This window comes from Pseudomonas kilonensis (genome assembly GCF_001269885.1).
Taxonomy (GTDB): domain Bacteria; phylum Pseudomonadota; class Gammaproteobacteria; order Pseudomonadales; family Pseudomonadaceae; genus Aquipseudomonas; species Aquipseudomonas kilonensis.
Window position 1 is genome coordinate 57,672 of record NZ_LHVH01000022.1, and the last position, 57,671, is coordinate 115,342.

Annotated in this window: 40 protein-coding genes (2 of these 40 cut by a window edge); 31 read left to right on the forward strand and 9 right to left on the reverse strand. The window is 62.4% G+C overall.

Annotation, left to right across the window (positions count from 1 at the left end; all coding sequences use genetic code 11):
- The 4 genes in view from AD662_RS14635 to ligD are tightly spaced (at most 10 nt apart) and all read left to right on the forward strand, a layout consistent with a single transcriptional unit that may run on beyond the window.
- Window positions 1-813: the 3' portion of an iron-containing redox enzyme family protein gene (locus AD662_RS14635; RefSeq protein WP_053188265.1), read on the forward strand. Its footprint begins 573 nt before the window's first position; 813 of the gene's 1,386 nt are visible here — the last part of the coding sequence; its start codon lies beyond the left edge, outside the window; it ends in the stop codon at window positions 811-813.
- A gap of 10 nt (window positions 814-823) precedes the next feature.
- Complete coding sequence (locus tag AD662_RS14640; protein WP_053188270.1) at window positions 824-1,837, forward strand: methyltransferase; 1,014 nt, start codon at window positions 824-826, stop codon at window positions 1,835-1,837.
- On the forward strand, window positions 1,809-2,972 hold the full coding sequence (locus AD662_RS14645; RefSeq protein WP_053188274.1) for a carboxylate-amine ligase: 1,164 nt from the start codon (window positions 1,809-1,811) through the stop codon (window positions 2,970-2,972). The genes AD662_RS14640 and AD662_RS14645 overlap by 29 nt, the downstream gene beginning before the upstream one ends.
- Window positions 2,969-5,563, forward strand: coding sequence for a DNA ligase D (gene ligD, locus AD662_RS14650; protein ID WP_053188276.1), 2,595 nt, complete (start codon window positions 2,969-2,971; stop codon window positions 5,561-5,563). Before AD662_RS14645 ends, ligD begins: the two co-directional genes overlap by 4 nt.
- A gap of 67 nt (window positions 5,564-5,630) precedes the next feature.
- Here the strand turns inward: ligD and AD662_RS14655 are convergent, their stop codons facing one another.
- Window positions 5,631-6,875 carry an acyl-CoA dehydrogenase family protein gene (locus tag AD662_RS14655; RefSeq protein ID WP_053188278.1) on the reverse strand — a complete coding sequence of 415 codons (1,245 nt, stop codon included), beginning with the start codon at window positions 6,873-6,875 and terminating at the stop codon, window positions 5,631-5,633.
- A 377-nt stretch (window positions 6,876-7,252) separates the two neighbouring features.
- Between AD662_RS14655 and msuE the strand changes: the two genes are divergently transcribed.
- The 8 genes from msuE to AD662_RS14695 all read left to right on the forward strand — a co-directional run bounded on the left by msuE (window position 7,253) and on the right by AD662_RS14695 (window position 15,325).
- A complete protein-coding gene (gene msuE / locus AD662_RS14660; RefSeq protein WP_053188281.1) occupies window positions 7,253-7,816 on the forward strand; it encodes an FMN reductase in 564 nt (187 codons plus the stop codon).
- A 39-nt stretch (window positions 7,817-7,855) separates the two neighbouring features.
- Window positions 7,856-8,953 carry a dimethylsulfone monooxygenase SfnG gene (gene sfnG / locus AD662_RS14665; protein ID WP_018601937.1) on the forward strand — a complete coding sequence of 366 codons (1,098 nt, stop codon included), beginning with the start codon at window positions 7,856-7,858 and terminating at the stop codon, window positions 8,951-8,953.
- A 14-nt stretch (window positions 8,954-8,967) separates the two neighbouring features.
- Window positions 8,968-10,128: an AMP-binding protein gene (locus AD662_RS14670; protein ID WP_053188284.1), complete on the forward strand. Its 1,161-nt coding sequence runs from the start codon at window positions 8,968-8,970 to the stop codon at window positions 10,126-10,128.
- Window positions 10,129-10,141: 13 nt separating this feature from the next.
- Window positions 10,142-10,924 (forward strand): ABC transporter ATP-binding protein, encoded by a 783-nt coding sequence (locus AD662_RS14675; protein WP_053188287.1) that lies wholly within the window; start codon window positions 10,142-10,144, stop codon window positions 10,922-10,924.
- A 217-nt stretch (window positions 10,925-11,141) separates the two neighbouring features.
- Window positions 11,142-12,023, forward strand: coding sequence for a branched-chain amino acid ABC transporter permease (locus tag AD662_RS14680; RefSeq protein WP_053188290.1), 882 nt, complete (start codon window positions 11,142-11,144; stop codon window positions 12,021-12,023).
- Between the two features lie 11 nt (window positions 12,024-12,034).
- Window positions 12,035-13,102 carry a branched-chain amino acid ABC transporter permease gene (locus AD662_RS14685; protein WP_053188293.1) on the forward strand — a complete coding sequence of 356 codons (1,068 nt, stop codon included), beginning with the start codon at window positions 12,035-12,037 and terminating at the stop codon, window positions 13,100-13,102.
- Window positions 13,103-13,174: 72 nt separating this feature from the next.
- Complete coding sequence (locus AD662_RS14690) at window positions 13,175-14,500, forward strand: ABC transporter substrate-binding protein (RefSeq protein WP_053179702.1); 1,326 nt, start codon at window positions 13,175-13,177, stop codon at window positions 14,498-14,500.
- Between the two features lie 57 nt (window positions 14,501-14,557).
- Complete coding sequence (locus AD662_RS14695; protein WP_053188296.1) at window positions 14,558-15,325, forward strand: ABC transporter ATP-binding protein; 768 nt, start codon at window positions 14,558-14,560, stop codon at window positions 15,323-15,325.
- A gap of 145 nt (window positions 15,326-15,470) precedes the next feature.
- Here AD662_RS14695 and AD662_RS14700 read toward each other — a convergent pair whose 3' ends face one another.
- Complete coding sequence (locus AD662_RS14700) at window positions 15,471-16,574, reverse strand: sigma-54 interaction domain-containing protein (protein WP_053188298.1); 1,104 nt, start codon at window positions 16,572-16,574, stop codon at window positions 15,471-15,473.
- A gap of 305 nt (window positions 16,575-16,879) precedes the next feature.
- On the opposite strand from AD662_RS14700, the gene AD662_RS14705 reads away from it, so the two are divergent.
- The 3 genes from AD662_RS14705 (at window position 16,880) to AD662_RS14715 (ending at window position 20,739) form a co-directional block, all read left to right on the forward strand.
- Window positions 16,880-18,142, forward strand: a complete 1,263-nt coding sequence (locus tag AD662_RS14705) for a serine hydrolase domain-containing protein (RefSeq protein ID WP_053188308.1) — start codon at window positions 16,880-16,882, stop codon at window positions 18,140-18,142.
- Between the two features lie 116 nt (window positions 18,143-18,258).
- Window positions 18,259-19,596: an alginate export family protein gene (locus tag AD662_RS14710; protein ID WP_053188310.1), complete on the forward strand. Its 1,338-nt coding sequence runs from the start codon at window positions 18,259-18,261 to the stop codon at window positions 19,594-19,596.
- 39 nt (window positions 19,597-19,635) lie between these two features.
- Window positions 19,636-20,739: a polyamine ABC transporter substrate-binding protein gene (locus AD662_RS14715; protein WP_024619228.1), complete on the forward strand. Its 1,104-nt coding sequence runs from the start codon at window positions 19,636-19,638 to the stop codon at window positions 20,737-20,739.
- Between the two features lie 51 nt (window positions 20,740-20,790).
- Here AD662_RS14715 and AD662_RS14720 read toward each other — a convergent pair whose 3' ends face one another.
- Window positions 20,791-21,402: a TetR/AcrR family transcriptional regulator gene (locus tag AD662_RS14720; RefSeq protein ID WP_018601902.1), complete on the reverse strand. Its 612-nt coding sequence runs from the start codon at window positions 21,400-21,402 to the stop codon at window positions 20,791-20,793.
- A gap of 609 nt (window positions 21,403-22,011) precedes the next feature.
- Between AD662_RS14720 and gabP the strand changes: the two genes are divergently transcribed.
- From gabP to AD662_RS14740, 4 genes are all read left to right on the forward strand, one after another.
- Window positions 22,012-23,412 carry a GABA permease gene (gabP, locus tag AD662_RS14725; RefSeq protein WP_053188312.1) on the forward strand — a complete coding sequence of 467 codons (1,401 nt, stop codon included), beginning with the start codon at window positions 22,012-22,014 and terminating at the stop codon, window positions 23,410-23,412.
- 307 nt (window positions 23,413-23,719) lie between these two features.
- Window positions 23,720-25,441, forward strand: coding sequence for a type I secretion system permease/ATPase (locus AD662_RS14730; protein WP_053188315.1), 1,722 nt, complete (start codon window positions 23,720-23,722; stop codon window positions 25,439-25,441).
- Window positions 25,434-26,804: an HlyD family type I secretion periplasmic adaptor subunit gene (locus AD662_RS14735; RefSeq protein WP_053188318.1), complete on the forward strand. Its 1,371-nt coding sequence runs from the start codon at window positions 25,434-25,436 to the stop codon at window positions 26,802-26,804. The genes AD662_RS14730 and AD662_RS14735 overlap by 8 nt, the downstream gene beginning before the upstream one ends.
- 2 nt (window positions 26,805-26,806) lie before the next feature.
- Entirely contained in the window at window positions 26,807-28,156 is a 1,350-nt protein-coding gene (locus AD662_RS14740) for a TolC family outer membrane protein (RefSeq protein WP_018601895.1), read from the forward strand.
- 738 nt (window positions 28,157-28,894) lie between these two features.
- On the opposite strand, the gene AD662_RS14745 is transcribed toward AD662_RS14740, so the two are convergent.
- A complete protein-coding gene (locus AD662_RS14745; protein WP_053188321.1) occupies window positions 28,895-34,507 on the reverse strand; it encodes a putative Ig domain-containing protein in 5,613 nt (1,870 codons plus the stop codon).
- A 406-nt stretch (window positions 34,508-34,913) separates the two neighbouring features.
- On the opposite strand from AD662_RS14745, the gene AD662_RS14750 reads away from it, so the two are divergent.
- The 3 genes from AD662_RS14750 (at window position 34,914) to hemN (ending at window position 38,212) form a co-directional block, all read left to right on the forward strand.
- Window positions 34,914-35,357, forward strand: a complete 444-nt coding sequence (locus AD662_RS14750) for a CopD family copper resistance protein (protein WP_018604032.1) — start codon at window positions 34,914-34,916, stop codon at window positions 35,355-35,357.
- Window positions 35,358-35,453: 96 nt separating this feature from the next.
- Entirely contained in the window at window positions 35,454-36,827 is a 1,374-nt protein-coding gene (locus AD662_RS14755; protein ID WP_053188325.1) for an oxygen-independent coproporphyrinogen III oxidase, read from the forward strand.
- Window positions 36,824-38,212 (forward strand): oxygen-independent coproporphyrinogen III oxidase, encoded by a 1,389-nt coding sequence (gene hemN, locus AD662_RS14760; protein WP_053188328.1) that lies wholly within the window; start codon window positions 36,824-36,826, stop codon window positions 38,210-38,212. Before AD662_RS14755 ends, hemN begins: the two co-directional genes overlap by 4 nt.
- 200 nt (window positions 38,213-38,412) lie before the next feature.
- Here the strand turns inward: hemN and AD662_RS14765 are convergent, their stop codons facing one another.
- Window positions 38,413-41,070 (reverse strand): excinuclease ABC subunit UvrA, encoded by a 2,658-nt coding sequence (locus tag AD662_RS14765; RefSeq protein WP_053188331.1) that lies wholly within the window; start codon window positions 41,068-41,070, stop codon window positions 38,413-38,415.
- Window positions 41,071-41,265: 195 nt separating this feature from the next.
- Between AD662_RS14765 and AD662_RS14770 the strand changes: the two genes are divergently transcribed.
- The 9 genes from AD662_RS14770 (at window position 41,266) to nahK (ending at window position 54,784) form a co-directional block, all read left to right on the forward strand.
- On the forward strand, window positions 41,266-42,744 hold the full coding sequence (locus AD662_RS14770) for a hypothetical protein (protein WP_053188334.1): 1,479 nt from the start codon (window positions 41,266-41,268) through the stop codon (window positions 42,742-42,744).
- Window positions 42,745-43,045: 301 nt separating this feature from the next.
- Entirely contained in the window at window positions 43,046-45,196 is a 2,151-nt protein-coding gene (gene nosR, locus AD662_RS14775; RefSeq protein WP_053188337.1) for a transcriptional regulator NosR, read from the forward strand.
- 53 nt (window positions 45,197-45,249) lie between these two features.
- Entirely contained in the window at window positions 45,250-47,169 is a 1,920-nt protein-coding gene (nosZ, locus tag AD662_RS14780; protein ID WP_024617190.1) for a TAT-dependent nitrous-oxide reductase, read from the forward strand.
- A 25-nt stretch (window positions 47,170-47,194) separates the two neighbouring features.
- On the forward strand, window positions 47,195-48,508 hold the full coding sequence (locus tag AD662_RS14785; protein ID WP_053188340.1) for a nitrous oxide reductase family maturation protein NosD: 1,314 nt from the start codon (window positions 47,195-47,197) through the stop codon (window positions 48,506-48,508).
- A complete protein-coding gene (locus AD662_RS14790) occupies window positions 48,505-49,422 on the forward strand; it encodes an ABC transporter ATP-binding protein (protein WP_053188343.1) in 918 nt (305 codons plus the stop codon). The genes AD662_RS14785 and AD662_RS14790 overlap by 4 nt, the downstream gene beginning before the upstream one ends.
- Window positions 49,419-50,249 carry an ABC transporter permease gene (locus AD662_RS14795; RefSeq protein ID WP_046062341.1) on the forward strand — a complete coding sequence of 277 codons (831 nt, stop codon included), beginning with the start codon at window positions 49,419-49,421 and terminating at the stop codon, window positions 50,247-50,249. The genes AD662_RS14790 and AD662_RS14795 overlap by 4 nt, the downstream gene beginning before the upstream one ends.
- 30 nt (window positions 50,250-50,279) lie before the next feature.
- Window positions 50,280-50,807: a nitrous oxide reductase accessory protein NosL gene (locus AD662_RS14800; RefSeq protein ID WP_053188346.1), complete on the forward strand. Its 528-nt coding sequence runs from the start codon at window positions 50,280-50,282 to the stop codon at window positions 50,805-50,807.
- A 241-nt stretch (window positions 50,808-51,048) separates the two neighbouring features.
- Entirely contained in the window at window positions 51,049-52,212 is a 1,164-nt protein-coding gene (nosP, locus tag AD662_RS14805) for a nitric oxide-sensing protein NosP (RefSeq protein WP_053188349.1), read from the forward strand.
- Window positions 52,142-54,784 (forward strand): hybrid sensor histidine kinase/response regulator NahK/ErcS', encoded by a 2,643-nt coding sequence (gene nahK, locus AD662_RS14810; protein ID WP_082308752.1) that lies wholly within the window; start codon window positions 52,142-52,144, stop codon window positions 54,782-54,784. The genes nosP and nahK overlap by 71 nt, the downstream gene beginning before the upstream one ends.
- A 151-nt stretch (window positions 54,785-54,935) precedes the next feature.
- Here nahK and AD662_RS14815 read toward each other — a convergent pair whose 3' ends face one another.
- The 4 genes from AD662_RS14815 to AD662_RS14830 all read right to left on the reverse strand — a co-directional run.
- Complete coding sequence (locus tag AD662_RS14815; RefSeq protein ID WP_053188635.1) at window positions 54,936-55,601, reverse strand: response regulator transcription factor; 666 nt, start codon at window positions 55,599-55,601, stop codon at window positions 54,936-54,938.
- A 59-nt stretch (window positions 55,602-55,660) separates the two neighbouring features.
- Window positions 55,661-56,194: a PQQ-dependent catabolism-associated CXXCW motif protein gene (locus AD662_RS14820; protein WP_053188355.1), complete on the reverse strand. Its 534-nt coding sequence runs from the start codon at window positions 56,192-56,194 to the stop codon at window positions 55,661-55,663.
- A 254-nt stretch (window positions 56,195-56,448) separates the two neighbouring features.
- A complete protein-coding gene (locus tag AD662_RS14825; protein WP_053188358.1) occupies window positions 56,449-57,243 on the reverse strand; it encodes an ABC transporter permease in 795 nt (264 codons plus the stop codon).
- A protein-coding gene (locus AD662_RS14830) for an ABC transporter ATP-binding protein (RefSeq protein WP_018604047.1) crosses the window boundary here: on the reverse strand, window positions 57,240-57,671 show its 3' portion. It continues 300 nt past the right edge of the window; the window shows 432 of its 732 coding nt (coding positions 301-732); its start codon lies off the right edge, out of view; it ends in the stop codon at window positions 57,240-57,242. Before AD662_RS14830 ends, AD662_RS14825 begins: the two co-directional genes overlap by 4 nt.

Consider the following 57,671-nt stretch of genomic DNA (forward strand, 5'->3'; position numbering starts at 1 on the left):
GGTGACGAATACCTGCCGGAGGTCATCGGCTACAACCTGGGCTATGAACAATTGCCCTTGCATCTGTTGATCAGCGCCTATGAGCTGAGCGAACTGGACATCGATCCCTACTATTTCACCCTTCACGTCACCATCGACAACGCCAGCACTGGCCACGCCCATAAGGCCGTGCAGGCATTGCTGCAATTGATACCGATGGAAGCGGACCGTGAAGCTTTCTGGCACCGGGTCACATTGGGCTATCGCCTCAAGGACCTGGGGCAGGGCAGCCGGGATATCATCGCCTCGTTCGACCTGGAGCGCGAAGTGCTGGACATGCTCGAACGCAAACGCCCGTTCGGCCAGCACATGCATTCCGATTACTGCAAGTTCGAAGGCAAGACCGTCAACCAGTGGCTTGCGGTGCCAGGCCAGTTGGAAGGGTTCTTGGCGGCAATGCAGAACAAAGGTTGGATCAAACGCCATGAAGACCCGCAGAGCAGCCGCTTCTGGGCGCTGATCGACGGGGCCGGTGCGGCCATGTTCGGCGTGTTCAGCCCCTACGAAAAGCAGCTGCTGCACGATTGGATTGCCGGTGACTGGCTGGACCAGGGCACGAAGTCCGGCGCCCGGCGTGGTCCGGGTGCGGCGTGCGAGCCCACAACGCCGATGGATGATCCCGATGTGCAAAGCCTGCAACAGGCACTGCAAGGCCGCACGCCCGACGCGCAGATGCAGGTTCTGATGCCCTGGCTCTGTGCCCGTTGCCATAGCCATCCGGCCGGGCTGTTGGCGACTCGCCGCTTCATCGAACTCAAATCCGTACTTCGCTAGGGAGCCCTGCATGAATGAGGAAGAACGCCTGTGCGAGACGGACCTTGCGCTGTTGCAACTGGGCCGGCGCCTGCAAGCCGACGGCTACCGTTTCATTACCCCGACGCCGTTGACCCACGAGCGGGTCAACCAGCGGCCCGACAATGAACGCTCCAAGACCTTGCGGGACGTGTTTGGCTGGTCGCGGCCGTTTGCGCCGGGACTGATCAGCGCCGATGAACAGCGGCAACTGCAAGAAGCCCAAGTGCTGGAAGCACACGACGGCCTGCTGCGCAGCCGGGTGCGCTGGTCGAGCCTGGATGGCTTGTTGTTCGCGCATTCGCAGTTCCCCACCCAGGCCTCCGATGCGGTGTTTTTCGGCCCTGACAGCTACCGCTTCGCCCAACTGATCCATACTCATCTGCAACAGAACTTCACGGCGGTGCATCGCGCCGTGGACATCGGTTGTGGCGCCGGCGTCGGTGCGATCGTGATTGCCCGCGCCCGGCGTGAAGCGCAAGTGCTGGCGGTGGACATCAACCCGCAAGCCTTGCGCCTGAGTGCTGTGAACGCCGCGCTGGCCGAGGTGGGCAATGTCGAGGTCGCTCGTAGCGACGTGCTGCAGGACGTGCCAGGCAACTTTGACCTGATCGTCGCCAACCCGCCGTACATGGCTGATCCATCCGAGCGCGCCTATCGCCATGGCGGCGGCGCGCTGGGCGCGGGGCTGTCGTTGCGCATCGTCGAACAGGCCTTGCCCCGGCTCACACCGGGCGGCTCGCTGGTGCTCTACACCGGCGTGGCGATGGTGGATGGGCGCGACCCGTTCCTGGAAGCGCTGGGCCGATGGCGTGACTCGGCGGATTTCGGCTGGACCTACAAGGAATTGGACCCGGACGTGTTTGGTGAGGAATTGCTGACGCCGGGTTATCAGGACGTGGAAAGGATCGCCGTGGTGGCGTTGGTTGTAACCCGCATTGGCGCAGGTATCGGCGGGGCTATCGGAGGGATTATCGATGAACAGGCGCATGAAATTCGGCATTGAAGAGGAGTATTTCATCACCGATCTGCAAACCCGTTGCATGCCGGGTGAGCCACCCGCGGAGGCTGTCGCCGCGTGCCAGGCCGAGCTGGGCAAGCATTTCGCCCATGAAATGTTCCTGTGCCAGGTCGAGATGGCATCGCCCATCTTTCGCAGCCTGTCCGAGGCCGCCGACTACCTGAGCCAGGTGCGTACGGGCTTGAACCAGCGGTTGGCACCGTATGGCCTGGGTCTGCTCAGCGCCGGTTCACACCCGATGACGACCCAAGTGCTGCAGCCAACCGACGAGCTGCATTTCCAGCAACTGTTCGATGATTACCAGCGGGTGGCGCGGCGCAGCGTGCTGTCGGGCCTGCATGTCCATGTGGAAGTTCCGGCCACCCAGGATCGGGTGCGGGTCATGAATGAGATCCTGCCCTGGTTGCCGATGTTCCTGGCCCTGAGCGCTTCATCGCCGTTCTGGAACGGCGGCTACAGTGGCTTCAGCAGCTACCGACAAGTGGCCTGCGATGAATGGCCGCGCATGGGTGTGCCGGAATTTTTCGAAGACGAGTCGGCGTTCGCCCGCTACGTCGACATGCTCATGCGCACCGGGTCCATTCGCCAGCCCAGCGATTGCTGGTGGGTGATACGGCCTTCCTCACGTTACCCCACGCTGGAACTGCGCATTTGTGACGCCTGTCCTCGGGTCGACGACGTTCTCTGTCTGGTCTCGCTGTTTCGCCTGATGGTGGCCCATGCCGTGGCGCAGCGCCGGCCTGGCGCCCACTACAACCAGATGTCCCAGTGGGTCCTCAAGGAAAATCGCTGGCGGGCCAAGCGTCACGGGATTCTCGCGGAGTTTATCGTCGAGGGGCAGGAGCAGCCGATGCTGATCGGTGAATGGCTGACCCTGGCCGAGCAAACCTTCGGTGAGACCGCAGCAGAGCTGGGTGTCCAGGACGTGTTCAAGCAGGTGCGCCGCATGGTGCAGGAAGGCACCAGCGCCGACCGGCAAATCGTCCTCTTCGAACAGGGGCTGCTGCTGGGCGATTCCGTCGAACAGGCCTTGTGCCGCGTGGTCGATCAATTACTCGCGGAAACCGCCGGGCTGCCGGTCGCTGATCCGGCGTTGCAACAGGTGGCAGGTGGTGCATGAGCCGCAAGACCCTGGACGACTACAACCGCATGCGCGACTTCGCCGCCACCCCGGAGCCGGCGGCGAAGCGCTCGCGCAAATCGGCAAGAAGCGCCCATGCCTTGCAGTTCTGTATTCAAAAACACGACGCTTCGCGGCTGCATTACGACTTTCGGCTGGAGCTGGACGGTGCGCTCAAGAGTTGGGCGGTGCCCAAGGGCCCCTCCCTGGACCCGAAAGCCAAGCGCCTGGCGGTGCATGTCGAAGACCATCCGCTGGATTACGCCACGTTCGAAGGCAACATTCCCGAGGGCCATTACGGCGCCGGTGACGTTATCGTCTGGGACCGGGGCGTCTGGATTCCCCAGGATGATCCCCATGAGGCCTATGAAAAAGGCCGGCTCAAGTTCGAACTGCAAGGCGAAAAGCTCAGCGGCCTGTGGAACCTGGTGCGCACCCACATGCCCGGCAAGCAGGAGCAGTGGTTCCTGATCAAGCATCAGGACCAGGCCGCCCGCCCCGAGAGCGAATACGACGTGGTCCAGGCCGAACCGGACAGCGTGCTCAGCGATCGCACCCTCGTGCCCAAGCGCCGCGGCAAGGCCGCTACCGCCAAAGCGGTGAAACAAGCGGAAAAAGCCGTCCAGCCGAAATCGCCGAAACGCCCCTCGAAAACCATCCTGAGCGGCGCGGTCGCCGAGCCGTTGCCGGAAACCCTCAAGCCGGAACTGGCAACGCTGGTGGACAGCGCGCCCGACGGCGATTGGCTCTATGAGATCAAGTTCGACGGTTACCGGGTCATGGCGCGCATTGAAAGCGGCGATGTAAAGCTGCTCACCCGCAACGGCCATGATTGGACCCATAAATTGCCAAGACAGGCCGAAGCCTTGGCTGCGCTGGGCTTGGAATCGGCCTGGCTAGACGGCGAGATGGTCGTTGCCAACGACCAGGGCGTGCCGGACTTCCAGGCCTTGCAAAATGCCTTCGAGGCCGGCAGCAGCGGCAAGATCGCCTATTACCTGTTCGACATGCCTTACCTTAACGGCATGGATTTGCGCAAAGTTCCGGTGCAAGAGCGCCGGGCGGCTTTGGCCGCAGTGCTGGAGCCCAACGAAAGCCCCTTGCTGCGGTTTTCCGATGCTTTCGAGGAAACCCCCGAAGCGTTGCTCAACAGCGCCTGCCAGATGCGGATGGAAGGGTTGATCGGCAAGCGCATCGGCAGTGCCTATGTGTCCAGGCGCAGCAACGACTGGATCAAGCTCAAGTGCAAGAATCGCCAGGAGTTCGTGGTGGTGGGCTTCAGCGAGCCCAAGGGCGCTCGCAGCGCCTTCGGTGCCTTGCTGCTGGGGCTGCATGATGCCGACAGCGGCCAGTTACGCTACGCCGGCAAGGTCGGCACCGGGTTCAACGAAACCAACCTTAGAAGCATCTACCAGCAACTGCTGCCCCTGGAGACGAAAAAGGCCGCCGTGGTGAATCCGCCCACCGGTTACGAAGCCAAGGGCGTGCACTGGCTCGAACCGACGCTGTTGGCCGAAGTGGCCTTTGCCGAGATGACCAAGGAAGGTTCGGTGCGCCATGCGGTCTTCCATGGCATGCGCGACGACAAGCCGGCCAAGGACATCACCCAGGAGCTGGCCAAGCCTGTGAAAAAAACCACCGCAGCGAAGAAAACCCGGGGCAAATCTGAACCAGACGTGGTATCGCCCATGGACGGCAAGGTCCGCATCACCCACCCGGAGCGGGTCATTGATGCCAGCAGCGGCACCACCAAGCTGCAACTGGCCGAGTACTACGCCAGCGTGGCCGAGTTCATCCTGCCGGAACTGGCGGATCGCCCGGTGGCTTTGGTCAGGGCGCCGGATGGCATCGCCGGGGAGCTGTTCTTCCAGAAGAACGCCGAGCGCCTGGCGATTCCCGGCATCAGCCGTCTGGACAAGGAACTGACCGGGCAGCCGGTGATGATCATCAACAACGCCGAGGCGCTGATCGGCGCGGTGCAGATGAGCACGGTGGAACTGCACACCTGGAATGCCACCTCGGTCGATCTGGACAAGCCTGACCGCTTCGTCCTCGACCTTGACCCGGACCCGGCCTTGCCCTGGAAAAGCATGGTCGAGGCGACGCAGCTCACGCTATCGGTGCTCGATGAGCTGGGGCTCAAGGCGTTTCTCAAGACCAGCGGTGGCAAGGGCATCCATGTGGTGGTGCCGCTGACGCGCAAACTGGGTTGGGACGAGGTCAAGGGGTTCAGCCATGCGATTGTCAGTCACATGGCCAAGCTGCTGCCGGACCGTTTCTCGGCAGTGTCCGGGCCGAAGAACCGGGTAGGGCGGATCTTCATCGATTATCTGCGTAATGGGTTGGGCGCCACCACCATCTGTGCCTACGCGGCCCGGACTCGGGAAGGGTTGCCGGTTTCGGTGCCGATTTTTCGCGAGGAAGTGGCTGAACTCAAGGGCGCGAATCTTTGGAATGTGCGCAATGTTCATGAGCGGCTGGCGGAAGTTGGGCATGAGCCTTGGGCTGGGCTGAAGACAACTCGGCAGAGTATTACTGCTGAGATGCGACGACGCATCGGCATGAAGAAGACCGTGAAGTCACGTATTTGAGGGGGGTGTGCATATCCATTGCTGCGGTAACGGATATGCCCACCGGCCTACCTACGCCCCCCGCCAATCACTGTTGTTTCGATCCCCCGCCAATCTGCCAGACATACGGCGGTTCCGTGCCGTTGATTTCCCAATCACCAATAATGCGCTCCTTGTAGATCAGCGGATTGTGCGAAGCGGCGGTGCGGGCGTTGCGCCAGTGGCGGTCGAGGGCCTTGCTGGTGCTGGTGGCCGAGGCACCAAGGGCATTGAACAGCTCGCTGGTGGCACGTAGCACCAGGTCGGAAATAACCACCTGGGCCTGGGCCGATTCCAGTTCGGCGGCGATGTTGGCGGCGTGTTCGGTCGCGTCGTTCTGACTGAAGCGGCTTTCGTAGGCGCGTTGGGAGGCGCTCGCGGCTCGCAGGGCAGTGGCTTGGGCGGCATAGACCTGGGCCGAGGCCCTACCGACCACTTGCTGCACCTGCACATCCTGGCTCACTTCGCTGGCGTTGCCGGTGCTGAAGACCCGCGTGCGTTTGCGCACTTGCTCGGTAATGTCATGAACCGCCGCGCGGCCGGCACCGGTCAGCACGGCCAGCAACACCAGTTGATAAAACGCGGTCTGGTATTTGAAGCGAGTAGAGAAGTCGATGAGATTGTCCGCCTCGACCAACGCATTCTCGAACAGCGACGTGCCGCTGCCGGTGGTGCGTTGGCCAAAACCGTCCCAGTCATCGCTTTGCTTGACGCCCGGCTGGTGCACGCGCACGGCGGCAATCACGTCGGCGCCGTTGTCGTCGCGCTGGGCATACACGTCGATCCAGTCGGCGAAGATACTGCCGGTGCTGTAGTACTTGGTGCCGTTGACCACCCATTGATCGCCTTGCCGGGAAACCCGAGTAACGACGTCGCCGATTTTCACCGTGCCGACTTCCGTCCAGGCGTTGCCCACCAGTTCACCCTCGACGAAGCGCTTGAACCAGATGTCTTGTGGGCTGCTGGCGTGGGCGTTGAGACGGTCCTCGACAAATGCAAAGTGCCCGCGCAGCGCCTGGGGCAGGTTGGAATCGGCTTCGGCCAGTTCGATCAGCAGTTGCAACAGCTGCGGCAACGAAGCCCCGGCGCCGCCATATTCGACCGGTACGCGAATGGCTCCAAAGCCTGCTTCCTTCAGCCATTTCACCTGTTCAAAAGGCAAGCTGCGCGTCTGCTCACGCTCCAGGGCGCCGGCCTGGATGCGTGCAAAGATCGGCCGAAAGCGTTCGGCCAAGGGCTCATAGTCGGTGCCGGTGGACAGGATCGGTGGCAGGTGTTGTTGCTGTGCGGTCATGGTGAGGTTCCTTCTTATGACGAATAGGTGGGCAGGGGGAGAAACCTGCCGGTGCCAGCGGCTATTGCACAGTCCGTGCCCGAGCCCAGATGCCCGTAAATACGGGGCTTGTACAGCGTTCATCAGCGCAGGGGCTGTCCTTGCCGAGGACAATCTGTTGCACAACTGTGTGTCGGGCAACAGTTGCTGCCACGGATATCGACGCAGCGGATGTTCGCCACGCAACAGTGGATCAACAGCTTGTCCGTCAAGCGACAGTGACATGATCCGACAAAGCTCCTAACGCATTGATTAATAAATGAATATTCAACTGGCACGGTTGCTGCTCTACACCTTGTGCAGACGCTGAGGTGGCGTCTCCAGGCATGGGGTAAGCGATGAGCAAGCAATTCAAAGTGGTGGCGGTTTCAGGCAGCGTGCAGCACCCGTCACGCACGCTGGTCCTGCTCCAGGCATTGGTCGACAGGCTCGCGCAGCAACTGCCGATCGAGCTGCGTTTGATCGAACTGGCCAAGGTCGGCCCCCAGTTCGCCGGGGTCTTGCGTCGCGAGGCGTTGCCGGCTGCCGTGCAGGATGACCTGCAGGCCATTGAGTCGGCTGATCTGTTGATTGCCGCCAGCCCGGTGTATCGGGCCTCGTACACCGGCCTGTTCAAGCACCTGTTCGATTTCGTTCATCACGAAGCCCTCAAGAATGTACCGGTGCTGCTGGCCGCGACGGGGGGCTCGGATCGCCATGCCTTGATCATCGATCACCAACTGCGGCCCCTGTTCGGCTTCTTCCAGGCCCTGAGCCTGCCGGTGGGGGTCTATGCCAGCGAAACCGATTTCAGCCAATACCAGATATCCAGCGCACAGGTACTGGAGCGTATCGAGCGCGCCGTCGAGTCGGCGTTGCTGAGCCTGGTCCCGAGCGTTCGACGCGACGCCAGTGCCGCCTGATCAATTTCTTCTTTCAAAACGAGCCGTGGAGTACATGCAATGAGCCAGGACACGATCAAATTTGCCTACTGGGTGCCCAACGTCAGTGGCGGGCTGGTGGTCAGCAAAATCGAGCAACGCACCGACTGGGGCATCGACTACAACCGCAAGCTGGCCCAGATCGCTGAAGCGGCCGGCTTCGACTACGCCCTGTCCCAAGTGCGCTTTACCGCCGGTTACGGCGCCGAATACCAGCACGAGTCCGTAGCGTTCAGTCATGCCTTGCTGGCCGCCACCACGCGCCTGAAAGTCATCGCCGCAGTGTTGCCTGGGCCGTGGACGCCGTCGGTGTTGGCCAAGCAGATCGCAACCATCGATCACCTGACCGGCGGCCGGGTGGCGGTCAACATCGTGTCGGGTTGGTTCAAGGGCGAGTTCACCGCCATTGGCGAGCCGTGGCTGGAGCACGATGAGCGCTATCGCCGTTCCGAAGAGTTCATCACCGCGCTCAAGGGCATCTGGACCACCGACAACTTCACCTTGCGCGGTGACTTCTATCGCTTCCACGACTACACCCTCAAGCCGAAACCACTGCAGCAGCAACCGGAGATCTTCCAGGGCGGCAGCTCGCGTGCGGCGCGGGACATGGCCGCACGGGTATCGGACTGGTACTTCACCAACGGCAATACCGTGGAAGGCGTCAAGGCGCAGATCGATGACCTCCAGGCAAAAGCCGCGGCCAACAACCACAAGGTCAAGGTCGGTGTAAACGCCTTCGTCATTGCTCGCGACACCGAAGAAGAGGCGCGTGCGGTCCTTGCCCAGATCATCGACCAGGCCGACCCCGAGGCCGTCAATGCCTTTGGCGATGCGGCGAAGCAGGCCGGCAAGTCCAGCCCGGAAGGCGAGGGCAACTGGGCCAAGTCCAGCTTCGAGGACCTGGTGCAGTACAACGATGGCTTCAAGACCAACCTGATCGGCACACCGCAGCAGATCGCCGAACGCATCGTCGCGCTGAAGGCGGTGGGTGTGGATCTGGTGCTCGCCGGCTTTCTGCACTTCCAGGAAGAAGTCGAGTATTTCGGCCGTAAGGTCCTGCCGCTGGTGCGTGAGCTGGAGCAACACAAAGTGGCAGCCAAAACGGCGGCAGTCGCTTAGGCGCGGGAGGCAGCATGGGCACGTTCACCGACACTCTCGACGCGGCACCGGCCAGCTTGCCCCAGTGGTTGCAGCAACAGGCGCATCGGCATGGCGCGGATGTCGCGCTGCGCCATAAGCACTTGGGTGTCTGGCAGGAGCGAAGCTGGGCGCAAGTGGCCGATGAGGTGCGCCGTTTGGCGAGTGCCCTGCAAGCCCGCGGTTTTTCAGCGGGCGCGACCCTGACGATCATCAGCCGACCGCGGCCGCAGGCGCTGCTTGCAGCATTGGCTGCGCAATGGTTGGGTGGTGTGGCGAGCATGTTCGACCCGCTGGAAGCAGCGGCCGAACAGGTGCCACGGCTCGGCGCGTTGCAGCCGGATTTCGTCCTGGTCGAAGGCCTGGAGGAGATGCTGCGTCTGCGTGCGGCGCAGGTGGCTGCGCGTGTGCTGGTTTATCTCGACAAGCGTGGCCTGGCCGATTCGACGCCATTCGTTCAAGCGCTGGATTACGCCGCGCTGGTTGCCGAGCAGCCAACCAATGAACGGGCACCGCAAGGGCGAGTGCTGCAAACGGCCTTTGTGTTTTATCGCGGGGCTGGGCAGGCGATTGAAGAGCAACGCGTCAGCCACGCCGAGCTGCTGCAGGAGGGCCAGCGGTTGCTGACGCGCGAAGGCCTGGGACGGCAGGAAGAGGCATTGGCCGCCCGGGCGTTCGCCTCGGGTGGACAAGCCCGCTATCTGCTGGCGCCCTGGTTGATTGCCGGTTTTCGCCTGAATTTTCCAGAAAACCTGGCGACTCGTGATCGCGACCGCCGCGAGCTGGGCCCGACGCTGGTGGCCGGAACGCGCGAAACCTATGAGCGTTTGTACCGTTATGCGCTGGAGCGTTTGCCGGCGCCGGGCAGTTGGTCGCGTGGGCTGGTGGACTGGGCGTTGGCGGCCCATCCCGACGTCTTGCAACGGCATCTGGGTGACTGGCTGGTGCGCCGGCCTTTGCGCGATGTGCTGGGGTTCTCCCGGACCCGCGCACCGCTGCTGGTGGGCGATGCGTTGTCGCCCGAAACCCAGGCGTTTTTCCAGGCATTGGGTATCAGGGTTCGCCAGTGGGGCGATGCGGCCCACTGGGAAGCACCGACGTATCTTGTGCAGCAAACCACCGATGACTGGACCGGGCGCCAGTCGCAATTGGCCTGAGAGGAGACGCGCCATGACCGAGACGGCCACCGCGCATTTGCTGGAGCTGGAGCATATTTCACTGTCATTCAAAGGCGTCAAAGCGGTCACGGACATCAGCTTTCGTGTCGCCACCGCAGAGATCTGCGCCTTGATCGGCCCCAACGGTGCCGGCAAGAGCTCGCTGCTGAATGTCATCAGCGGCGTGTACCAGGCCCAGGAGGGGCGTATCCGTTTTGATCGACAGGAGCGGCGCCGGATGCGCCCCCACGATGTGGCGGTACGCGGCATCGCCCGCACGTTCCAGAACATTGCGCTGTTCAAGGGTATGAGCGTGCTCGACAACGTGCTCACCGGACGCAACCTCAAGCGGCGCAGCACTTGGATCGAGCAGGCGCTGCGCATCGGTCGCGCTCGGGCCGAGGATGACCGCCAGCGCGAAGCGGCCGAGCGCGTTATCGCGTTCCTGCATTTGCAGCCCTGGCGCGACACCCTGGTGGGTACGTTGCCCTATGGCTTGCAGAAGCGGGTGGAGCTGGCCCGGGCGCTGGCGGCGGAGCCTCGGCTGTTGCTGCTGGACGAACCCATGGCCGGGATGAACGCCGACGAGAAGCAGCAGATGAGCCGCTTCATCGTCGACATCAATCGTGAACTGGGCACCACCGTGGTGTTGATCGAGCACGATATCGGCGTGGTCATGGACATCAGCGACCACGTGGTGGTGCTCGATTACGGTCGCAAGATCGGCGACGGCTCGCCCGAAGACGTACGGCAGAACCCCGAGGTGATTTCGGCCTACCTGGGCACTCGCCACTGACACTGGATATTCGACGCCTTCGCGCTGGGCTCTGTAGGAGCTGGCGAAGGCTCGGGCCGCGTTCGGACGATCTTTTGACTTTTCGCTTGAGACTCAAGTGTCTGGAAAAAGATCGCAGCCTCGCTCCGCTCGACAGCTCCTACCGCGCAGCCCAGCGGGAGCAATCTCTGGCCACAGGATCCTCGTTTGTATTAGCTGAACAGCATTAGGAACAGACATGGAATTTTTCTTTGAAGTATTGATTGGCGGGTTGTTGGCGGGGGTGATGTACGCCTTGGTGGCCATCGGTTTTGTGCTGATCTACAAGGCCTCCGGGGTGTTCAATTTCGCCCAGGGCGCGATGGTGCTGTTTTCGGCGCTGATCTTTGTCAGCCTGCTGGAGCGCGGCGTGCCGTTCTGGCTAGCGTTCCTCATCAGCCTGACGGCCATGGTACTGATCGCCGTGGCGGTGGAGCGGGTGGTGCTGCGCCCTTTGGTCAACCGTTCGCCGATCACGCTGTTCATGGCCACCCTCGGGCTGTCCTACGTCATCGAAGGCTTCGCCCAGGCGCTGTGGGGCGCCCAGGTGCATGGCCTGGAGCTGGGCATCAGCGACGAACCGCTGGCGCTGGGCGGGATGTTGTTGTCGCAGTTCGACATTTTTGCCGCGTTGACGGCGGCGGTCCTGGTGCTGCTGCTGTCCTGGCTGTTCAACAAGACCCGGCTCGGATTGTCGTTGCGGGCGGTGGCCGATGACCCGCTGGCGGCACTGGCCGTGGGCATCCGCTTGCAGCGAGTGTGGGTGGTGGTGTGGGCGGTGGCAGGGTTTGTCGGGTTGGTCGCCGGACTGCTCTGGGGCGCTCGCCTCGGTGTGCAGTTCTCGCTCTCGCTGGTGGTGCTCAAGGCCTTGCCGGTGCTGATCATCGGCGGCTTCACCTCCATCAGCGGCGCGATTGTCGGCGGCTTGATCATCGGCGCCTCGGAGAAGCTGGCGGAGGTTTACCTCGGGCCCTTCATCGGTAGCGGCATCGAGAACTGGTTTCCCTACGTGCTGGCGCTGCTGTTTTTGCTGGTGCGGCCGGCGGGGTTGTTTGGCGAACGGGCCATCGAACGGGTTTAGGGGAGCGCATCATGTTTTATCGAGAAGCAGGCCAGTTCAACACCCGCTATGCCCAGGACCGCCGGGTCTTCGCGCTGCGCCAGGACCGTCATGGGCTGGTCGCGTTGCTGCTGTTTGCTTTCGTCGTGGTGCCCTGGCTGGGCAATGACTACTGGTTCAGCGCGATCCTGATTCCATTCCTGGTGCTGTCCCTGGCCGGGTTGGGGCTCAATTTGCTCACGGGTTATGCCGGGCAACTGTCCCTCGGTTCTGCGGCGTTCATGGCGGTGGGGGCCTTTGCCACCTACAACCTTGAAATACGGGTCAGCGGCTTGCCGTTGTTGGTCAGCATCGTCCTGGGCGGGTTGACGGCGGCGTTGGTGGCGGTGCTGTTCGGCCTGCCGAGTTTACGCATCAAGGGCTTCTACCTGCTGGTCTCGACCCTGGCGGCGCAGTTCTTCGTGACCTGGGCGCTGACCCGGTTCAGTTGGTTTTCCAACAACAGCGCCTCGGGCGTGATCAGCGCGCCACGCCTGGAGGTATTTGGGGTGAACCTCGACGCGCCAGCCGGTCGCTATCTGCTGACCCTGAGCGTGGTGGTAGCGCTGTTCTGGCTGGGCAAGAACCTGGTGCGCAGCGAGTTGGGGCGCAACTGGATGGCGGTGCGCGACATGGACACCGCCGCCGCGGTCATCGGCATTGCATTGGCAAAAACCAAGTTGCTGGCGTTCGCCATCAGCGGTTTTTTCCTCGGGGTGGCCGGCGCGCTCTGGGCCTTCGCTTACCTGGGCACGGTGGAGCCCCACGGGTTCGACCTCAATCGGTCGTTCCAGATTCTGTTCATCATCATTATCGGCGGCCTCGGCAGCCTGCTGGGCAACTTCCTCGGCGCGGCCTTCATCGTGCTGTTTCCGGTGTTGCTCTCGAACCTGGTGTCGCTGCTGCCCGGCGGGCTGGTGGACGCCGGCCAGGTGGAGAACCTGCAGAAAATGATATTCGGCGCCCTGATCATCCTGTTCCTGATCAAGGAGCCAGAGGGCCTTGCGCGCCTCTGGCAGAGATTTCGCCAGCGCGCTCGGCTGTGGCCGTTGCGCTACTGAGCGAACCGCACTACGCGGGTTTGCAGTTCCATTTTGTTGGCTTACCTATGGCTTCATAACAAGGAAAATCCGATGTTCAAACGATCATTCGCCAGCAGCCTGGCACTGGCCCTGAGCCTCACCGCCGCGGCCTTCACCGTCCAGGCGGACAACGAACAATACTTCCCGCTGCAAAGCTATCGCGTCGGCCCTTATGCGGCCGGCGGCACCGGTTTTTTCGGCGGTTTTATCGACTACCTCAAGTACGTCAACGCCAATGGCGGCGTGAATGGCGTCAAGCTGACCTGGAGCGAGTGCGAAACCGAATACGTGGTCGAAAAAGGCGTCGAGTGCTACGAGCGCCTGAAGAAAGGCTTGAACGGCGCGCCGGCGGCGGCCACCAACCCATTATCGGTGGGCATTGCCTACGCCACGCTGGAGCGTTCGACGGCCGACAAACTGCCGCTGATCACCATCAACCACGGTCGTACGGACTCCACCGACGGCAGCGTGTTTCCCTACGTCTTCCCGTTGCAGTTGAACCCGTATTCCGAAGTGTCGGCGATCATCAACTACATCGGCCAGAGGGCCGGGGGGTTGGACAAGCTCAAGGGCTTGAAGATCGTCACCCTGTATCACGGCTCGCCCTACGGCAAGGAAACCAACGAGGTGCTGCAAACCCTGGCCGCCAAGTACGGTTTTGCGCTGACCTTGCTGGAGGTGCCGCACCCGGGCAACGAGCAACAATCGCAATGGCTGAATATCCGTCGGGAAAAACCTGATTGGGTGATCCTGCGCGGTTGGGGCGTGATGAACCCGGTGGCGCTGAAAACCGCGCAGAAAGTCGGTTTCCCGGCCGACCACATCATCGGCAACATCTGGAGCAATTCAGAGGATGACGCCGCGCCGGCCGGTGCCGCGGCCAAGGGTTTCATCGCCATCACCACGCACCCTTCGGGCACCGATTTCCCGGTGTTGCAGGGCATCAAGAAACAAGTGGTCGACGCCGGCCATGGCGACCTGGCCGACCCCAAGCGTTTCGGCACGGTGTATTACAACCTCGGCGTGGTCAACGGCATTCTCAACGTAGAGGCGCTGCGCATTGCCCAGCAGAAATTCGGCAAGCAACCCCTGACCGGCGAGCAAGTGCGCTGGGGCTTCGAGAACCTCAAGCTCGACGACGCCCGGCTCAAGGAACTCGGGGCGTTGGGCCTGGTGCAGCCGTTGCAGTTGTCGTGCTCGGACCATGAAGGCGGTGGTGCGGTGCGCTTCCAGCAATGGGACGGTACCCAGTGGAAGCTGATCAGTGACTGGGTACAGGCTGACCGCGCCTTGCTGCGACCGATCATCGAAGCGTCTTCGCACCAGTACGCCCGGGAAAAAGGCATTACCCCGCGTGATTGCAGCAAGGAATCCTGAGGCGTCACGGCGACCGGGCGGGCGTGTCCGGTCGCTACTTGAAAAAGGCGAAACAGCATGACGACGAACGTGCCGATTCTGCAGATCGACGATATTGAAGTCCTCTACGAACAGACCATCCTGGCCGTGCGCAGCGTGTCGCTGGAGGTGGCCAAAGGGCAGGTGGTGGTGCTGCTGGGCGCCAACGGCGCGGGAAAAAGCACGACGTTGAAGGCAGCTTCCAACCTGGTGCGCGCTGAACGGGGCGAAGTGGTGCGGGGGCGGATCGTCTACCAGGGACGGGAGGTGACCCACAGCGCGCCTCACACCTTGGCGGCGAGCGGCTTGGTGCAAGTGCTCGAAGGGCGGCATTGTTTTGCCCAGTTGACCGTGGAGGAGAACCTCTTGGCCGGTGCCTTGGCGCGTCAGGTGCCGCGGCGCCAGTTATTGGCTGAGCTGGAGTTGGTCTATGGCCATTTTCCCCGCCTGAAATTGCGGCGCAAAAGCCTGGCCGGCTACACCTCGGGCGGCGAGCAACAGATGATCGCGATAGGGCGTGCACTGATGGCCAGACCGCAACTGGTCTTGTTGGACGAGCCGTCGATGGGCCTGGCGCCGCAGATCGTCGAGGAAATCTTCGAGATCGTCCGCCAACTCAATCAGCGCGATGGCGTCAGTTTCCTGATTGCCGAACAGAACATCAACGTCGCCCTGCGCTATGCCCACTATGGCTACGTGTTGGAAAGCGGTCGTGTGGTCAGTGAAGGCAGCGCCGAGCAACTGGCGGCCCGCGGCGACCTACAGGATTTCTACCTGGGAACGCGGACGAGGGGCCAGGAAGCATGATCGTTCCCACGCTCCAGCGTGGGAACGCATCCCGTGACGCTCTGCGTCACCTTCCAGAAGCGGAACGCGGAGCGTCCCTGGAGACATTCCCACGCGGGAGCGTGGGAACGATCAAAGATCCCAGGGCCTTGCAGGAGCCTTGGACTCAGGTCGACAGGTTGATCACCCGACCATCGCGCGTGTCCAGTGCCGGGCGGCGTCGGTTGACCACCAGTTCGCCAATCCTGATCAGCAACGTGCGGGTGACATTGCGGCTCAGGCCCAACAGGCTGGCGGTGTGGACCTGATTGCAGTTGGCGTAGCGGTAGGCGGTGCGCAGCAACTCGGCCTCGACCTTTTCATACAGGTCGCCATGCTCTTGCTCGAGCAGTTTCTCGAAGGCTTTCTGCAACAGCGCCTCTGCGCTTTGAGGGGCCGACTCCTGCGAGTTGTCCTGGCGTTCGATACGGAAGTTCGACAGGTGCAGGTCCTGCACGCCGATCACGTTGTTGCGGCAAATCAACAGGGTGTGGTGGATGACATTTTCCAGCTCGCGGATATTCCCCGGCCAGGAATAGTCGAGCAATTTGCGCTGTGCCTGGGCATCCAGCGTCACCTCGCCGTGCCCGAGCCTGCGGCTGTACTCGGCAATGAAGTGGCGGATCAGCGGCAGGATGTCACCGGGGCGTTCGCGCAGCGGCTTGAGCACCAGGCTGACCACGTTCAGACGGTAATAGAGGTCTTCACGAAAGTGCCCGGCATTGATGGCTTTTTCCAGTTGCACGTTGGTGGCCGCCAACACGCGCACATTGATCTTGATGCTCTTGCGCGAACCCAGCCGGACCACCTCGCGCTCCTGTAGCACCCGGAGCAACTTGACCTGGATCGGCAACGGCAAATCACCGATTTCATCCAGGAACAGCGTGCCGCCGTCCGCTTCCTCGAACCAGCCGGCCTTGGCCGTCAACGCGCCGGTAAAGGCGCCTTTTTCATGGCCGAACAGCTCGGCCTCCACTAGGGTTTCGGAAAACGCCCCGCAGTTGACCGCAACAAACGGTTTGTGGCGACGGGCGCTGAGGTTGTGTACGTGGCGCGCCACCAGTTCCTTGCCGGTCCCGGTCTGGCCGATGATCAACACGCTGGCGTCACTGGGCGCGACTTGCTGCAGGTGAGCCAGCAAAGCGCGGGAGGTGGGGTCTTCGAAGACCTGGGCCGTGGCACGAATCGAGGTGGCCAGGCCGGGGGAGGGAGGAAGCGTTAGAAGCTGCATGACGGTGGCCCGTTAATGAGATTGCCGTGACTGAAAATGGGTAAATGCCAACGTTCTTGAGGCAGTACCGCGAAGCCATTGGGCTTAAGGCTTAATCTAAATGATCTAAAAAACAGACAACAAATAACCTTTAGTTATTTGCTTAGGGCTTTCGTCCCCGAATTCAGCACAGATCTATTGACCATGCCGCCGTTAATGAAACGAATTGAAGTGACGATAAAAAGTTTTATTGACTAAAGAATAACGCCGAGTAATTATTTCCCTGCATCTGCTTTCACGCAGAGTCATTTTGCAGGGGCAACCCGATGAATCAGAACACCGTGCCTTCACTGGCCAGTCTTTACGTCGAGACTCACGAATCGCCATTTGACGCACGCCTGGCACCTTCACTCATGCAAGGCTTTCCCGCCGAACCTCATCGCCGCGTCACCTGGCACAACTGGATGAGCCCACCGTTCAACCAATGGGGTTTCCGCAACCTGGCGCGCTTGCGTCCGTCCATCGACGTGCAGGCCGGCAGCGGGCCGGTCAGTGCGTTCAAGCAGGCGCTCCAGCCGTTGGATGAGCTGCACTTCGACAGCGAATGTGGCTTGAGCATCAGCGTGATCGATCACCTGATCGCCAGCCAGACCGATGCTTTCCTGGTCCTGCAGGGCGACACCGTCCTGTTTGAGCGCTACTTCAATGGCCAGCGTCCCGAGGACCGGCACATCATGTTTTCGGTGACCAAGTCGCTGATCGGTGCCTTGGGCGAGCAACTGGTCTGCGAAGGCCTGCTGGACCCTACGTTGACGGCTGTCCATTACGTACCGGAACTGGCGGGCAGCGCGTTCGGCGATGCGACCGTGCGCCAGTTGTTCGACATGGCGGTGGCCGTCGATTACAGCGAGGTCTATGAGGATCCGGATTCAGAGAGTTCCCAATACGGTTACGCCTGCGGTTTCCAGCCGGCGCCCGCGCCGTACGCGACCTTCGAATCCCTGTATCAGTACTTGCCCTCACTGAGGAAACGCGGCAGTCACGGCGGCTTTTTCCATTACGTGACGGCCACCACCGAGGCGTTGGCCTGGGTCATGGAGCGGGCATCAGGCAAGGCCTGCCATCAGTTGCTGCAAGAGGTCTGGAGCCAGTTGGGCTGTGAACGTGACGGCTACTTCCTGGCCGATCCCTGGGGCCGCAGCGTCGCCGGTGCCGGTTTCAGTGCGACCTTGCGTGACATGGCGCGCTTCGGTCGCCTGCTGGCCAACGATGGCCGCCAGGGTGGGACACAACTGCTCTCGGCCGAGGCGCTGGCCGGTATCGCCGCCGGAGCCGACCCCGCGATCTACGCAGCATCCCCTGACTTTTCGAGCTGGACCCCAGGCGCGTCCTACCGCAGCCAATGGTATGTCTTCAACGACCACAGCCAGGCGCTCATGGCCGGTGGCATCCATGGCCAATACCTGTTCGTCGACAAACCGTCCGGCGTGGTGATCGTCAAGCAGTCGTCCCTGGGCGAAGCCGTCAGCCCCTTCGACGGCGACAGCGTGCGCATGCTGCGTGCCATCGCGGCGCAACTGACGCCCTGACTTCATCCGATAAACACAAGAATTTCGTTCCGCTCACCTGGCCCCACCTGGTGTTGGCGCGGGTTTGCGCCGCCATTTACTGCCCTGTAACAACAATAATCACACAGGAGCTCCATATGGTTTCCATGATGCGTTTGTCCCGAACGTTCCTCGTGCTCGGGTTACCCTTGACCGCCCAGGTTGCCTGGGCGGGCTACACCTTCGAGGAGGGCAACCTCAAGGGCGAAGTCAACTTAACGGCCGGTGGCGCAGCCGTGTCCACCCGCAACGTCAACTTTGGCGGCGGCGTGGTGGACATGCGCAGCGGCAAGAATGGCGGCACGAAAATCGACTGGCAGGAGTTCTACGTCAAGCCGGGCGTCAAGTTGGAATATCCCGTGCAGCCGGATTTCAGCCTGTTGGCGGGCGGCTCCCTGGTGGGCGCGACCACCTTCGGTGATGGCGATGCCGGTGGCTTCACCCGCAGTTCCGACGGCAAGGTGTCGACCGAAGAGTTCTATGGCGGTTTCCGGGCCGGCGAGTGGACGGTCACGGGCGGTCGCCAGAACTACATGATCGGCAACGGTTTCATCGTGATGGATGGCAACCTCGACCAATTGAATGACGGTGCCTACTGGCTCGCCCCACGCACTGCCTTCAAGGATTCGGCGGTGGTCGCCTGGGACCATGGCGCGTTGAAGGTCCAGGGCTTCAGCCTGGCAACCGACAGCGACCTGGGTGACTTTCGCATGAGCGGCGTGAACCTGGACTACAACCTCGACGACCAGGTGACGCTGGGCGCCACCGCGTTGAAGGTCAAGGCCCTGGGCCCCAAGGGCAGCACATTGCCGCGTCGTCGCGATGGCATGCTGGTGTACAACGTCAGGGCCTTGAACGCCAAACTCCCGGGCATCCCGGACCTGACCCTCAATGCCGAATATGCCCTGGAGCGAGGCAGCGGCGAAGGCGTGGACTACGATGCCAAGGCCTGGTACGGCCAGGCGGATTACACCTTCGGCACGCTGCCGCTGACCCCGGTGATCGGCTACCGCTACGCGAGTTTTTCCGGTGACGACAACCTCACCGACAACCGACAGAAAGCCTGGGATCCGTTGACCAAGGGCTTCGTCGATTGGAGCACCTGGTTGATCGGCGATGTCGTCGGCAACTACCTGCTGTTCAACAGCAACGAAAACGTCCAGCAGTTCTCACTCAAGACCCACCTCAACGAAACCCTTACGCTCGGTGCGATCCACTACCAGTTCTGGCTCGACGAAAAAAACTACATGGGCACCGCCGTCAGCGATAAACGGTTTGCCGACGAGAGTGTAGTCTTCCTGGATTGGGCGCCTTCGAAGTCGTTGTCCACCTCGCTGTCCTATAACTGGGTCAAGCCCATGGCAGCGGCCAAGCAAATCTTCGGCGACGACCGGAAATTCAGCGCGCTGGAACTCTACTTCACCTACCGCTATTAAGTGCCGCGAGCCTTCGCGGCCGCGCTGGAGTGTTTGATCATGAGCCTGTTTTTGCGTAACACCTTGCTGGGCGCTGTCGTTTCGATGCTGGTCAGTGGCGCGAGCCTGGCCGAAGAGCGGACGGTGCGGATCTATAACTGGATCGAGTACCTGCCGCCTGAAATCCTCAAGAGTTTCCAGGAGGAAACCGGCATCCGTCCCATCTATGACGTGTTCGACAGCGTCGAGACTTTGGAGTCCAAGCTGCTGACCGGCAACTCCGGGTATGACGTGGTCTACCCGAGCAGTTCCAACGTCAGTCACTTGATTGCCGCTGGCGCCGTCCAGCCCCTGGACCGCAGCCAATTGCCGAACTGGCAGCATCTGGACCCCGAGTTCATGAAGTCCCTGGAAGCGGTGGGCGATCCGGGTAACCGCTATGCGGCGCCGTATCTGTGGGGCACGACGCTGATCGGCTACAACGTCGACAAGGTGCGGCAGGTGCTGGGTGCCGACGTGCAAATGAATACCTGGGACATCCTGTTCAAGGAAGAGAACATGGCCAAGCTGGCCAGTTGCGGCGTCGGTCTGCTCGACGCCGCCAATGAGATCGTGCCCATCGCCTTGCACTACGAAGGTCTGGACCCCAACAGCCAGAAACGTGAAGACTACGCAAAGGCGCAGGCGGCCATGCTCAAGGTTCGCCCGTACATCACCTACTTCAATTCGTCGCGTTATGGCATGGACCTGGCCAACGGCGAGATCTGCGTAGGGGTGGGTTGGTCCGGCGGTGTGGCCCTGGCCAAGCGACTGGCCGAAGACGCAGGGAAGGGGGTCAAGGTGGAAATGGCGCTGCCCAAGGAGGGCGCACCGATGTGGTCGGACGTCATGATGGTGCCAACCAATGCCCCTCATGCCCAAGAGGCCTACGCCTTCATCAATTACATCTTGCGTCCCGACGTCATTGCCCGGATCAGCAACAAGATCGGTTACCCCAACCCGAACAAGGACGCTACGGCGCTGGTCAATGCTGAAATTCGCAACAACCCCGCCATGTATATACCGGACGAGGCGCGCAAGACCTTGTTCGCCTTGGAACCGGTGCCGGCCGCCGTAGAGCGGATCCGCACCCGCACCTGGACCGGCATCAAGACCCACCGCTGATCGGCGTGACCCGGCGTTGCGGCGCCGGGTCCGTATCGGTGGGGGGGTCGCTCAGGCGCGCATGCCCAGGAAGAGCAATTCGGTGATCCGCCGGACCTGGGTGGAGTGTGCCTCGATGTCCGGTTGTTCCTGGTTGACCAACCTGAACAGCTGCAAGTGCGAATAGTCGTTCAGCAGGAAGGCGGCGAGGTCGACATCGAGGTCGGCGCGCAGCTTGCCAGCTTGTTGCAATTCCCTGATCAACCCACTGATTTCGGCCCTGAGCGCATCGTTCATTGCGCGATAACCCTCGGGCAGCCCGTTGTTGCCACCAAACAGGATCAGCGGCAGCAACTCGCGCCACAGGCTCGGATGCATGACCTCCAGTGCGTAGCCGGTCAACAGCCGCTCCAGATAACACAGCGCTTCGACCGGGTCTTCGATTTCAGGGATCTGGCTGCGGGTGTCCGTGAGTGCGCGCTGGTCGGCGTCGTGCAGGATCTCCAGGATGATCTCCTGCTTGTTGCCGAAATACTTGAAGACGGTAGGCGCCGATACGCCGGCCTGGCTGGCGATCTGCTCGATGGTGGTGTTCTGGAAACCCTGGCGCTCGAACAGTTCGACCGCCGCCTTGCTGATGGCTTGGCGGCGTTCGGCTTTTTGACGTTCACGCAGTCCGCTCACGGGAGGTCCTTGTTGGAAAGCAGTGGTTAAAGGCCTTGGCGCACCAGCCCTGTGGGAGCGAGCTTGCTCGCGATAGCGGTGGATCAGCCGCTTTGAAGTCGACTGAAATACCGCCATCGCGAGCAAGCTCGCTCCCACAGGGTTCCTGGTTAACAACAGGCCGGGTATAGGCATGCAAAATACTTAACCCAGTAAAGTTTTTAAAGGGTTTATTTCAAAGGTTTTGGTGGAGTCTGATCGGGAGCTTTTGTGGCGAGGGGATTTATCCCCGCTGGGCTGCGCAGCAGCCCTGAAACCTTTTGGCTAGGTGTGTCGAGTCAGCGGTATTTTGGGGGCTGCTACGCAGCCCAGCGGGGATAAATCCCCTCGCCACAATGGGCAAAATGCCATGCCGTACTTGGCGAAATCAGGCACAGGGATGGCGCGTTCAGGTAACTAACTCGGGAGGGAAGGCAGGTAACGTGGCGCGACTTTTCATCGCAAGTGCGCACGTTCGCCCAGGGTGGATCAACCCGACCAAGCGGTACCGCTTCCAGGAGGGGCGGGAATACCAGAAGCACTGACTGTCCCTGCGCGCGTCTCAATGTTCGATCACAAGAGAATAAAAAAATGACCAGCCCCAGTTTCAAGGATTCGAACGGCCATTTGGCACAGGGCTTCAAGCCTCGTCACGTCACCATGCTGTCCATTGCCGGGATCATCGGTGCGGGCCTGTTCGTGGGATCGGGCCATGCCATTGCCGCCGCCGGCCCGGCCGTCATGTTGGCCTACCTGTTTTCCGGGCTGTTGGTGGTCCTGGTCATGCGCATGCTGGGCGAGATGGCGGTCGCCAACCCGGACACCGGCTCCTTCTCGACCTATGCCGACCAAGCCATCGGACGCTGGGCTGGCTTCACCATCGGTTGGCTCTACTGGTGGTTCTGGGTGCTGGTGATTCCCATCGAAGCGTTGGCCGCCGGTCATGTCCTCAACCAATGGTTTCCCGCCGTCGATGCCTGGCTGTTCGCCTCGGTGTCGATCGTTCTGCTGGCCGTGACGAATCTGTTCAGCGTGTCCAAATACGGCGAGTTCGAGTTCTGGTTCGCCATGGCCAAGGTGGTGGCGATCATTGGTTTTATCTCCCTGGGTTTCGCGGTGCTGATGGGTTGGATTCCCGAACGCGAAGCCAGCGGCCTGAGTCGGTTGATGGAGGAGCACGGCGGGTTCGCCCCCAACGGTCTGTCGGCGGTGGTGGGCGCGTTCATCACCATCATGTTCAGCTTCATCGGTACGGAGGCGGTGACGATCGCGGCGGCGGAATCCGATAACCCTGCGCAGAACATTGCCAAGGCCACCCGTTCGGTGATCTGGCGTATCGGTGTGTTCTACCTGTTGTCGATCTTCGTGGTCATTTCCGTGGTGCCCTGGAACGATCCGCTCCTGGCTTCAGTCGGTTCCTACCAGCGGGCCCTGGAGCTGATGAACATTCCCCACGCCAAATTCCTGGTGGATGTGGTGGTGCTGATCGCCGTGGCCAGTTGCATGAACTCCTCGATCTACATCGCCTCGCGGATGTTGTACTCCCTGGGGCGCCGCGGCGATGCGCCAAAGGCCTTGAAGGTCACGTCCTCGGCCGGTGTGCCACGGTCGGCGGTGATTGCCAGTACCGTGCTGGGCGCGGGTGTCACCTTGTTCAGCTATTTCATGCCCGCCGGCCTGTTCCAGTTCCTGCTCGCCAGCTCCGGCGCCATCGCCTTGCTGGTGTATCTGGTGATCGCCATCTCGCAACTGCGCATGCGCCGGATGTTGCAACGGCAGAACATCGAGCTGCCTTTTCGCATGTGGTTGTTTCCCTGGCTGACCTGGTTGGTCATCGTGTTCATCTCGGCGGCGCTGGCGGTCATGATGGTCACGCCTGAGCACCGTAGCGAGGTCAGTACCACCCTGGGCCTGGCGTTGGTCATTTCCTTTATCGGCCTAGTGACATCGCGGCATTCACCTCAGCCTGAGCGCGTCGCTTCCCTCGGCTAGTTCGTCATTTTTACCCCGTTGACGCCACGTTACTGGCGTCAACAAAACCGCCTTTTCAGCCCATTCAAGACGTAAAAACCCCAGTCTTGAAGCGCGGCCCTTCCGCCTGTCACCCACTTGCAAACCCAGCCTTGCGAACCGGCACTAACCCGCGGCCGCGTTGTCAGTAATTTGCGCCTGTAGGGATGAGGATCGTCCCTGTTATCGGCACACTCAGCTGGATAGTTTTTTCTCGAGCACTCTCGAAAAAACAGCCTTGCGATGGATTGCGTCCTGGACCGACCATTTCTCTTGCAGGCGATTTCCCATGGGGTTTCTACTCGATCCGCGTCATGACATTGATGCTGCCTTATTGAGCTACCGCCGGGTGTTCTGGGCCCTGGCATTGTTCAGTGGCGTGATCAATCTGTTGGTGCTGGTGCCGTCGCTCTACATGATGCAGGTCTACGACCGGGTCCTGACCAGCCGCAACGAAACCACCTTGTTCATGCTCACCTTGATGGCCCTGGGACTGTTCATGTTCAGTGCCCTGATCGAGTGGGTCCGTGGCGAGGTGATGATTCGCATGAGCGCAGGGCTGGACGAAGCCTTGGGCGAGCGGATTTTCGACGCTGCCTTCGCCCGCAGCCTGCGCGAGCACAACGCCAACCCGGCGCAAGTGCTCACCGACCTGGCGACGCTGCGCCAGTTGATTACCGGGCAGGGCCTGATCGCCTTGCTCGATGCACCCTGGCTGCCGATCTTCCTGCTGGTGGCGTTCATCTTTCACCCCTGGTTCGGCGTGCTGACACTGGTGCTCGCCCTGGTGCTGGTCGGCCTGGCGCTGTGGGGCGAACTGGCGACGCGCACGCGGCTGGGCGAAGCCAATCGCCTGGGCGTGCAGTCGTCGATCTATGTGAATAGCACGCTGCACAATGCTGAAGTGATCCAGGCCCTGGGCATGCTCGGGCCGCTGCGTCAGCGCTGGAGCCTGTTGCAGCAACGGATCATTGCCGCCCAGGCCCATGCCAGCGACCGCAGCGCGCGTATCACCTCGATGACCCGTTTCGTGCGGATCTCCGGGCAGTCCCTGGCGTTGGGGCTGGGCGCTTTGCTGGTGCTGGAAGGCCAACTGTCGGCGGGCATGATGATTGCGATGTCGCTGTTGCTGGGACGGGCCCTGGCGCCCGTGGAAATCGCCATCGGCTCGTGGAAGCAGTTCAACGCCGGACGCCAGAGCTACCAGCGCCTGAGCCAATTGCTGGCCCAGCATCCGCGCGAGCGTCTGCGCATGCCGTTGCCACCACCCACCGGTGCGGTGCGCCTGGAGCAGTTGTATGTCGGTCCGCCGGGGGCTTCGCAGCCGATCCTGCGCGGGATCAATTTCAGCCTCGCCAAAGGCGATGTGCTGGCGGTGGTCGGGCCCAGCGCCAGCGGTAAATCGACACTGGCGCGCGCCTTGGTCGGGGTCTGGCCGGCCATGGGCGGGTCGGTGCGCCTGGACGATGCCGAGATCAGCCAGTGGTCCCACGACGGCTTGGGGCCCTACCTTGGATACCTGCCACAGGACATCGAGTTGTTCGATGGCACGGTCGCCGACAACATCGCCCGTTTCGGTGAACAGGACGCCGACAAGATCATCGCCGCCGGGCGTCATGCGGGTATCCACGAAATGATCCTGCGCTTTCCCAAGGGCTACGACACGCCGTTGGGTCCCGGCGGACTTGGCTTGTCCGGTGGGCAGAAACAACGCCTGGGACTGGCCCGCGCGCTCTATGGACGGCCATCGCTGATCGTGCTCGATGAGCCCAACTCCAATCTCGATGACGCCGGCGAGCTGGCGCTGGTGCAGGCCATCAGTGCGCTCAAGGCGGCCGGCAGCACCGTGGTGTTGATTACTCACCGACCCAGTGTGTTGGCGGTGGTCGATCACATCCTGGTGCTCAAGGACGGTACTCAACAAGCGTTCGGCCCACGGGACCGGGTGCTCAAGGCATTGATGCCGGGGCCGAGACCGGCCGCGGTCAGGGAGGCGGGCGGCGATGCGTGATCTGACTCCAGGGGCACAAGCGTACAGCGAGCAAGGGCTGAGCGTGCGCAGCACGACGACGCTGCCCAGTGCCAGCACCGACGCCGGGAGCGCGGCGCGTTATGGCATGGGATTCCTGGTCCTGACGCTGGGCGGTTTCCTGCTCTGGGCCTGCCTGGCGCCGCTCGACCAAGGGGTGGTAGGCAGCGGCACCGTGGTGGTGGCGGGGGAGCGCAAGGCGGTGCAGTCGTTGGTCGGCGGGGTGGTGGAAAAACTGTTGGTCAGCGATGGCGACCGCGTCACCCAGGGGCAATTGCTCGTGCAGCTCAATACGGTGCAGGCGCAGTCGCAACGGGACGTGACCCTGGGCAAGCTGCTCAATGATCGCAGCATCGAGGCGCGCTTGATTGCCGAGCGCCTGGGCAATGCCGAGATCCAATGGCCCGCGGAACTGCTGGCCCACGCCGACGAACCACGAGTCAAGGCGGCCATGGCCTTGCAGAGCCAGTTGTTCATCACCCGCCGCGCGGAGCTGGGCAGCCGCTTGCAGATCATCGAGCACGAAGCCGCGGCCTTGCAGCAGCAATTGCTTGGTTACGAAGGCGTCAAGCGCAACTACGACGCGCAGATGCGCTTCCAGCAGCAGGAGCTCGAAGGCCTGCGTGATTTGGCCCGGGAAGGCTACGTTCCGCGCAACAAACTCTTCGAAGCCGAGCGCAACGCGGCCCAGTTGGCGGGGCAGATCGCCTCCGGGGTGGGTGATGTCGGCAGGACTCGCCAGGCGATCAACGAAAGCCGGCTCAAGGCCTTGCAGGCGCAGCAGGAGTTCCGTCGCGATGCCGAAACCCAGCTCAGCGAAGTCTCGGCCGAGGCCGCCGGTTATGCCGATCAGATTCGCGCCTTGCAGTTTGAAGTCGACAACGGTGCGATCCGTGCGCCGGTGGCCGGGCAGGTCATGGACGTGAGCATTCATACGGTCGGCGGCGTGGCTCAGGCCGGCCAGACCCTGATGCAGGTCGTGCCGCTGGATGCACCGATGGCGATCACCGCGCGCTTCGAGCCGTTGATGGCCAACAAGCTGCGCCCGGGCCTGCCGGTGCACGTGCATTTTACCGCGCTGCAACGGGTGGATACGCCGACGGTGACCGGCACGGTGACGACGGTGTCGGCGGACCAGTTGATCAACGAGCAGACACACCAACCGTACTTCTCTGCCAAGGTCGAGATTCCTGCTGACACGGTGGCTGCGTTGCAGAGCGCCGGCCTGCTGGTGCGCCCGGGCATGCTCGCCGACGTCACGGTGGTGACGGGCGAGCGCACCTTGATGAATTACCTGATGAAGCCTTTGCGTGAACGCTTGCTTGCAGCCTTCAAGGAGGAATGAGCATGGTCGATCGTTGCCGCTACCGTGTGCGTGTATTGCTGAGCCTGTGTGCGGGTTGGGCGGCGTTCAATCCGGTGTGGGCCGCTGAGGGGGGGCTGAGCCTGACCGCCGCCTACGATGCTTCGCGGCTCAACGATCCGACCGTGCAGTCGGCTGCCCACGCCTTTGAAGCTTCGCGGCATGAAGAGGACATCGGGCGCGGCGGCCTTTACCCGCAAGTGTCGCTAAGCTCGCGCTACGGCTACGGCGGGCGTACCGACGGCGGTGACGACAGCAGTTACGTCAACAGCAACGATTACCAGGCGAACAACGTCACCTTGGCGGCGCAACAGCCGCTCTACGACAAGGCACGCTGGGCGGCGTATCAGGAGGGCAAGGCGCGCGGTCAACTGGGCACCCAGGTGTTCGACGTGGCCGGCCAGACGCTGTATGACCGGGTGGCGAAGGGGTATTTCGACGTCGCCCGGGCCGAGAATGAGATCAAGTTGATCGTCCAGCAGAAGAGCGCCATCCAAGGTTTGGTCGTTCAAAGTAAAAAGCTTTATGAAGGCGGCCAAGGCGCGATCACCGATATCGACGAAGCCCAGGCGCGGCTCGACCTGGTGCAAGCCCAGGAGGCTGAAGCCCAGGCGCGTCGGGTGGCGGCGTTGCGGGCCTTGTCCGGGCGTGCCAGCGTGCCGATCGATGACATCCTGCCGATGCGCGAAGAATTGGCCGCCGGTAGCCCGATCCCGGCGGAGCAGGATTTGCCGTACTGGACGGCGATTGCCCGCGAGGCCAGCCCCGAGCTGGCCGCCCGACTGGCGGCGGTGAAAGTGGCCGAAGCCCAGGCCGACAGCCAGCGCGCCGGGCATTATCCAACCTTGTCGCTGACCACTCAGCTGACCCGCCGGGAAACCCGTCAATACCAGGAACTCGACCCGCGCCAGGACACTTACTACGTGGGTGTGCAGTTGGATATCCCGTTGTATCGCGGCGGGGCGGTACGGGCCTCGGTGGCCAAGGCCGAAGCGCAACTGGCCGGCGCCCAGTCCGACTACGACGTGCAACGCCAGCAACTGGCCGAGGATATCGAGGCCGATTACCTGGGCGTCGTCGCCGGGTTTACCAAGAGCAAGGCGATGCAGCGGGCGGTGGAGTCCAATCAGCGAGCACTGACCTCGACGGAAAAAGGCTTCCAGGGCGGCGTGCGTTCCACGGTGGATATTCTTGACGCGCAGCAGCGGCTGTTCCAGGCCCGTCGAGACCTGCTCAACACCAAGCTCGACATGCTGCAAAGCTATGTGAGCCTGCACACTCACACCGGCCAGATGAACCGCGCAGTGCTGGAGCAGGTGCAAAGCTTGTTCTAGACAATCCAGGGCTCAAGTTTGCAACTTATCCCTGTGGCGAGGGAGCTTGCTCCCGCTGGGCTGCGATCTTTTGATCTTTCACTTAACACTCAACGAGGCCTGAAAAGATCGCAGCCTCGCTTCGCTCGACAGCTCCTACAGCGCAGCCGAGCGGGAGCAAGCTCCCTCGCCACAAAAGCCGCCCATGACCTGTGGTGACCTTCAACCTTTCTGGCACAACACGCCCCCCTGTGGGAGCGAGCTTGCTCGCGATAGCGGTGTGTCAGTCTGCCTTGATGTTGGATGTGCCGCCGTCATCGCGAGCAAGCTTTGCTCCCACAGTTTGGATGGGTGCCAGCCTGCGATTTGCCGACCAACAAAAATCCCCTGTGGGAGCGAGCTTGCTCGCGATAGCGGTGGGTCAGCCTGCCTTGATGTTGGATGTGCCGCCGTCATCGCGAGCAAGCTTTGCTCCCACAGTTTGGATGGGTGCCAGCCTGCGATTTGCCGACCAACAAAAATCCCCTGTGGGAGCGAGCTTGCTCGCGATAGCGGTGTGTCAGTCTGCCTTGATGTTGGATGTGCCGCCGTCATCGCGAGCAAGTTTTGCTCCCACAGTTTGGATGGGTGCCAGCCTGCGATTTGCCGACCAACAAAAATCCCCTGTGGGAGCAAAGCTTGCTCGCGATAGCGGTGGGTCAGTCAGCATCCATGCTGAATGTGCCGCCGCTATTGCGGGCAAGCCTGCTCAGGGGGCAATCAGGCGGTGAAGTCGCTGGCGTGCAGCTCCTTGACGCCGACCAGTTCGAATTCGAACTCGGGGGTGGCGTCGGCGTTGGTACTGCCGGAGAGGATGCCATCGACGAAGCGCAGTTGGCCGGTGGCGTTGTTGGGATCGAAGGCGCTGCTGCCGATGAACGTGAAGGCATCGACTGTGGCGGTCAGCGGGTTGGCGTCCAGGCCGGTGAGGTCCAACTTGTCGAACTCCGCGCTCTTGAAGCCGCTGATCACATCGCGCAAAGCCCCGACGCCCATGTCCGACAGCGCACCAAACGCGTAGGTGTCCGCACCCGTGCCACCGCTGAGGTTGTCGGTGCCTGCGCCGCCGATCAAGCGGTCATCGCCCGAACCACCCACCAGCGTATCGTTGCCGGCCCCTCCGTCGAGGACGTTCGCCGCGCTGTTCCCCGACAGCGTGTCGGCGGAGGCGCTTCCTTCCAGGTTCTCGATGAACTTCAAGGTGTCGAGCCCGGACCCCACGGTGTTCTGCTGCGCAGACGTCGAGAGGTTGACGGTCACGCCGGACAGTGCCCGTTCATAGCTCGCCGTATCCATGCCATCGCGTCCATCCAGGACATTGTCGCCGGCACCGGCGAACAGTGTGTTGTTCAACGCATTGCCGGTGCCATTGGCAGCGCCGGTGCTGTCGACATACAAGTTCTCGACATTATTGCCCAAGGTGTAGGCCGCCAGACTGCTGTGCACGCTGTCGATCCCGCCCGTCACCGCGTTGGTGCTGGTCTCGATCACGCTGTCGTCGGCATTGTCGACAAAGTAAGTGTCGTCCCCGTCGGCACCGCTCATGCTGTCTGCCCCGGCGGCGCCGTTGAGTACGTTGTTGGCGGTATTGCCGGTGATGAAGTTGCGCCGTTCGTTGCCGGTGCCGTCGATGTCCGACACACCGGTGAGCACCAGGTTTTCCAGATTGGCCCCCAGCGTCCAACTGACAGAGGCTTGCACCGTGTCGATCTGCGCGGTCGAGGTGTTGGTTTCCACCACGCTGTCGAAAGCATTGTCGACCACGTAGATGTCGTTGCCGTCGCCACCGGTGAGGGTGTCGGCGCCCAGGTCACCGTCCAGGGTGTCGTTGCCCGCGCTGCCCACCAGGGTGTCGTCCTGGTCGGTGCCGGCGATCATCCCGCCCTGGTTCTGGCCTTTGTTGAAGATGTCCTGCACGCTGTTGTTGTCGTCGGGGTTGCCCTGGAAGCCCAGGTCATCGGCAATGTAGTCCGCCAGGCGTTGGCCGACGATCTCCGCCGACTCCTCGTGCAGGTGCCAGACGTCATCGGGATACACCAGTGGATCGACTTCGTAGCGCAACGGCAGGTCGGTGTAGTCCACCGCCAGCTTGACGTCGGCGCGCTCGGCGGCCATGGCTTCCTGGGCGGCGCGGACATAACCGACGCCCTCGACAATGGACGCGATCTTCTCTTCCGAATAACCCCGGGCCCGGGCCGCGTCCTCCGAGTAATGACCGGTTTCCATCAGGTACACGTTGAAATTGCCAAATTGGGCATGCAGGTAATCGAACACTTTCAAGGTCGCGGCCTTGTACGCCGCCGCAGCCGCGGCCTTGTCTGTGGCCCGGGCGATTTCCTGGGCGGCTTCCTCGCCCTGGCCCCAGATGATGCCCATGGTGACGTTATCGATCGACTGCAGTTCGGTGCGCTGGTCGCGCAGCAATGTCACCGCCCGCAACAGCGCCTGCCCGGGTTGGTTGGTGTCGGTCAGCCACCAGCACAGCTGGAGCTCCTCGGCGCTGAGTGTGGAGAGGCCGTTGACCGTGCTGCCGCCCACCGCGATGTCGATGCCGTTGCCATCGGCATCGTTGAACTGGCTGCGCACGTCGTAGGTGGTGTAGCGGTTGAGGTCGTTGACCAGCATCGAGGTGCCGGATTGGTCGTCGTCCTCGGACATGCGCAACAGGCGTGCGTTGGATTGGCCTAGGGTCGGCAGGTAGAGAATGTCCTGCTGGGCGCGCTCGCCGAAGACGAAGTCGCTGGCGGTGAGGGTGTTGAGGTAGTTGCCGTTGAGGGCGATCTCGAAGCGATTGCCATCGGCGTCGGCTTCGGCGGACTTGACGTAGGTCTTGTCGCCGGCCGCGTTGAGGGTCATGTACAAGGTGCTGTTGGTGCCGTCGCCGAGACCGAGAAAACCCAACCCGGAGACATCGATTTTGTCGACGCCGACGGTAAAGTCATAAATCGTGTCGGTGGCCGTGACGCCCCCGGTGTCGTAGTCGCGGTAGCTGTCGGAGAGGTTGCTGTAGCGGAAGGTGTCGGCACCGTCGCCGCCGTACAGCGAATCGCGTCCGGCACCGCCGACGACGATGTCCGCACCGGTGCCGGCCTTGATCGTGTCGTTGCCGCCCAGGCCAAGGATCAGGTCCGCGCCGGTCGTGCCGTTGAGGGTTTCGGCGTTGTTGGTGCCGGTGATGGTATTGGCGGGCGCATCGGCCACCACCAGGGCGAAGTTGTCACTGACTGAGGCGCCAGAAGGATCGGTGGCCTTGACGAGTACGTCGTAGTTGCCCGCCGCAGTGCTGGTTGGCGTGCCGCTGAAGGTCAGGCTGGTGGCATTGAAACTCAGCCACGCGGGCAGGGCGCTGCCGTTGGCGAGGGTCGCGGTGTAGGTCAGTACATCCTGGTTGGCGTCGGTGAAGCTGTTGCTCGCCACGGTGTAGCTGAACGGCGTGCTTTCACTGGCGTTCTGGTCCAGCAGCGGAGTGGCCACGACCGGCGCCACATTGGTGGGGGTGCCTTGGTCGGCGAAGACAAAGTGACTGGCCGTCAGGCTGCTGACGAAGTTGCCTGCCATCGAGACCTCAAACCGATTGCCGTTGGCATCGACCGTCAAGTCCTTGAGGTAGGTGCGGTTGGTCGACGAACTGTAAGTGACCTGCAGGGTGCCGTTGAGTCCGTTGCCCAAACCGGTATAGCCAAGCGCCGACACATCGATCTTGTCCGCCGTCACGTCGAAGTCGAGGATCTGGTCACTGGCGCTGGTGGAGCTGGTGCGGTAGCTGTCGAGTTTCGAGGTGTAGCGGAACACATCGGCCCCCGTACCGCCGGTGAGCTTGTCCACCCCGGTGCCGCCGACCAGGACGTCGTTGCCGGCGCCGCCGTTGAGGGTGTCGTTGCCCGCGCCACCGAACAGTTGCTCATTGGCCGCGGTGCCGGTCAGCGTGTCGTTGTTCGGCGTGCCATTGATCACAATGGCGGTGGGGACGTCCTGCACGGCGAGGGTAAAGCTGTCGCTGACGGTGGCGTTACTGCCGTCGCTCGCGGTGACCTGGATGGCGTAGGTGCCCGACGCGGTGTCGGGTGGCGTGCCGCTGAAGGTGCGGGTGGCGGCATCGAAGACCAGCCAGCTGGGCAGGGCGCTACCATTGGCGAGCCTGGCGGTGTAGCTCAGGCTGTCGTTATCCGGGTCGGTGAAGCTGGTGGCCGGCACCACGTAGCTGAACGGGGTGTTTTCGGTGGCGTTCTGATCCACTAGCGGCGTCGCCAGTACCGGTGCCTGGTTGGTCGGCGAGGTGGTGGCGAAGACGAAGTTGGCGCTGCTCAGGGTGTTGAGGTAATTACCGTCCAGCGCCACTTCGAAGCGGTTGCCATTGGCGTCGGCCTCCAGGGACTTGATGTAGGTCTTGGTGCCGGCACTGTTGAGCACCAGGTACACGGTGTTGTTCCTGCCATCTCCCAGGCCGGTGAAGCCCATGGCCGACAGGTCGATCTTGTCGGCGCTGATGTCGAAGTCGGTGATCAGGTCGCCCAGGTTGGCGCCGCCAGTGTTGTAGTTGCGATAGCTGTCCAGGCGGCTGGAAAACACGAAGGTGTCCGCCCCGGTGCCACCGGTGAGGGTGTCCATCCCAGCACCGCCGTCGAGCTTGTCGTCGCCGGCGCCGCCACTGAGGCTGTCGTTGCCTGCCAGGCCGAGCAGGGTGTCGGCCGCATCGCTGCCCAGCAGCGAGTCGCTGCCACTGGTGCCGGTGATGACGCGATTGAAGATGAAGTTACTGGCGGTCAAGGTACTGGCCAGGTTGCCCGAGAGGATCAGCTCGAAGCGGTTGCCGCTGGCGTCGGCGTCGAAGTCCTTGATGTAGGTGCGGTCGCTGGTGGCGTTGTAGCTGACTTGCAGGGTGCCGCCACGGCCATTGCCCAGGCCGGTGAAACCGAGGCCGGCGAGGTCGATCTTGTCCTGGGTGACGTCGAAGTCGGTGATGGTGTCATCGAAACTGGTGGTCGCGTTGCGGTAACTGTCCGACTGGGCGACGAACCGGAACGTATCGGCGCCAGTGCCGCCGGTGAGTTTGTCGAGGCCTGCGCCACCCACCAGGATGTCGCCACCGGCCGCACCGTTGATGGTGTCGTTGCCGGCGCCACCGTAGAAAATCTCGGCGGCGGCGCTGCCGAGCAGGGTGTCGTTGCCCGCCGTACCTTGCACGGTGGTCATCGGCACCGTGGCGCTGACGTAGCTGCCGTCGCCATACACCAGTGTGGCGCCCTTGCTCGTGTGGCTGATGGTGTTGGCGATGATGGCGTTGCGGTCGGTGCCGTCTTCGTTGCGCTCTGCGACACCGTAGGTCGACAGGTCGCTGCCGCTGATGATGTTGCCCTGGATGAGGTTGTCGCTGCCGTTGAAGTACTTGCCGGACACGCCCAGGGTGTCGTCGTAGGACTGGATGATGATTTCCGGTACGGCACTGCCCAGGGAATTGTTGTTGAGGGTGTTGTCGATGACCTCGACGTGGTTGCTGCCGTAGATGCGGATCCCGGCGCTGGCGTTGTCATGGATGTCGACGCCGGTGACGGTCACTTCGCTGGAGAGCTTGACCAGCACGCCTTCGGCGCCGTTGCCATACACCTCGCCACCGGTGATGGTGATGTTGCTGGGGGAGGGGATGTCCTCACTGCCGCGCTGGATCACGATGCCATTGCCGCCGTTGTCGTAGGCAACGTTATTGGTCATGGTGAAATCGTGGGTGCTGGTGACGACGTTGAAACCGTGGCGGTCGTTGTTGTAGGCGATGTTGTTTTCGAAGGTGCTGTCGCTGAGGAAGTCGGCGACGAAGCCGTCCAGGCCGTTGCCGTGGGACACGCTGTTCTTGATGACCATGTTGACGGTTTGCTCGTGAGGGTCGAAACCGTACCCGGAGCAATCCTTGATCTCGACGCTGTCGAGGGTGACGTTGGAGTCGTAGCCTTCTTCGCCGGGAATGTAGCCGTTGAACCAGCCGTCGACCTTGCCGGTGGTGCTGTCGCGGTTGCCGTCGATGGTGAGGTTGCTGACGCCGAAGTCGTGGGTTTCTTCGCCGTAGGCCGAGCGGATGATCCCGGTGATCTTGGTGTCGGAGCCGTCGGCCAGCTTGACCGTGGTGTCGCCCATGCCGTCGCCGTACAGGTAGACGTTGCTCTTGAGCAGCAGGCAGCCATCGGAAGGTTCCTCTCCCCCCGAAACGATGTACGTACCGGTCGGCATGTACACCTGCCCACCGCCGGCCGCGGCCGCCGCATCAATCGCACTCTGGATGGCTGCCGTGTCGTCGGTGATGCCATCTCCTTTGGCGCCAAAATTTTGTACGTTGAAAATCATGAGCTTATCTCCGTATCAGGCTTAAACCTCGGTAGACGCCAACATTCCATCGACGACCTCGGTGTTATGACCCAACGGAGCGCAAAAGTTGTGACCGCATATCGGGGAAAGTGTCAAAAAGCTGGACTAACTGATCAGCGGTTGTGTGGGGATTGCGCAGGAGTAACGTTCTGTTGACGCTTTCAAGGCCAAGCGATGCCCCTTGTGGGAGCGGGCTTGCTCGCGAAGGCGGCGAATCAGCCACCATTGCCGTGACTGACACACCGCTTTCGCGAGCAAGCCCGCTCCCACAGGTTCTATGGCGACTGATGGCGCTTTCCTTGATTGGCATCAACCCCACTTCGGGGATGGCGCGATAACCTCGAATAAACCATCGCCCCGTTGAAGAGGGCGACCGAGGAAGCTCATGAGTTATCCGCTGTTTCTGACCTTGCACCTGTTTGCCGCGCTGGTGTTCATCGGCACGGTTTTCTTCGAAGTCCTGTTCCTGGAGAGCATTCGCAAGCAACTGCCCGCCAAGGTCATGGTGCTGCTGGAGCAAGGCATCAGCCAACGCGCCCGGCAGTTGATGCCGTGGGTACTGCTGGTGCTGTTCGGCGCAGGCATTGGCATGGTCTGGCTGCGCTATTGGCCGGTGCTCTTGTCACCGTTGCAGTCATCCTTCGGTTTGCTGCTGGGGCTCAAGATCCTGTTGGCGGGCAGTGTGCTGGGGCATTTCCTCTGGGCCATGTGGCTGTTCAGGAGCGGGCGCATGAACGCCCGCTACGTGCACATCATCCATACCAGCGTGTTCCTGCACATGGTTGCGATCGTGCTGCTGGCCAAGGCCATGTTCTACGTCACCTGGTAAGCGCTGGCGGCGTGGTTCCAAGGCGCTTGATACAGGTCAAGGTGGCCCGACGGGTTACCCCGCAAACTGCTCGCGCACAGCCACTCGGAGATTGTCATGTTCGACCCGTTCCATACCCTCGGTGAGCGCCCCTCGGGACGTGCCCCTGTGGTGGCTGATTTCGATTGTCCGGTCGGTACGCGCAGATTCCACGCAGGTGTCGGTTCGCTCGACCTGCTTCGAGGGTTGCGCAGCAGCCGTCAGAAACGCCGACCCCTATCCGTGGCGGTGCACTTGCCTTCGCGCTTGCGGCTGGCGTCGTGTTCGCCCCTGGCCAGTGACTGCCGCTGCGGCGAGATCGAGGGCTACCTGCAACGCCTGACCTATGAGTTGGGGTTGGTCGGTTGTCACCTGGGCGCAGGGCGGCGCGTCGAGCAGTTTTGCCTGACCGGTGGCACACCGGTGATCGCTCATCTGCAGAAGTTGATGAGTGAGCTGCGCAAGCGCTTCGACTTCAGTGAATACGACGGCGGCGACCACAGCATCGAGGTGGACCTGCACCACACGGATTGGTCGACCATGGGCCTGATCCGTGACCAGGGTTTCTCCCATGTCAGCATCGGTGTGCCCGACATTGGCGTCGACAGCGATCTGTCGGTCGATTGCTATCAGAACCCGGCACCGATCCATTCGTTGATCGATGCGTCGCGCACGTTTGGTTTTCGCTCCATCAACATTGACCTGGGCTACGGCCACGCTTGGCAAACACCGAGCAGTTTCGCCCTGAAACTGGCGACGCTGATCGAACTGGAACCTGACCGGTTGCACGTTTTCGACTATGCCCGCGCGCCGTATCGTTACCGCTCGAAAAACGCCGGGATGGCCGGCGAGTTTTGCAGCCCGGCCGACAAGGACGCCATGCGGAAAATTTGCTGTGAACAGCTGATTGGCGCCAGCTATCACTACATCGGCCTGGGTCAGTTCGTCAGGGCCGACGATGACCTGGCGGTGGCCCAGGAGCACGGACGCCTGCATCGCAATTGCCAGGGTTTTACCCGTCACGGTTGCTGTGATCACGTGGGCTTCGGTTTGTCAGCCATCACGCAGATCGAGCACCTGTACGTACAGAACACCGACGACCTGCTTCACTATTACCAGCAGTTGGATGCCGGGCAATTGCCGGTGTGTCGCGGCTGGCGCTGTGAAGCGCAGGATCAGGTCAAGGCGAGCGTGACAGAGCAACTGTCCTGTGACCTGGAGCTGGATATCGTGGCCATCGAGGCACGCTTCGGCCTGGTGTTTCGCGAGCATTTCGCGTCCGTCTGGCCGTCGCTGGAAGTGTTGCAAGACCAGGGATTGATCGAACTGTCGAGCCGGTTTATCGGCATCCTGCCCGCCGGGCGTTTGAACGTCGATGCGATCTGCAATCTGTTCGACCCAGGACTGGATGACGCAGGCCCACACCCTTTTGAAAAGTTGAACCCATCATGAATGCTGCATCCGGTTTCAATCGTGCCCTGGTGGAGAAATACGACCGCCCGGGGCCGCGCTACACCTCCTATCCGACGGCGCCGCAGTTCCACCAGGCCTTTGCCATGGACGAATACCAGCAGGCTGCCCAGCGCAGTAACCAGGCGCCGCAGCCCAAGTCGTTATCGGTGTACATCCATATCCCGTTCTGCCAGAGCCTCTGCTATTACTGCGCGTGCAACAAGATCATCACGCGCAAGACCCATCGTGCCGTCGAATACCTGACCTACCTCAAGCGCGAAATTGCCCTGCAGGCGGCCTTGTTCGACCGCTCGCGCAAACTCACCCAACTGCACCTGGGCGGGGGCACGCCGACTTACCTGACCCATGAGCAACTGGCCGACTTGATGGACTGCCTGCACCAGTCGTTCGACATGGACGACAGCGACGCCCATGAGTTTTCCATCGAGGTCGATCCGCGGACCATCGATGCGCAACAGATCCAAGGCCTGCGCCAGCTGGGGTTCAACCGCCTGAGCTTTGGCGTCCAGGATTTCGATGCCCAGGTGCAGATCGCCGTCAATCGAGTGCAAAGCGAAGCCCAGGTCGTCGAGCTGGTGGAGGCCGCGCGCCGGGCGCGCTTCAAGTCGGTCAGCGTCGATCTGATCTATGGCCTGCCTTTGCAGACCATCGCCAGTTTCGGTGTCACCTTGAGCAAGATCATCGCCCTGCGTCCGGACCGGATCGCGGCCTACAGCTACGCCCACCTGCCACAACGGGTGCGGGCGCAACGGATGATCCGGCCAGAAGACATGCCGCCGCCAGAGCGCAAGTTGGAGTTGCTCGAGCTGACCATCAATCGCCTGACTGAAGCCGGCTACGTCTACATTGGCATGGACCACTTTGCCTTGCCAGATGACGAACTGGTACGCGCCCGCGCCCAGGGCAGCCTGCAGCGCAATTTCCAGGGTTATTCCACCCACGCCGACTGCGACCTGATTGGCCTGGGGGTGTCCTCGATCGGCAAGGTCGGTGACAGCTACAACCAGAACGTCAAGGAGCTTTCCCAGTATTACGCCCGGCTGGATCAAGGCTTGCTGGCGGTGCAGCGCGGTTATCGGCTGAGTGACGACGATCGCCTGCGGCGCGAGGTCATCAGCGAACTGATGTGTCATGGGCGAATCGATTTCGGCCGGATCGAGAGGGCCCACGGCATTCGATTTACCGAGTACTTCGCCGATGCCCTGGAGCGGCTCCAGGAACTGGTGCGCGACGGATTGCTGGACCTTCGCGACGACGAGCTGGTGTTGTTGCCCCAGGGGCAATTGATGATGCGCAACGTGGCCATGGCTTTCGACGCATACCTGGGGGCGGACCAGACGGTCCAGTATTCACGTACGGTCTGAAAACTCAAGCTCGCGCTGGGTCTGTAGGAGCTGGCGAAGCCTGCGATCTTTTGATCGTTCCCACGCTCTGCGTGGGAATGCATCCCGTGACGCTCTGCGTCACCTTCCAGAAACGGAACGCGGAGCGTCCCTGGCGACATTCCCACGCAGGAGCGTGGGAACGATCGACGGGGGGGCGTGGGCGGGATTTGGGCCAGGTTTTATCTTCCAGGCTGCAAAGCCCTTTTCAGAAACTCCGCCGTCCGGCTTTCCCGGCAGGCTGCGACTTCCTCCGGAGCCCCGCAGGCCACGACGTTACCACCTTGGGAGCCTGCGCCCGGGCCGATGTCGATGACCCAGTCACTCTGCGCCACGACGCGCATGTCATGTTCCACCACAACCACCGTGTGACCTTCCTCCACCAGGCGATTCAGCTGTACCAGCAAGCGATCCACGTCTTGGGGGTGCAGCCCGTTGGTGGGCTCATCCAACACATACAACGTCGCCCCCCGGGCCTTGCGCTGCAGTTCTGTCGCCAGTTTGATCCGCTGGGCTTCGCCGCCGGACAGTTCCGTGGCCGGTTGGCCCAGGCGCAAGTAGCCCAACCCGATATCCTGCAGCACCTGCAATGAGCGCCTGGCCGCCGCTTGCTCGGCAAACACCTCAAGAGCCTGGTTTACGGTCAGTTGCAGCACCTGGGAAATGTCCAGGCCTTGCCAGCTCACCGCCAGGGTCTGCGGGTTGTAGCGCGCGCCGTGGCAGGTGGGGCAGGGGGCGTACACGCTGGGCATGAACAACAATTCCACGCTGACAAAGCCTTCACCTTCGCAGGTCTCGCAACGGCCCTTGGCGACATTGAAGGAAAACCGTCCGGCATCGAATCCCAGTGCTTGCGCCTGCGCCGTCGCGGCGAACAGTTTGCGCACATGGTCGAACAGCCCGGTGTAGGTGGCGAGGTTGGAGCGCGGGGTGCGGCCGATGGGCTTCTGGTCCACCTGCACCAGCCGCTTGACCGCGTCGAGCCCGGCGGTAACGCGCCCGCCGCTGGTTTGCACGGGTTCGTCTTCCAGGCCTTGCTCATCGGGTTCGGCGTTGGGGCTGGCCTGGCCCAGGTGGGCGCCGACCAGATCCAGCAGGGCCTGGCTGACGAGGCTGGATTTGCCTGAGCCGGAGATGCCGGTCACGGCGGTGAAGCAACCCAAGGGAAAGGCCGCGCTCAGGTTGTCGAGGTTGTTGCGGGTGATGCCTTCCAGGCGCAGCCAATCGCTGGGCGTCCGAGGGCTGCGTGCCATAACGTGTTCCTCACCAAACAGGTAGCCACGGGTGCGTGATTCCGGCACTTGGCCAAGGCCTGCCGGCGGCCCGCTGTAGAGGACTTTCCCGCCTTGTTCGCCGGCGTCCGGGCCGACGTCGATGAGCCAGTCGGCGCGGCGCATGGTATCGAGGTCGTGTTCGACCACAAACACCGAGTTGCCCGCTGCCTTGAGGCGTTGCAGGGCGCCAAACAGCGCTTCGCTGTCGGCCGGGTGCAGGCCGGCGGAGGGTTCGTCCAGCACGTAGATCACCCCGAACAACTGGGAATTGAGTTGGGTCGCCAGGCGCAGGCGTTGCAGTTCGCCGGACGAAAGCGTCGGCGTGCTGCGTTCCAGCGCGAGGTAGCCGAGGCCCAGGTCGATCAGGGTGACGATCCGCTCCAGCAGCTCGGCGGCGATGCGTTGGGCGGCCAGGCGTTTCTCCAGGGAGAGGTTGGGAGTGTGGCGCGCGTCGGGCCCACCCGCGTGCGGGTTGTCGCCCCTGGCGGCGCGTTGCTCGCGGGCTTCTCGGGTTTGCCGGTGGCTGAGGACGTCTCCGGTTTCTTCAGCCTGTTCCAGGTAGTCGGGTGCCAGGACGCGCTTGAGCACGTCGGTCAGTTCAAGCAACGGCAGGTGCGACAGTTCGGCGATGTCCAGACCGGCAAAGGTCACGGTCAACGCCTGGCGTTTGAGGCGCTTGCCTTCGCACACGGGGCAGGGGCTGGCGCGCATGTATTGCGCCACGCGTTTGCGCATCTGCGCGCTTTGCGAGTGCATGAACGTGTGCAGCAGGTAGCGCCGGGCGCCGCTGAACGTGCCCTGGTAACTGGGTTCGAGCTTGCGCTTGAGGGCGGCGCGGGTCTGGGCTGGGGTGAGCCCGGCGTATACGGGAACGGTAGGGGTTTGTTCGGTGAAGAGAATCCAGTCCCGCTGCTTCTTCGGCAGGTCGCGCCAGGGGATATCGACGTCATAGCCCAGGGTCACCAGGATGTCCCGCAGGTTCTGGCCCTGCCAAGCCATGGGCCAGGCGGCCACGGCGCGCTCGCGGATGGTCAGCGACGGGTCCGGCACCATGGACGCTTCGGTCACCTCATAGACCCGGCCCAGGCCATGGCATTCCTGGCAGGCACCCTGTGGCGTGTTGGGCGAGAAGTCTTCGGCGTAGAGCATCGGTTGGTCGGCCGGGTAGCTGCCGGCGCGGGAGTAGAGCATGCGAATCAGGCTCGACAGGGTGGTGACGCTGCCCACCGATGAGCGTGCGCTGGGTGTGCCGCGCTGTTGCTGCAAGGCGACTGCCGGCGGCAGTCCCTCGATGCTGTCCACGTCCGGCACGCCGACCTGGTCGATCAGGCGACGCGCGTAGGGTGCGACGGACTCGAAGTAGCGACGCTGGGCTTCGGCGTAAAGCGTGGAGAAGGCCAGCGACGATTTGCCGGACCCCGACACGCCGGTAAACACCACCAGGGCATCGCGAGGGATGTCCACGTCGACGTTCTTGAGGTTGTGTTCGCGGGCACCACGCACCCGCACGAAGCCGGTGCCTTGCGGCAGGTCGGCGGTTGAAGCAGGGGCGGAGCGTGGGGGCATCGGGCATTCCTTGTGGACGTTGGTGCAACGCTTCAGGGCGTTATGGCGCTGCATTATGGCGATGGCAGAGTGGACTGGATCACAGCGCTGACAATTATGCGACCGGGTTCAACCGTTCGCGTGCGATAAAAATTTACTCCGGGCGCAAGAGATGAGAAAAGCTCTGCAGATTTTTCCCATGGATACGGACGCCTCATGCCTCGATCGAAGTTGTTCTCCACACTGTTTGTCGCGCTGCTGGCCGGTGCCGCGCTCTGGTACATCTGGATGATTGCCAGCGCCAAACTGGAGTTGGGCGGCGACAGTCCTGACCAGCGACAAGTCGGTGAAGTGAAGGACACCGAGTTGCGAGCGATGTCCTCGTATTGCACGGGCGTGACGGTGACGCCACAGGGAACCTGGCTGGTGGCGCGCCTGGAGAGGGAGGCCCGAGAGCTCGAACCGTCCGCTGACGTGTTGGACCTGGATGCGCTGGTCTATGGCCAGCCGAAGCAGCCCAATGAAGCGGAAGAGTCTGGAACCTTTGCCGGTTTGTTTTCTCGCGCTGACAAGGAAACCACCTTCATTTCCCGCCTGGACGCCCAAGGTCAATTTCAGCTCGTGGCACATGTCAGCGGCAGCGCTTGTATGGTAGCCAGCCCCGACGGCACCCGTGTGTTCCTGCTCACGGGCCTTCGTCGGCCTGAAACGGCGAATACCCAGGACCCCGATCAGACCGTGGTCTTTCGCACTGATGATCAAGGCCAGCGCTGGACCTGGTTGACCAAGGGTTGGTTTCCCCAGGCCGAATCGTTGGCCTGGAGCCTGGCTCCTTATTTCCACGGCTCGAATGAAGTCTGGGCCGTGGGCACGCCGGACGCGGTGGATGAAGACAGCGAAGAAGAGAAGCCGACAGCCGTTTCCACCGGCGTCTTCTACTCGGCTGATCGGGGGGCGAACAGCGCGCCGATAATGGCGCCCGAGTCGCTGCTGGTGCCCGCCAAATACGCCCACGGCAAACGCCCTGACATCACTGACTGGGGCACAAACGCAGGCGAACAGGGGGAAATCCAGACCAATGTCCTGCAACTGGATGCACAGACGGCCTTTATCTGGGTGTCCCAACGCTTCTGGGGCGTCCATCCGGATGGCGTCAGCGACAATATCGCGATCAACGTCACCACACGGGCCCGGTTGCAAGCCAAGGCCGGACGGTGGCAGGTGGTCGACGTACAGCGTGACGACAACCTGTTTGTGAGCAAGCTGGTACAGAACGACGCCGGGCGGGTGATTGGGCTGATTGACCAGGGTGACCGCGGGCAAGATGTTGTCGCCGAACTGGACACCGCCGCCCTGACCTGGACGACCATGGGTGACCTGCCCAGTGTGTTCGCCCCCCTGGCATCGCAGACCCAGGTACGTGGCGACAATCTCTGGCTGGGCCAGAACACCCTGCTGATCAACACGACCAGCGACCACCATCCACCGCGCTGGCTCTACTGGTGGTCGGACGCGAACATCTCCGCCGATGGGGTGTTCTATTCCAAGGATTGGGGCCGCTCCTGGCAGCGCCTCGCCATCGACGGTTACCTGGGCATTCTCGGCTTTCAACCGACGCAGGACCGGGTGTTCTGGGCCAACGGCAATTGGTACGACAACAATGACGGTCGCATCTATGCCTATGGGTTGCGCTGAGGATTGGACCGCGCGCTGTTATTTGAACTGACACCAACTTGTGGCGAGGGGATTTATCCCCGCTGGGGTGCGAAGCACCCCCAATGAAGCTGATCAGAATCAACCTGACACACCACAGGGACAGGCTTTGGGGCTGCTTCGCACCCCAGCGGGGATAAATCCCCTCGCCACAGTTTTTGGGGGGCGGGTTTAAGTTTTTTCCAAGTTGATTTCAATCAAGGGCCGAAGAAGGGGCCGGCCCCTACCATGATCGCCAAGATCCTGTCTTTAAGCCCTGGCGTCCATGACCCGTTCCTCTGCGATGTTGTACCCATCCCGCTCCTGGCTCCCCGGGCTGTTCGTTCTACTGCTGCTCTTCGCCGGAATTGTCAAGGCCAAGGACTACGGTGACATCCAACAACAGCGCATCCACCACGTACTGAGCCAGACCGACGCGATCTCCGAGCCCGATGGGCCCTTCAAGGTTCGCAAATTGTCTGCTGCTGGCAAGGTCCTGGGCTATGTGTTCCAGAGCCTGGATGTGGTGGACATTCCCGCCTATTCCGGCAAGCCGATCAACGTCCAGGTCATTCTCGATCCGGCGGGGGTGATCCTCGATGCCTACGTGCTCGAACACCACGAGCCGATTCTGCTGATCGGCATCGCCGAAGAAAAACTCCACGCGTTCAGTGCGCGCTACAGCGGCATCAAGGTCAATCAGCGGGTGGTGGTGGGGCATTCCAGCGACCCGAATGCCGTGACCGTGGATGCCATCGCCGGGGCTACCGTGACGGCGATGGTGGTCAACGAGGTCATCATGCGTGCCGCCCACGATGTCGCGGTGTCCCTGGGCCTGGTCAAGGGCGATGCGGGGTTGGCCGTGGCGCCGGCGCGTGTGCGTGAGGACATCTACGAGCGCGCCGACTGGAAGACCCTGACTGGCAACGGCGCTGTACGGCGCCTGCTCCTGACCCGCGGCCAGGTCGATGCGTCCTTCAAGGGCACCGAAGCCGAACAGGTCGAGACCGCCAGCGGCGAGCAGGTGAATGACACCTTCATCGACCTCTATGCCACCCACCTCAATCCACCCACCATCGGCCGCAACCTGCTGGGCGAGGCGCAATACCGCACACTGATGGCCGAGCTCAAGCCGGGCGAGCAGGCCATCGCGGTGATGGGCAGCGGTCGTTATTCCTTCAAGGGCTCGGGATACGTGCGTGGCGGCATCTTCGACCGGGTGCAGCTGCGTCAGTCCGGCGACACCATCAGCTTTCGCGACTTGGATTTTCAGCGCCTGAATGACGTGGCCCTCGATGACATGCCGGACTTCGATGAAATGGCGATTTTCATCATCCGCGCCTCCCACCGTTTCGACCCTGGCTCACCCTGGAACCTGGAGCTGCTGGTGCGTCGTCAGACCGGACCGGTCAGCGGCACCTTCAGCAGCTTCGAGCTGGCCTATCAGTTGCCGGAGCCCTACCTGGAGCGGCCATTGCCCACCGCCGAGCAACTGGCGGCCGCCGAAGAAGCCAGCCGGCCGATGTGGCTGACGCTCTGGTATCAGAAAAGTGTCGAAATCAGTGTGCTTGGGGCCGCGTTGCTGGTGCTGACGGCGATCCTGTTTTTCCAGGATTCACTGGCCCGGCGGCCGACGCTGTTGCATTGGCTGCGCCGCGGTTACCTGGTCTTCACCGTGGTTTTTCTCGGCGGCTACGCCTTGGCCCAGTTGTCGGTGGTCAACGTGCTGACCTTCGTCCACGCCTTGTTCGAAGGCTTTCGCTGGGAGCTGTTCCTCACCGATCCGCTGATCTTCATTCTCTGGGTGTTCACCGCCGCCAGCATCCTGCTGTGGGGACGTGGGGTGTTCTGCGGCTGGCTGTGTCCGTTCGGCGCGTTGCAGGAGTTGATCAACGAACTGGCGCGCAAGCTCAAGGTGCCCCAATACGAGTTGCCGTTCGCCGTGCATGAGCGGCTGTGGGCGATCAAGTACATCATTTTGCTGGTGCTGTTCGGCGTCTCGCTGGAGTCGATGGCCAGCGCCGAACGGCTGGCCGAAGTGGAACCCTTCAAGACCGCCATCACCCTCAGGTTCGACCGCCAGTGGTGGTTCGTGGCGTACGCCGTGGGCCTGCTGGTGATCAACCTGTTTACCCGCAAGGTCTATTGCCGCTACGTCTGCCCGCTGGGCGCGGCCCTGGCGATGCCGACCCGGCTGCGGCTGTTCGACTGGCTCAAGCGCCGCAAGGAGTGTGGCAACCCCTGCCAACTGTGCGCCAAGGAATGCGAGATCCAGGCGATTCATCCCGATGGCCGGATCAATGCCAACGAATGCCATTACTGCCTCGACTGCCAGATGACCTGGCACAACGAAAACAAATGCCCGCCGCTGATCAACAAGCGCAAGAAGCGCGGCAAGGCGACCGCGACCGATCCGCAACTGATTCCCGTGGTGCAGGTGAACCCGGCGCCTTGAGGCACCCCAATGGCCTGTCCCTTGACCGTTTCATTCTTCATGGAGCACACAGCATGAGCGACAAAAAAAACCAAACCCCGGGCTCGGTGGAAGAACCCAGGGGTGTCAGCCGGCGCAGTTTTCTCGGCACTGGCGCGGTAACCGGTGCGGTACTGGCCGGCGCGACGGCGCTGGGGGCCGGGACGTTCACCCGTGAGTCCTGGGCGGCGGCGGCCAAGGAGGCCAAGTCCAAGGTGCACGTCGGGCCTGGGGAGCTGGACGAATACTACGGTTTCTGGAGCGGCGGCCACCAGGGCGAGGTGCGGGTGCTGGGGGTGCCATCGATGCGTGAGCTGATGCGCATCCCGGTGTTCAACGTCGACTCGGCCACCGGTTGGGGCCTGACCAACGAAAGCAAGCGCATCCTGGGCGACAGCGCCAAGTACCAGAACGGCGATTGCCACCACCCGCACATCTCCATGACCGACGGCAAGTACGACGGCAAATACCTGTTCATCAACGACAAGGCCAACTCTCGGGTCGCGCGCATTCGCCTGGACATCATGAAGTGCGACAAGATCCTCACCGTGCCCAACGTGCAAGCCATCCACGGCCTGCGCCTGCAAAAGGTGCCGTACACCAAGTACGTGTTCGCCAACGCTGAGTTCGTGATCCCGCACCCCAACGACGGCCATACCTTCGACCTGCAGGACAAAAACAGCTTCACGATGTTCAACGCCATCGATGCCGAGAAAATGGAAATGGCGTTCCAGGTGATCGTCGACGGCAACCTGGACAACTCCGACGCTGACTACACCGGCAAATACGCTGCCAGCACCTGCTACAACTCCGAGAAGGCCTACGACCTGGGCGGCATGATGCGCAACGAGCGCGACTGGGTGGTGGTGTTCAACATCCCGCGGATCGAGGCGGCGATCAAGGCCGGCAAGTTCATCAACCTGGACGGCTCCAAGGTGCCGGTGGTCGATGGCCGCAAGACCGATGGCAAGGACTCCGAATTCACCCGCTACATTCCCGTGCCGAAGAACCCCCACGGGCTCAATACCTCGTCGGACGGCAAATACTTCATCGCCAATGGCAAGCTGTCGCCCACGGTCTCGATGATCGCCATCGACCGCCTGGACGATTTGTTCGCCGACCGCTTCAAGGACCCCCGCGAAGTGATCGTCGCCGAGCCGGAACTGGGGCTCGGGCCGCTGCACACCACGTTCGACGGGCGCGGCAATGCCTACACCACCTTGTTCATCGACAGCCAGGTGGTGAAGTGGAACATGGACGAGGCCATCCGTGCCTACAAGGGCGAGAAGGTCAACTACATCAAGCAGAAGCTCGACGTCCAGTACCAGCCTGGCCACAACCATGCGTCTCTCACCGAAACCAGCGAGGCGGACGGCAAGTGGCTGGTGGTGTTGTGCAAATTCTCCAAGGACCGCTTCCTGCCCACCGGCCCATTGCACCCGGAGAACGATCAGTTGATCGACATTTCCGGTGAAGAAATGAAGCTGGTGCACGACGGCCCGGCGTTCGCCGAACCGCACGACTGCATTCTCGCCCGGCGTGACCAGATCAAGACCCAGAAAATCTGGAGCCGCAACGATCCGTTCTTCGCCGGCACCGTGGAGCTGGCGAAGAAGGACGGCATCAACCTGGAAACCGACAACAAGGTCATCCGCGACGGCAACAAGGTGCGGGTGTACATGACCTCGATGGCGCCGGCCTACGGCCTGACGGAGTTCACCGTCAAGCAAGGCAACGAGGTGACGGTGACCATCACCAACATCGACCAGATCGAAGACGTGTCCCACGGCTTTGTCATGACCAACCACGGCGCGAGCATGGAGATCAGCCCGCAACAGACCTCATCGATCACTTTCACCGCCGACAAGGCCGGTTTGCACTGGTACTACTGCAGCTGGTTCTGCCACGCCCTGCACATGGAAATGGTCGGGCGCATGCTGGTTGAAAAGGCCTGAGTCATTCACGAGGGAGACAGGCGCAATGACCGGGAATATGCAGCATCCAAACGTTCGTCGAGCGGTCATTGCCCTGGTGTTCTGCCTGCTGTCGGGCGGCGCGCTCGGTGCGCCGCAGCCGATCACCGATTTGCCTTTGCAGGCCGAGGGCGACCAGCAATGGCGCCTGCCTGCGGGCCAGTACCGGGGCTCGTTCAGCATCGACCAGCCCATGACCCTCACGTGTGCGCCGGAAGCGGTATTCCAAGGGCAGGGCGAGGGCAATGGGCTGATCATTCGCGCCCCGAACGTCCAGGTCCAGGGCTGTACCTTCCTGGACTGGGGCCACGACCTGACGGCCATGAACGCCGCCGTGTTCATCCAGCCGGTTGCCCAAGGAGCGGTGGTGCGTGGCAACCGGATGCAGGGCCAGGGATTCGGTATCTGGGTCGATGGCACGCGGGACGTCAGCCTGATCGACAACCGCATCCAGGGCGACCCCAGCCTGCGTTCCCAGGACCGTGGCAATGGCATCCATTTGTATGCCGTACACGGCGCCCGGGTTATCGGTAACCAGGTGCGCGAAACCCGCGACGGCATCTACATCGACACCTCCAGCGGCAACCTGCTCCAGGGCAATGTCCTGGAGGACCTGCGCTACGGCGTGCATTACATGTTCGCCAACGATAATCGCCTGCTGGATAACGTCACCCGGCGTACCCGCACCGGTTATGCCTTGATGCAAAGCCGCCAGTTGACGGTCATCGGCAATCGCTCCGAACAGGATCAGAACTACGGGATCCTGATGAACTACATCACCTATTCGACCCTGCGCGACAACTTCGTCACCGACGTGCGCGACGGGTCCACCGGCGACACCATGATCAGCGGCGCCGAGGGCAAGGCCCTGTTCATCTACAACTCGCTGTTCAACCGTATCGAAGGCAATCATTTCGAGCGCAGCGCCGTGGGCATCCACCTGACGGCCGGCTCGGAGGATAACCGCATCGCCGGCAATGCCTTCGTCCACAACCAGCGCCAGGTCAAATACGTTGCCACGCGGTTGCAGGAGTGGTCGGTGGATGGCCGCGGCAATTACTGGAGCGACTACCTGGGCTGGGATCGCAACGGCGACGGCCTGGGCGATGTCGCCTATGAGCCCAACGACAACGTCGATCGCCTGCTGTGGCTGTACCCCCAGGTGCGCTTGTTGATGAACAGCCCGGGAATCGAACTGCTGCGTTGGGTGCAGCGAGCCTTCCCGGTGATGAAATCCCCCGGGGTGATGGACAGTCATCCGCTGATGGAAACGCCTGTCCAGCCCCCGTCACGCAACAGTGCCCAGGAGGACGCGTCTTGAACGTCGTCGAGATCGAAGGGGTCAGCCAGCGCTATGGCGATGTCACCGTACTGCGCGGGTTGGACTTGAACCTGGCCCAGGGCGAGGTGCTCGGGCTGTTCGGGCACAACGGCGCGGGCAAGACCACCACCATGAAGCTGATCCTCGGTTTGCTGCAAGCCAGCGAGGGCGAGGTGCGTGTCTTCGGTCGCGCGCCCAGCGACCCGAGGGTGCGGCAGATGCTCGGTTATCTGCCCGAGAACGTGATGTTCTATCCGCAGTTGAGTGGGCTGGAAACCTTGCGCCATTTTGCCCGGCTCAAAGGTGCCGCGCCGGAGCAGGTGCAGCGTTTGCTGGAAGAGGTTGGGCTGGCGGCTGCCGCGACACGGCGCGTGAAAACGTATTCCAAGGGCATGCGCCAGCGTCTCGGTCTGGCCCAGGCGCTGCTCGGCCAACCGCGCCTGTTATTGCTGGATGAGCCGACCGTGGGCCTCGACCCTATCGCTACCCAGGACCTCTATCAGTTGCTCGACCGCCTGCGTTGGCAGGGCACCAGCATCATTCTCTGTTCTCACGTCTTGCCTGGCGTGGAAGCGCACATCAACCGCGCCGCGATTCTCACCCGGGGGCGCCTGTTGGCCCTGGGCAGCCTGGCCCGGCTGCGCGAGGACGCCGGGCTGCCGACGCTGATCCGCGCCTCGGGCCTGTCGCGGGCCGACTGGCTTCGCCAGCATTGGCGCAGTGAAGGGCACGCCACCCAGGGCTGGGGCGCCGAAGGGGTGCAGGTGTCCGCGCCGGATGGCAGCAAGCTTAAATTGCTGCGCCAGTTACTGGCCCAGGATGACCCCTCGGATGTCGAGATCAAGCCGCCGTCGCTGGAGGATTTGTACCGTCATTACATGGTCCGTGCCGCCGCCGAGGAGACCAGCCTATGAATCCGGTCTGGAACATGGCCCGCAAGGAATTCAGCGATGGCCTGCGCAATCGCTGGTTGTTGGCGATCAGCCTGTTGTTCGCGGTGCTGGCGATCGGCATCGCCTGGCTCGGCGCGGCGGCGTCCGGTCAACTGGGGTTCACCTCGGTACCCGCCACGGTAGCGAGCCTGTCCAGCCTGGCGACCTTCCTGATGCCGCTGATTGCCTTGCTGCTGGCCTATGACGCGATTGTCGGCGAGGACGAGAGCGGCACCTTGTTGCTGTTGCTGACCTACCCGTTGGGCCGCGGCCAATTGCTGCTGGGCAAGTTTGTCGGGCACGGCTTGATCCTGGCCCTGGCCACTTTCATCGGTTTTGGCTGCGCGATGCTGGCCATCGCTCTGTGGGTGGACGATGTCCAGTTGAGCCTGCTGCTCTGGGCCTTCGGTCGGTTCATGGTATCGAGCACGCTGCTGGGCTGGGTGTTCCTCGGGCTGGCCTATGTGCTGAGCAGCTTGTCGGCAGAGAAATCCACCGCGGCCGGGTTGGCGCTGGGGGTGTGGTTTTTCTTCGTGCTGGTGTTCGACCTGGCCTTGCTGGCGTTGCTGGTGCTGAGCGAAGGGCGCTTCAGCCCGGAACTGTTGCCCTGGCTGCTGCTGTTCAACCCTACCGACGTGTATCGGCTGATCAACCTGTCCGGGTTCGATGCGGCGTCCAGCGGCGCCGCGGTGCTGACCTTGGGCAGCGACCTGCCGGTGTCGGCGCCTTTGCTCTGGCTGTGCCTGGGCCTGTGGATGGCGGTTCCGTTGTGGTTGGCCTATCGGCTGTTCAATCGCCGGTGCCCGTGAATTTCAATCTTGATAAGGGAGCATGCAACGATGAACAGGGTGTATTTCAAGGCAGGTCGCCTTTGGGGCGCGGTGTTGATGTGCCTGGCACTGGCGGCCTGCGGCAAGGCCGAACCACCGGCGGCCAGCGAGGCGGCGCTGGCGTTCCATCCCAGTGACGAGTGCCATGTGTGCGGCATGGTCATCACTGACTTCCCCGGGCCCAAGGGCGCGGCGGTCGGGGCAGGGGGCGTGAAGAAGTTCTGCTCGCCGGCGGAGATGCTGGGCTGGTGGTTGCAGCCGGAAAACCATCGGGCCGACGTCAAGCTGTATGTCCACGACATGGGCCGCAGCCATTGGGACACGCCGGATGACGCCCACCTGATCGACGCCCGGACCGCCTACTTCGTCATTGGCAGCGGGCTTAAAGGCGCCATGGGCGTTGTCCTGGCCTCGTTTTCCGACCCCCAGGCGGCACAAAAACTCGCCAGCGACACCGGCGGCCGAGTGCTGCGCCTGGAAGACATCGACCAGAAACTGCTGGGGCAGGCGAGTGCCATGGCGCCGATGAGTCACTGATATTGCCTGTTCGGCAAACCACGCTTGTGGCAGGGGCGCTTGTGGGAGCAAAGCTTGCTCGCGAAACAGGCGCCTCGATTCTGCCAGACCGCATCGCCTCTATCGCGGGCAAGCCTTGCTCCCACATAGAGGGAGCAATCTCATCCCATGGAAGCGGCCACCCGCTACCCAAGTAGCATTCGTGGAGCCGGCGCAGCTTCGTACACTCAGGGCTCCTATCACGCACCCGTCGGAGGCGAAGATGCAGCAGGCCCAGAGCGAAGGTGTGGTGAGCGCCATGTCCCAGTCGACGGACGTCCAGCAGGTGGCCCAGGCGTTGGCGCGGCAGTTGTTGCACCCGCACCTGGGCTTCGTGCTGTTTTTCTGTTCCGCCGAATACGACCTGCCGGCCCTGGGCCAGGCGCTGTCCCAGAGTTTCGGCGGGATTCGCCTGGTGGGCTGTACCAGCGCCGGTGAAATCACCGCGCAAGGTTATGGTCGCAACTGTGTGACGGCGGTGGGGTTCGATCATCGGCACTTTTCCATCGCCGCCGAACTGATCGGCGAAATGGAGCACTTCAGCCTGATCGACGCCCAGCAAATGGTCGAGCGTCTGGCGAGCGGCTGTCGCAGCAACGCCTTGGCGCCGATCAAGGGCCACAGTTTCGCCTTGACCCTGCTCGATGGCCTGTCCAGCCGCGAGGAAATGGTCCTGGCGGCCTTGAGCGCTGCGCTGGGGGATATCCCGCATTTCGGCGGGTCGGCCGGCGATGACAACTACCTGACCCACACCCACGTGTATTTCGAAGGCCAGTTCCACTGTGGCGCGGCGGTGGTGGTGTTGATCAACACCTGGCTGGAATTCGAAGTCTTCACCACCCATCACATCCTGCCCCGGGAGGAGAAACTGGTGGTGACCGGCGCCGACAGCGCTTCGCGACGGGTCTACGAGCTCAACGCCGAACCTGCCGCCGAAGAATACGCCCGGCACATCGGCGTGCCGGTGAGCGCCCTCGACTACCGGGTCTTCGCCGCCCATCCACTGGCGGTGCGCATCAACGACCAGTACTACGTGCGGGCGATCCAGCAGGTGCATTCGGACCTGAGCCTGAGTTTCTACTGTGCGGTGGAGAACGGCATCGTTCTCACGGCCATGACCCCCGGGCCCTTGCTGCACAACCTGCAAACGCTGTTTGACGGTTTGCAGGCACGCCTCGGTGACCTGTTGCTGACCATCGGCTGCGATTGCTTCCTCAGGCGCCTGGAGCTGGAAGATCGCGGCGGCCTGGAGCAGATCGGCCAGTTCCTGCGCGAAAAACGGGTGATGGGGTTCAACACCTATGGAGAACAGTTCAATGGCATGCACATCAACCAGACGTTCACCGGAGTTGCCATTGCCCGACATCGCGTCCCCGGCCATCGCTGAGCTGCAGGCCCAGCTCGCTGCCCTGCAGCATGAAAACCGCAAGTTGCGGCGCATCAATGAGGCGCTGATCGAGCGGGTGGAGTCCGGCGTCACCCGGGGCAACGACCCGTATGCGGCGTTCCAGCACTCGGTGGTGCTGGCCGAGCAGGTGCGCGAGCGCACCGATGCGCTGAACCAGGCCATGGCTGAACTCAAGGCCGGCAATCACTTGCTGGGCGAGGCGCGGCTGCGGGCGGAAACCGCCCACCGGCACCTGATTGACGCCATCGAAAGCATCTCCGATGCGTTTGTGCTGTTCGACGAGCAGCAACGCATTGTCCTGTTCAACAGCCGCTTCAAGGCCTTCTGGGCCAACAGCCGGGTGCGCATCATCGCCGGCATGCGCCTTTCCGAGGTCAAGCGCTTGATGACCGCCAACGGGCTGTTCAGCGAAGAACCCCGGGGCCAGGCCGATGAGCACGTGCTGTATCGCTTGCAGAACGGGCGCTGGCTGCAAGTCAGCGAGCGGCCGACCCAGGAGGGCGGCCGGGTCATCCTGTTTACCGACATCACCGACGTCAAACTCAGCGAAACCGTGCGCCGCGAGCAGGCCATCGCGCAGAAATCCCACCTGTTGCAGCGTGCGGTGGACAACCTGTCCCAGGGTGTGGCGATGGTCAACGCCCAAGGCGTGCTGGAGCTGTGGAACCGGCGCTTCCTCGAACTCAGTGGCCTGGCACCGGTAGCGGCCCACCGGCCGTTCAATGAAGTGATTGCCGACAGTGAGTTGCAACTGCTGACCCCGGCCAGTCGCGACAGCAACGGCCGGCTGATCCACGAATCCGAGCAGCGCCTGTCGGATGGCCGGGTCCTGGAGATCCGTACACATCCATTGCCCACTGGCGGCTACGTCAACACCTTCACCGACATCACCGAACGCTACCAGCACGCCGAGGCGCTGAGCGAAAGCGAACGCTGGATTCGCCTGATCACCGACCATGTGCCAGCGTTGATCGCCTACCTCAACGCCGACCTGGTCTACGAATTCACCAACAAGGTCTACGAGCAGTGGTACTGCTGGCCCCGTGGCGTGATGCTTGGCCAGAGCCTGCGCGAAGCCCATAGCGAGCAGCATTACCAGCGCCTGGAAGCCTACGTGGCGCGGGCGTTGGCGGGTGAGAGCGTCACCTTCGAATTCGCCGAGACCAACATCAACAGCCAGGAACGCTACATGCTGCGCTCCTATGTACCCAACCGCTTGGCCAACGGTGAAGTGGTGGGGATTTTCGTGCTGATCCGCGACATCACCGAACGCCGGCGCACCGCCGAAGCGCTGCACCAGGCCTACCAGAACCTAGAACAGCGGGTCCAGGAGCGCACCGCCGAACTCACCACGCTCAACGACCAATTGCTGCGCGAAATCGACGAACGCAGCCGGGTGGAGTTGCGCCTGCGGGAGGCCAAGCGCGAGGCCGAGCAGGCCAACCTGTCGAAGACCAAATTCCTCGCAGCGGTCAGCCATGACCTGCTGCAACCGCTCAACGCCGCTCGGCTGTTCACCAGCGCCTTGCTCGAGCGCCGCGAGCCAGTTGCCAATGCGCAACTGGTGCGCAACGTCAGCCATTCGCTGCAGGACGTGGAGAACCTGTTGGGCACCCTGGTGGACATCTCCAAGCTGGACGCCGGGGTGATCAAGGCCGATGTCGCGCCGTTCGCCCTCAGCGAGCTGCTCGACAACCTGGCCGCCGAATACGCCCAGATCGCCGGCAGCGAAGGGCTGGCGCTGCACTTTGTCGGTTGTTCGGTGCTGGTGCGCAGCGACATGCAATTGCTCGCGCGAATCCTGCGCAACCTGCTGAGCAACGCCATTCGCTACACCCCCAGCGGCCGGGTGGTGCTGGGCTGCCGGCGACACCGCCAGCGCGTGTCGATCCAGGTCTGGGACAGCGGCATCGGCATTGCCGAGAACCGCCTGGAGGAAATATTCCAGGAGTTCAAGCGCGGCGACGTGCAGCGGCCGAACCAGGACCGTGGGTTGGGCCTGGGCCTGGCGATTGTCGAGAAAATCGCCGGGATCCTCGGGCACCGGATCCAGGTGCGCTCCTGGCCGGGCAAGGGCTCGATGTTCTCTATCGACGTGCCGCTGAGCGCCACCGCGCCCAAGCCGTTGCCGTGCCTGGACATGAGCGAGCCGATGCTCGAACGCCTGCGTGGGGCGCGGGTCTGGGTGCTGGATAACGATGCGGCGATCTGCGCTGGCATGCGTACGTTGCTGGAGGGCTGGGGTTGCCAGGTAGTGACCGCGTTGTCGGAGCAGGACCTGGCCCGCCAGGTGGACAACTACCATGCCGAGGCCGACTTGTTGATCGCCGATTATCACCTGGACAACGATCAGAACGGCGTCGATGCGGTGGCCCGGATCAACGCCCGCCGGGCCTCACCGATCCCGGCCATGATGATCACCGCCAACTACAGCAACGAGCTCAAGCAGCAGATTCGCGAACGCGGGCACACCCTGATGCACAAGCCGGTGCGGCCGATGAAGCTGAAGATTGCGATGAGTCATCTGTTGGGCCAGACCCAGGGGCATTAAGTCGAACGCTGTTGTGGCGAGGGGATTTATCCCCGCTGGGGCGCGAAGCGGCCCTAAGACCAGACAACTCGGTATGCCAGATAGATCCAGGGGGCTGCTTCGCAGCCCAGCGGGGATAAATCCCCTCGCCACAGGGATTTGTGCCGGTTGATCAACGCCGCAAATAAGCCCCGAAATCAATATCCCCGGCACTGAGGATCGCCTGTACCCGGTTGTGCACGTTGAGTTTGCGCAGGATCGCCGAGACGTGGGCCTTGACCGTGGTTTCGGCGATGTCCAGGGTGTAGGCGATCTGTTTGTTCGACTCGCCCTTGGTCATGCGTTCGAGTACCAGCAGTTGCTTGCGGGTCAAGGCCTGGAGCATTTCCGGCGGGAAACTCGGGTTTTCATTGAGGCGCCGGCCCATCGGGCTTTTTTGCGTGCGAATGATGTCGGGCGGCAGGTACACGTTGCCGTTGAGGATCTGCTCGATGGCTTCGGTCATCTGCGAGCGTGGCGAGGATTTGGTGATGAAACCCACCGCACCATAGGTGATGGCTTGCAGCACCACCTGCTTGTCCTGCTCGGCGGAGACAATCACCACGGGGATGGTCGGTGCCTCGTTGCGCAGGTTGATCAGGCCATTGAGCCCGTGCATGCCGGGCATGTTCAGGTCCAGCAGGATCAGGTCCAGGTCGTCGTGCTCGGCCGTCAAGGCCAGGGCACTGTCCAGGTCGGCGGTCTCCATGACCTCGCTGCCAGGAAAACCGTCGCTGATGACGTTGTGGATGGCTTCGCGAAACAGTGGGTGATCGTCGGCTATCAGGATTTTATACATGGCCATTCACCTCGTTATTGTCGTGTGGGGCAGGGCAGTTGCACGCACTTCTTGCAAGATCAGGGAAAGGGTTCGGGCCGGGCCGCTTGCAGGGGCAGGTTGGCCGCCTCCCAGGCATCGAGGCCATCGCGATACCAGTACACATGGTTATAGCCCATGGCGGCGGCGCGTTTTACCGCGTTCCAACTCAGCCAGCAATCGGCGCGGCAATAAAAGACCAGCGGTAGATCCAGCCGGCCGCCGGTGGCAGCGTGCAGGTGACGGCTGAAGTAGTCCTGCCAGGTCGGGTCGAGATTGCCGTCACCGGTATTGGCCAGCCATAGGCTGCCGGGGAGGTTGGCATGGGGTTCGTTGTCGATGAAACGCCCCTGGATCCACGGCCGACGATAAACGTCGATCAGCACCGGAGGCCGGGCCTGACCGAGCAGACGTTGCAGGGCCTGGGTGTCGAGGGTCTGGGCGCCGTCGACGGTGGCGGGCGTCGGGCTGCGGTATTGGGCGATGCGATAACCCTGCGCTGAAAACAGCGTGGTATCGGCCTGCGCGACATTCAGCGCCAGGCCCAGCAAGAGGATCGCCAGTAAACGGGGCATAGGATTTATCCTTTTTGTTATGCGCCCATTACATGCCAGGGTCGAGGTCTTGTGAATGCGACCATAGACAGGAAAACCGGTACTAAAGTAGTAATTTGAGTGCTAAAGACCCGCGCGAAATGGAGAACATGCACCGAACCCTGTGGGAGCAAAGCTTGCTCGCGATAATGGTGTGCCAGTCGGCATCAATTCTGGATGAGCCGCCGCCATCGCGAGCAAGCTTTGCTCCCACAGATTGTCTGTGCAATGAGGCGTTAGCTGCCGGCCTTGCGTAACGCCGCATGCTGCGGATTGAACGTCCACACCGCCAGCAGCGCAAACACCAGGGTCAACCCCACGCACACCGCCATCGCCAGCAGGTTGAACTGCTCGTACAGCGCAAAACGCACCAACTCCACGCCATGGGTGAACGGGCTGACCGCGCAGAGCCAGTACAGCCAAGGGCTGGCTTCCTGCATTTTCCACAGTGGGTACAGCGCTGAAGACAGAAAGAACATCGGGAAAATCACGAAATTCATCACCCCGGCGAAGTTCTCCAGTTGCCGGATGGCATTGGACAGCAGCAAGCCCAGGGCGCTGAGCATCAGGGCCACCAGCAACAGGGCCGGCAGGGCCAGCAGCAGGCCCATGGCCGGTGGCTGGATGCCGTACAGCCAGGCGATGGCGAGAAAAGCATAGACCTGCAACAGCGAGATCAGCGAGGTCGCCAACAACTTGCTCGCCAGCAGGAACGCCCGGGGCAGGGGGCTGGTGAGCAACACGCGCATGCTGCCCATTTCCCGGTCGTAGACCATCGACAGCGAGCCCTGCATGCCGTTGAACAACAGGATCATGCAGGCCAGCCCGGGCACGATGTACACCTCGTAGGGAATGTAGGTGTCGTAGGGCGCGATGATCGCGATGCCCAATGCCGCGCGAAAGCCGGCGGCGAACACCAGCAGCCACAGCAGGGGCCGTACCAGAGCGCTGAGCAGTCGTGTGCGTTGCAACACGAAGCGCAGCCATTCGCGCATGACGATGCCGCTGAAACAATGCCAGTACGCGTTCATGGCCGGGCTCCCGAGGCGGTCAAGTGGGTGAAGGCCGAGCCGAGGCTGCCGCCGTGTTCCAGGCTCACCGCGTCGGCCTGGCCGCTGGCGACCAGGCGGCCCTGGTGCACGATCAACAGGTCGTCACTGGGCTGCACTTCGTCGAGCAAGTGAGTGGTCCAGAGCACGCTGATGCCTTGCTCGCTGCACAGTTGCCGGATGTGCAGGCCCAGGGCGAGTCGGCTGGCCGGATCAAGGCCGACGCTGGGTTCGTCGAGCAGCAACAGGCGCGGTTCGTGGAGCAGGGCGCGGGCGATTTCCACCCGGCGGCGATGGCCACCGTTGAGGTCGCGCACTCGCTCATGGCGGCGCTCGGTCAGGTGCTGGCGGGTCAGTTCGGCGTCGATGCGGGCGCTGCCCTGGCGCCGCGAAAATCCGTGCAGCGCCAG

Excerpts from the sequence above, each read along its gene's own strand:
- AD662_RS14640 (WP_053188270.1), top strand. The coding sequence starts at position 824 with ATGAATGAGGAAGAACGCCTGTGCGAGACGGACCTTGCGCTGTTGCAA.
- AD662_RS14645 (WP_053188274.1), top strand. The coding sequence starts at position 1,809 with ATGAACAGGCGCATGAAATTCGGCATTGAAGAGGAGTATTTCATCACC.
- ligD (WP_053188276.1), top strand. The coding sequence starts at position 2,969 with ATGAGCCGCAAGACCCTGGACGACTACAACCGCATGCGCGACTTCGCC.
- AD662_RS14655 (WP_053188278.1), bottom strand. The coding sequence starts at position 6,875 with ATGACCGCACAGCAACAACACCTGCCACCGATCCTGTCCACCGGCACC.
- msuE (WP_053188281.1), top strand. The coding sequence starts at position 7,253 with ATGAGCAAGCAATTCAAAGTGGTGGCGGTTTCAGGCAGCGTGCAGCAC.
- sfnG (WP_018601937.1), top strand. The coding sequence starts at position 7,856 with ATGAGCCAGGACACGATCAAATTTGCCTACTGGGTGCCCAACGTCAGT.
- AD662_RS14670 (WP_053188284.1), top strand. The coding sequence starts at position 8,968 with ATGGGCACGTTCACCGACACTCTCGACGCGGCACCGGCCAGCTTGCCC.
- AD662_RS14675 (WP_053188287.1), top strand. The coding sequence starts at position 10,142 with ATGACCGAGACGGCCACCGCGCATTTGCTGGAGCTGGAGCATATTTCA.
- AD662_RS14680 (WP_053188290.1), top strand. The coding sequence starts at position 11,142 with ATGGAATTTTTCTTTGAAGTATTGATTGGCGGGTTGTTGGCGGGGGTG.
- AD662_RS14685 (WP_053188293.1), top strand. The coding sequence starts at position 12,035 with ATGTTTTATCGAGAAGCAGGCCAGTTCAACACCCGCTATGCCCAGGAC.
- AD662_RS14690 (WP_053179702.1), top strand. The coding sequence starts at position 13,175 with ATGTTCAAACGATCATTCGCCAGCAGCCTGGCACTGGCCCTGAGCCTC.
- AD662_RS14695 (WP_053188296.1), top strand. The coding sequence starts at position 14,558 with ATGACGACGAACGTGCCGATTCTGCAGATCGACGATATTGAAGTCCTC.
- AD662_RS14700 (WP_053188298.1), bottom strand. The coding sequence starts at position 16,574 with ATGCAGCTTCTAACGCTTCCTCCCTCCCCCGGCCTGGCCACCTCGATT.
- AD662_RS14705 (WP_053188308.1), top strand. The coding sequence starts at position 16,880 with ATGAATCAGAACACCGTGCCTTCACTGGCCAGTCTTTACGTCGAGACT.
- AD662_RS14710 (WP_053188310.1), top strand. The coding sequence starts at position 18,259 with ATGGTTTCCATGATGCGTTTGTCCCGAACGTTCCTCGTGCTCGGGTTA.
- AD662_RS14715 (WP_024619228.1), top strand. The coding sequence starts at position 19,636 with ATGAGCCTGTTTTTGCGTAACACCTTGCTGGGCGCTGTCGTTTCGATG.
- gabP (WP_053188312.1), top strand. The coding sequence starts at position 22,012 with ATGACCAGCCCCAGTTTCAAGGATTCGAACGGCCATTTGGCACAGGGC.
- AD662_RS14730 (WP_053188315.1), top strand. The coding sequence starts at position 23,720 with ATGGGGTTTCTACTCGATCCGCGTCATGACATTGATGCTGCCTTATTG.
- AD662_RS14735 (WP_053188318.1), top strand. The coding sequence starts at position 25,434 with ATGCGTGATCTGACTCCAGGGGCACAAGCGTACAGCGAGCAAGGGCTG.
- AD662_RS14740 (WP_018601895.1), top strand. The coding sequence starts at position 26,807 with ATGGTCGATCGTTGCCGCTACCGTGTGCGTGTATTGCTGAGCCTGTGT.
- AD662_RS14745 (WP_053188321.1), bottom strand. The coding sequence starts at position 34,507 with ATGATTTTCAACGTACAAAATTTTGGCGCCAAAGGAGATGGCATCACC.
- AD662_RS14750 (WP_018604032.1), top strand. The coding sequence starts at position 34,914 with ATGAGTTATCCGCTGTTTCTGACCTTGCACCTGTTTGCCGCGCTGGTG.
- AD662_RS14755 (WP_053188325.1), top strand. The coding sequence starts at position 35,454 with ATGTTCGACCCGTTCCATACCCTCGGTGAGCGCCCCTCGGGACGTGCC.
- hemN (WP_053188328.1), top strand. The coding sequence starts at position 36,824 with ATGAATGCTGCATCCGGTTTCAATCGTGCCCTGGTGGAGAAATACGAC.
- AD662_RS14765 (WP_053188331.1), bottom strand. The coding sequence starts at position 41,070 with ATGCCCCCACGCTCCGCCCCTGCTTCAACCGCCGACCTGCCGCAAGGC.
- AD662_RS14770 (WP_053188334.1), top strand. The coding sequence starts at position 41,266 with ATGCCTCGATCGAAGTTGTTCTCCACACTGTTTGTCGCGCTGCTGGCC.
- nosR (WP_053188337.1), top strand. The coding sequence starts at position 43,046 with ATGTTGTACCCATCCCGCTCCTGGCTCCCCGGGCTGTTCGTTCTACTG.
- nosZ (WP_024617190.1), top strand. The coding sequence starts at position 45,250 with ATGAGCGACAAAAAAAACCAAACCCCGGGCTCGGTGGAAGAACCCAGG.
- AD662_RS14785 (WP_053188340.1), top strand. The coding sequence starts at position 47,195 with ATGACCGGGAATATGCAGCATCCAAACGTTCGTCGAGCGGTCATTGCC.
- AD662_RS14795 (WP_046062341.1), top strand. The coding sequence starts at position 49,419 with ATGAATCCGGTCTGGAACATGGCCCGCAAGGAATTCAGCGATGGCCTG.
- AD662_RS14800 (WP_053188346.1), top strand. The coding sequence starts at position 50,280 with ATGAACAGGGTGTATTTCAAGGCAGGTCGCCTTTGGGGCGCGGTGTTG.
- nosP (WP_053188349.1), top strand. The coding sequence starts at position 51,049 with ATGCAGCAGGCCCAGAGCGAAGGTGTGGTGAGCGCCATGTCCCAGTCG.
- nahK (WP_082308752.1), top strand. The coding sequence starts at position 52,142 with ATGGCATGCACATCAACCAGACGTTCACCGGAGTTGCCATTGCCCGAC.
- AD662_RS14815 (WP_053188635.1), bottom strand. The coding sequence starts at position 55,601 with ATGTATAAAATCCTGATAGCCGACGATCACCCACTGTTTCGCGAAGCC.
- AD662_RS14820 (WP_053188355.1), bottom strand. The coding sequence starts at position 56,194 with ATGCCCCGTTTACTGGCGATCCTCTTGCTGGGCCTGGCGCTGAATGTC.
- AD662_RS14825 (WP_053188358.1), bottom strand. The coding sequence starts at position 57,243 with ATGAACGCGTACTGGCATTGTTTCAGCGGCATCGTCATGCGCGAATGG.